The organism is Pedobacter zeae (assembly GCF_014196715.1).
Taxonomy (GTDB): Bacteria; Bacteroidota; Bacteroidia; order Sphingobacteriales; family Sphingobacteriaceae; genus Pedobacter; species Pedobacter zeae.
In genome coordinates this window covers 864,341-922,011 of the sequence record NZ_JACIEF010000002.1, presented here as the reverse complement: position 1 = coordinate 922,011, position 57,671 = coordinate 864,341, and the positions used below count along the sequence as shown (strand labels likewise).

The 57,671-nt window shown below is 42.7% G+C and carries 39 protein-coding genes, 1 tRNA gene and 2 riboswitches (2 of these 42 running past the window's edge); of the genes, 16 read left to right on the top strand and 24 right to left on the bottom strand.

All coding sequences use genetic code 11. The features are described 5' to 3' along the window. The 4 genes from GGQ60_RS10575 to GGQ60_RS10560 all read left to right on the top strand — a co-directional run. Nucleotides 1-174, top strand: partial view of a TldD/PmbA family protein gene (locus GGQ60_RS10575; protein ID WP_183763426.1) — the end only. It extends 1,467 nt beyond the left edge of the window; 174 of the gene's 1,641 nt are visible here — the last part of the coding sequence; the start codon falls outside the window, past its left edge; it ends in the stop codon at nt 172-174. A gap of 571 nt (nt 175-745) precedes the next feature. After that, nucleotides 746-843, bottom strand: a riboswitch (SAM riboswitch). Nucleotides 844-1,594: 751 nt separating this feature from the next. After that, a tRNA-Cys gene (locus GGQ60_RS10570) sits at nt 1,595-1,665 on the top strand. 16 nt (nt 1,666-1,681) lie between these two features. Further along, a riboswitch (SAM riboswitch) is annotated at nt 1,682-1,780 on the top strand. A gap of 82 nt (nt 1,781-1,862) precedes the next feature. Continuing rightward, nucleotides 1,863-2,054 carry a hypothetical protein gene (locus GGQ60_RS10565; protein ID WP_183763423.1) on the top strand — a complete coding sequence of 64 codons (192 nt, stop codon included), beginning with the start codon at nt 1,863-1,865 and terminating at the stop codon, nt 2,052-2,054. Nucleotides 2,055-2,073: 19 nt separating this feature from the next. Further along, nucleotides 2,074-2,646, top strand: coding sequence for a DUF4833 domain-containing protein (locus GGQ60_RS10560; protein ID WP_229685022.1), 573 nt, complete (start codon nt 2,074-2,076; stop codon nt 2,644-2,646). Nucleotides 2,647-3,477: 831 nt separating this feature from the next. On the opposite strand, the gene GGQ60_RS10555 is transcribed toward GGQ60_RS10560, so the two are convergent. Then, the gene (locus GGQ60_RS10555; RefSeq protein ID WP_183763418.1) at nt 3,478-3,753 is read right to left on the bottom strand and encodes a hypothetical protein; all 276 of its coding nucleotides are present in this window, start codon (nt 3,751-3,753) and stop codon (nt 3,478-3,480) included. A 540-nt stretch (nt 3,754-4,293) separates the two neighbouring features. On the opposite strand from GGQ60_RS10555, the gene GGQ60_RS10550 reads away from it, so the two are divergent. Next, nucleotides 4,294-4,941, top strand: coding sequence for a TetR/AcrR family transcriptional regulator (locus GGQ60_RS10550; protein WP_183763415.1), 648 nt, complete (start codon nt 4,294-4,296; stop codon nt 4,939-4,941). A gap of 46 nt (nt 4,942-4,987) precedes the next feature. Here the strand turns inward: GGQ60_RS10550 and GGQ60_RS10545 are convergent, their stop codons facing one another. Next, nucleotides 4,988-5,605 carry a hypothetical protein gene (locus GGQ60_RS10545; RefSeq protein ID WP_229685023.1) on the bottom strand — a complete coding sequence of 206 codons (618 nt, stop codon included), beginning with the start codon at nt 5,603-5,605 and terminating at the stop codon, nt 4,988-4,990. Nucleotides 5,606-5,705: 100 nt separating this feature from the next. On the opposite strand from GGQ60_RS10545, the gene GGQ60_RS10540 reads away from it, so the two are divergent. Further along, the gene (locus GGQ60_RS10540; protein WP_183763413.1) at nt 5,706-6,596 is read left to right on the top strand and encodes a winged helix-turn-helix domain-containing protein; all 891 of its coding nucleotides are present in this window, start codon (nt 5,706-5,708) and stop codon (nt 6,594-6,596) included. Between the two features lie 218 nt (nt 6,597-6,814). Here GGQ60_RS10540 and GGQ60_RS10535 read toward each other — a convergent pair whose 3' ends face one another. Next, entirely contained in the window at nt 6,815-7,996 is a 1,182-nt protein-coding gene (locus GGQ60_RS10535; RefSeq protein ID WP_183763410.1) for an FAD-dependent oxidoreductase, read from the bottom strand. A gap of 4 nt (nt 7,997-8,000) precedes the next feature. Further along, nucleotides 8,001-8,507 carry a transposase gene (locus tag GGQ60_RS10530; RefSeq protein WP_183763407.1) on the bottom strand — a complete coding sequence of 169 codons (507 nt, stop codon included), beginning with the start codon at nt 8,505-8,507 and terminating at the stop codon, nt 8,001-8,003. Between the two features lie 103 nt (nt 8,508-8,610). On the opposite strand from GGQ60_RS10530, the gene GGQ60_RS10525 reads away from it, so the two are divergent. Continuing rightward, entirely contained in the window at nt 8,611-9,087 is a 477-nt protein-coding gene (locus GGQ60_RS10525) for a MarR family winged helix-turn-helix transcriptional regulator (protein WP_221235927.1), read from the top strand. Between the two features lie 234 nt (nt 9,088-9,321). Here the strand turns inward: GGQ60_RS10525 and GGQ60_RS10520 are convergent, their stop codons facing one another. The 5 genes from GGQ60_RS10520 to GGQ60_RS10500 form a co-directional block, all read right to left on the bottom strand. Next, entirely contained in the window at nt 9,322-11,322 is a 2,001-nt protein-coding gene (locus tag GGQ60_RS10520) for an FAD-dependent oxidoreductase (protein WP_229685024.1), read from the bottom strand. Then, on the bottom strand, nt 11,322-13,046 hold the full coding sequence (locus GGQ60_RS10515) for a RagB/SusD family nutrient uptake outer membrane protein (RefSeq protein ID WP_183763404.1): 1,725 nt from the start codon (nt 13,044-13,046) through the stop codon (nt 11,322-11,324). The genes GGQ60_RS10520 and GGQ60_RS10515 overlap by 1 nt, the downstream gene beginning before the upstream one ends. A gap of 12 nt (nt 13,047-13,058) precedes the next feature. After that, complete coding sequence (locus GGQ60_RS10510; protein ID WP_183763401.1) at nt 13,059-16,358, bottom strand: TonB-dependent receptor; 3,300 nt, start codon at nt 16,356-16,358, stop codon at nt 13,059-13,061. A gap of 74 nt (nt 16,359-16,432) precedes the next feature. Further along, nucleotides 16,433-17,575 (bottom strand): FecR family protein, encoded by a 1,143-nt coding sequence (locus GGQ60_RS10505; protein WP_183763398.1) that lies wholly within the window; start codon nt 17,573-17,575, stop codon nt 16,433-16,435. A 22-nt stretch (nt 17,576-17,597) separates the two neighbouring features. Beyond that, a complete protein-coding gene (locus GGQ60_RS10500; protein WP_183763395.1) occupies nt 17,598-18,143 on the bottom strand; it encodes an RNA polymerase sigma factor in 546 nt (181 codons plus the stop codon). A 479-nt stretch (nt 18,144-18,622) separates the two neighbouring features. Here GGQ60_RS10500 and GGQ60_RS10495 point away from each other — a divergent pair, with 479 nt between their 5' ends. The 5 genes from GGQ60_RS10495 to GGQ60_RS10475 all read left to right on the top strand — a co-directional run bounded on the left by GGQ60_RS10495 (nt 18,623) and on the right by GGQ60_RS10475 (nt 25,768). Beyond that, nucleotides 18,623-19,702 (top strand): endo-1,4-beta-xylanase, encoded by a 1,080-nt coding sequence (locus GGQ60_RS10495; RefSeq protein WP_183763392.1) that lies wholly within the window; start codon nt 18,623-18,625, stop codon nt 19,700-19,702. Between the two features lie 102 nt (nt 19,703-19,804). Next, the gene (locus tag GGQ60_RS10490) at nt 19,805-20,650 is read left to right on the top strand and encodes a sialate O-acetylesterase (protein ID WP_260300592.1); all 846 of its coding nucleotides are present in this window, start codon (nt 19,805-19,807) and stop codon (nt 20,648-20,650) included. Between the two features lie 34 nt (nt 20,651-20,684). After that, complete coding sequence (locus GGQ60_RS10485; RefSeq protein WP_183763389.1) at nt 20,685-21,791, top strand: endo-1,4-beta-xylanase; 1,107 nt, start codon at nt 20,685-20,687, stop codon at nt 21,789-21,791. 3 nt (nt 21,792-21,794) lie between these two features. Continuing rightward, the gene (locus tag GGQ60_RS10480; RefSeq protein ID WP_183763386.1) at nt 21,795-24,647 is read left to right on the top strand and encodes a glycosyl hydrolase 115 family protein; all 2,853 of its coding nucleotides are present in this window, start codon (nt 21,795-21,797) and stop codon (nt 24,645-24,647) included. A 23-nt stretch (nt 24,648-24,670) separates the two neighbouring features. Then, nucleotides 24,671-25,768, top strand: coding sequence for a glycoside hydrolase family 43 protein (locus GGQ60_RS10475; RefSeq protein ID WP_183763383.1), 1,098 nt, complete (start codon nt 24,671-24,673; stop codon nt 25,766-25,768). Nucleotides 25,769-26,018: 250 nt separating this feature from the next. Here GGQ60_RS10475 and GGQ60_RS10470 read toward each other — a convergent pair whose 3' ends face one another. Both GGQ60_RS10470 and GGQ60_RS10465 read right to left on the bottom strand, forming a co-directional pair. Continuing rightward, entirely contained in the window at nt 26,019-26,852 is an 834-nt protein-coding gene (locus tag GGQ60_RS10470) for an alpha/beta hydrolase (protein ID WP_183763380.1), read from the bottom strand. Nucleotides 26,853-26,928: 76 nt separating this feature from the next. Continuing rightward, nucleotides 26,929-28,482 carry a glycoside hydrolase family 43 protein gene (locus GGQ60_RS10465; protein WP_183763377.1) on the bottom strand — a complete coding sequence of 518 codons (1,554 nt, stop codon included), beginning with the start codon at nt 28,480-28,482 and terminating at the stop codon, nt 26,929-26,931. A gap of 249 nt (nt 28,483-28,731) precedes the next feature. Between GGQ60_RS10465 and GGQ60_RS10460 the strand changes: the two genes are divergently transcribed. The 4 genes from GGQ60_RS10460 (at nt 28,732) to GGQ60_RS10445 (ending at nt 33,078) form a co-directional block, all read left to right on the top strand. After that, the gene (locus tag GGQ60_RS10460; protein ID WP_183763374.1) at nt 28,732-30,099 is read left to right on the top strand and encodes a glycoside hydrolase family 43 protein; all 1,368 of its coding nucleotides are present in this window, start codon (nt 28,732-28,734) and stop codon (nt 30,097-30,099) included. Nucleotides 30,100-30,365: 266 nt separating this feature from the next. Further along, a complete protein-coding gene (locus GGQ60_RS10455; RefSeq protein ID WP_183763370.1) occupies nt 30,366-31,361 on the top strand; it encodes an SDR family NAD(P)-dependent oxidoreductase in 996 nt (331 codons plus the stop codon). Between the two features lie 11 nt (nt 31,362-31,372). Continuing rightward, the gene (locus tag GGQ60_RS10450) at nt 31,373-32,101 is read left to right on the top strand and encodes an SDR family NAD(P)-dependent oxidoreductase (RefSeq protein ID WP_183763367.1); all 729 of its coding nucleotides are present in this window, start codon (nt 31,373-31,375) and stop codon (nt 32,099-32,101) included. Nucleotides 32,102-32,256: 155 nt separating this feature from the next. Next, complete coding sequence (locus GGQ60_RS10445) at nt 32,257-33,078, top strand: AraC family transcriptional regulator (RefSeq protein ID WP_183763364.1); 822 nt, start codon at nt 32,257-32,259, stop codon at nt 33,076-33,078. A gap of 60 nt (nt 33,079-33,138) precedes the next feature. Here the strand turns inward: GGQ60_RS10445 and GGQ60_RS10440 are convergent, their stop codons facing one another. The 13 genes from GGQ60_RS10440 to GGQ60_RS10380 all read right to left on the bottom strand — a co-directional run. After that, entirely contained in the window at nt 33,139-37,248 is a 4,110-nt protein-coding gene (locus tag GGQ60_RS10440; protein WP_183763362.1) for a hybrid sensor histidine kinase/response regulator transcription factor, read from the bottom strand. A gap of 159 nt (nt 37,249-37,407) precedes the next feature. Next, a complete protein-coding gene (locus GGQ60_RS10435) occupies nt 37,408-39,372 on the bottom strand; it encodes a sialate O-acetylesterase (RefSeq protein WP_229685026.1) in 1,965 nt (654 codons plus the stop codon). A gap of 257 nt (nt 39,373-39,629) precedes the next feature. Beyond that, on the bottom strand, nt 39,630-41,315 hold the full coding sequence (locus GGQ60_RS10430) for an endo-1,4-beta-xylanase (RefSeq protein ID WP_183763359.1): 1,686 nt from the start codon (nt 41,313-41,315) through the stop codon (nt 39,630-39,632). 28 nt (nt 41,316-41,343) lie between these two features. Next, entirely contained in the window at nt 41,344-42,315 is a 972-nt protein-coding gene (locus GGQ60_RS10425) for a DUF5627 domain-containing protein (protein ID WP_183763356.1), read from the bottom strand. Nucleotides 42,316-42,342: 27 nt separating this feature from the next. Then, a complete protein-coding gene (locus GGQ60_RS10420; RefSeq protein WP_183763353.1) occupies nt 42,343-44,103 on the bottom strand; it encodes a RagB/SusD family nutrient uptake outer membrane protein in 1,761 nt (586 codons plus the stop codon). Nucleotides 44,104-44,124: 21 nt separating this feature from the next. Further along, complete coding sequence (locus GGQ60_RS10415; protein WP_221235926.1) at nt 44,125-47,166, bottom strand: SusC/RagA family TonB-linked outer membrane protein; 3,042 nt, start codon at nt 47,164-47,166, stop codon at nt 44,125-44,127. A gap of 33 nt (nt 47,167-47,199) precedes the next feature. Then, entirely contained in the window at nt 47,200-49,089 is a 1,890-nt protein-coding gene (locus GGQ60_RS10410; RefSeq protein ID WP_183763350.1) for a RagB/SusD family nutrient uptake outer membrane protein, read from the bottom strand. Nucleotides 49,090-49,100: 11 nt separating this feature from the next. Further along, nucleotides 49,101-52,277, bottom strand: a complete 3,177-nt coding sequence (locus GGQ60_RS10405) for a SusC/RagA family TonB-linked outer membrane protein (protein ID WP_183763347.1) — start codon at nt 52,275-52,277, stop codon at nt 49,101-49,103. Between the two features lie 567 nt (nt 52,278-52,844). Further along, nucleotides 52,845-52,994: a cysteine peptidase family C39 domain-containing protein gene (locus tag GGQ60_RS23170; RefSeq protein WP_373284793.1), complete on the bottom strand. Its 150-nt coding sequence runs from the start codon at nt 52,992-52,994 to the stop codon at nt 52,845-52,847. Nucleotides 52,995-53,163: 169 nt separating this feature from the next. Beyond that, nucleotides 53,164-54,282, bottom strand: a complete 1,119-nt coding sequence (locus tag GGQ60_RS10395; protein WP_183763344.1) for a TlpA disulfide reductase family protein — start codon at nt 54,280-54,282, stop codon at nt 53,164-53,166. Between the two features lie 258 nt (nt 54,283-54,540). Then, nucleotides 54,541-56,199, bottom strand: coding sequence for a sigma-54 interaction domain-containing protein (locus tag GGQ60_RS10390; RefSeq protein ID WP_183763341.1), 1,659 nt, complete (start codon nt 56,197-56,199; stop codon nt 54,541-54,543). 230 nt (nt 56,200-56,429) lie between these two features. Then, complete coding sequence (locus GGQ60_RS10385; RefSeq protein ID WP_183763338.1) at nt 56,430-57,068, bottom strand: TMEM175 family protein; 639 nt, start codon at nt 57,066-57,068, stop codon at nt 56,430-56,432. Between the two features lie 6 nt (nt 57,069-57,074). After that, nucleotides 57,075-57,671 carry the 3' portion of an alpha/beta hydrolase gene (locus GGQ60_RS10380; protein WP_183763335.1) on the bottom strand. The gene runs 18 nt beyond the window's last position, so only the last 597 of its 615 coding nucleotides appear in the window; its start codon lies off the right edge, out of view — the gene reads right to left on this strand; its stop codon occupies nt 57,075-57,077.

Below are 57,671 nucleotides of genomic sequence, written 5' to 3'. Positions count from 1 at the left end.
CAGGAATTCTGGAACTCCTGTGTGCAACGTTGTGATAAAAACGATTACCGTTTGGGCGGCACATTTTCGGATGGAAAAGGCCAACCGGGGCAGGCCAGTGCCGTTTCGCATGGCAGTGCCACCACCCGTTTTAATGGCGTTAATGTAATTAATACAGGAAGGAAGTTAGGGTAAGTTTCAAAAAACTCCCCGTTGCGAGGGGCACAACGAAGCAATCTTACCACGATCGCTATCGTCTGATTTGTAATCGGCATGCATGAGAAGGGCGATTGTATCGCCACACCTATTTTATCCTACATTGCAAAATGCAAACCTTCTCGTTACAAAAGATGACCAGCCTTTACAATATAAAAGATAAAACAATTAAGCTTATACTCTCTTAATACCATATTTGTAAAAAACGATAAGCATTAAAGAACCTTTGCTATACTCAGGATGACAGCATTTTTAAAATAACAAAGGGACATTCTATCCAGACATGTCCCTTTTTTCTAACCAAATATAAACCTGTTTGAGCCAGGAATTTCTTCTATCGGTAGGTCACCGAAATTCCTAAATGTTATTAATTATGCATAATAATCGTAGCCGTAATGGACGGTTCCGCTTATTGTGCCATTAATATCAACCGTGTAAATTTTCCCTGCCTCGAAAGCAGCAGCATTCAAAGCCGTATTGCCCTGCAGCGCAGTTGCCGTAGCTTTTCTAATGAAATAAAAGGAAACGGTATGTCTACTTGTTACCGGTTAATTTATAATCTATTGCTAGATCAGTTTGAGCACTTTTTCCTATGGAAAGTTGCTAGAAGTTCAACGAGGACTGACTCTCCCTTCTTCTGTATAAATCAACTAATTAATGGTGGTAAATTAATTAGCGTAATAACCTAAACTAGTGGTGGTGATTAGTTTCGGCTGTTCCTGATACCCCGGCAACTTATTGACTGAAATACATGACCACCATAATATTCTATCAAAATGCCCCGGGGTACCAGGATTTTTAAATGAGAATACTTGAATGGAAACCTTTATCAGGTGATCCGTATCTTAGTTTATATTAGCCGCAACAAAAGTTATACTGACCTGAAAAATTGATCAGAGAATATGACTGAAGTTGTACGCAGAGTTTCATATTGAACGTAGATTTGCTGGTGAACAGTTTTAATTTTTTGTAAAAGTATAAACTTTGAACAATTCAAACAAGTATTCCTATAGATTTTATAGACTTTATTTTTAAATCACTGATTTACAGAAATATAATTTATCAAACTAGGAGATTAGCAAAAGGTTTTGGTTAAGGGCACGCAGGCTTTTCATTTCATCTTCCATTATTAACTGCAAAGAACGTTAAGGCAAAGCATAAACAACGCAACGTTTTTCATTCCAGTATCCGTTTTACATCTTCCATAACATATTGTCATTCTGAACGAAGTGAAGAATCTTTTAGTTGAAAAATCCCTCCTTTCACTCCGGATAGCAGATTAAAAAAACAAATTCAAAAAAAATCTACTATTTCTATAGAAATTATAGTTTTTATTATTTACCTTTGTTTTGTCTCTTTCGAAAAGCGAATCAATAAGCGGATTGAAAAAGAAACATATAGTCATGTGGCCGAGTGGCGAGGTAAAGGTCTGCAAAACCTAGTACGGCGGTTCGATTCCGTCCATGACGTCTGAAATTGTATTACATACTTATCAAGAAAGACGGAGGGAATGGCCCTTTGATGTCTTAGCAACCTGTTTTAACAAGGTGCTAATTCCATCTGCAGGTAGCAGAAAAGATGAGTTTGAAAAGGTTGCTGCAACTATTTTCGGCAAATGATCAATAGCTACCCCCTCTTTCCGAAACCGTTAAACTAAATGTTGAGAAATGCCAGTTCATTTTGATTACCCATCAATCAGGGATTTTTTCGAGGTCTATGGAAACACTTCCTGCGAGAAATTAAACGACTATGAACATTGTAGGGCCGAATCAGACCGCCTTTATAATGAACAATTAAAAGAAAGTGAAAAAGAAATTCCTGCAGAGGATCAGGAAAAAACAGATAGCTCTTCAACATAAAAAAACCTAAATGCGTTTCATGCCCCCTACATTTTCAATGCCAACCAAAAGCTTACTCTTTATTGTTTTAACCTTTGCTCTTTTCGCAACGCCAGTCTGGGCACAAACCAAAGACCCCTCTCCCATTAATTTTCCTACACCTAAAAATGTAGACAACATGTTGTTCTACCTGCAGCGTGATCCAAATACAAATACGCTAATTTATGCCTTAAACCTAAAAGAAAATGGCAATATTGATGCCAGTTCGCCGATACAGGTATACTGGATCCGTTATGGTGAGCAAGGGCAAAAGAAAGATCTTGGTTATATCCAGCGAAAATTTGCCTATGGTATCGATACAAAAGCACTGGGCGGAGATAAGTACGAATTCCGATTTGTATCCCATAAAAAATTACCTTTTTACCTGCAGCGCACTCATGATAACAGTTATCATGCTTCGGTAACCATTAATAATCATACCATTAAGGTAAACCGGTTGTTTGTAAGAATACAGGGCGGCAGTTTCTGGCTCCCTAATGTAAAATATGCTGAGATTGAAGGGATTGATGAAGCAACAGGTAAGCCAATTGTAGAAAGGGTAAGTGTGAAGTAGCCCTTATTTTTTAACTGCAAAGGTAATATACCACGTTTTCTTCCTTTTTTACCACAGAGCACACAAAGGAGGGCACAAAGCTCACCACTACTGTCATTCTGAACGCAGTGAAGAACCATTTGTGAAATAGTTATTGCACTTAAAAGATCCTTCGTTACACTCAGGATGACAAATCAGGGAGATAAGGTCGTGTTTTCTTTGTACCTGCGGCTTTTTAACGGCAAAGGATCCAGAGGTAATATACCACGTTTTCTTCCTTTTTTACCACAGAGCACACAAAGGAGGGCACAAAGCTCACCAATACTGTCATTCTGAACGCAGTGAAGAATCTTTTGTGAAATAGTATCGTTGCACTTAAAAGATCCTTTGTTACACTCAGGATGACAAATCAGGGAGATAAGGTCGTGTTTTCTTTGTACCTGCGGCCTTTTAACGGCAAAGGATCCAGAGGTAATATACCACGTTTTCTTTCAATTTTACCACAGAGCACACAAAGGAGGGCACAAAGCTCACCACTACTGTCATTCTGAACGCAGTGAAGAACCTTTTGTGAAATAGTATTATTGCACTTAAAAGATCCTTCTTTGCACTCAGGACAACAAATCAGGGAGATAAGGATGTGTTTTCTTTGTACCTGCGGCTTTTTAACGGCAAAGGGTATGTGGACAATACCCCACGTTTTCTTCCTTTTTTACCACAGAGCACACAAAGAAAGGCACAAAGCTCACCATTACTGTCATTCTGAACGCAGTGAAGAATTTTTTGTGAAATAGTACGTTGCACTTAAAAGATCCTTCTTTGCACTCAGGATGACGAATATAAAAGCCTCTTTTATTTCGGTTCCTTTTTATTGTCAGTGGCGGTGCTGAAGGTCTTATCAAACTCACCTTTTATCCATTGTACTTTCCCTGCCGATTGCATGGCTGGTGCAATGATGTAATTACCGGTTTCACTATCGAGGATAACCAACATATTATTGGCATTTACTTCAGCACGGTACTTTCCTCCTGCCTGGTTCTGATCGTTTTTAAAACTAATGGCTGCGAACATTAAGCCAGCCCCCAAAAATCCCAATAAAAGGGATCTGGTATCCAATGTGATTTTCATATTGTTAAGATTTATTTGTGTGTAGAATCAAGTTAAGCATTTTACTTCCTGAATTTTAATTCTATCAGAAATATTGCATTTTCTTTGCCGCTAAATTTTAAGATATGAAATAGGCCAAAGCAGCTACAGGAATAGCTATAAAGAGTATCTGTTTCGGTTAAAGATCAATTTTTCTAAATCATTCATCAATGTTCTGCCCCCTGGGGCATCAGGTCAGACATATTGCCATATTATATATGGGGCTATGAGACCTGATACCATCAGAATGAGCAGGATGAGCGTAATAAAACTAAACTATGGAACCCCTTTGTCCTGAATAAATTCGCGGACAAAGTGTGCGGGGCCTGGTAAACAAACCCTCCAGGGTAAATAAAATGCCTTTATCTACATGTCAGACACCATGAATAAAAATCATGGTCAAGAAAATCTTTAAAGGAATAACATCCTTTCGTCTGAACAAATATACAATATATCACCAATTGGTGATAAAAATATTTAAAATTGATTATGTAATTTTCCGGTACGATTATTTTTTATCTTATGGAACAAGAAACAGCAGTTAAATCGTTAAGAAACAAAGAAAAAAGCAAGCAAAAATTCTTGGCTGCCGTGGAAAAAATACTCCATACAAAAGGTTTTTCGGGTCTTAAGGTGAACGATATCGCACGTACGGCAGGCCTGGACAAAAAACTGATCTATAACTATTTTGGCGGGAAAGACGGGCTTATTGACGAATATATCCGTTCGCAGGATTTCTGGAGCAATGTAAAAGATGAATCGGGAGGTGCTGCAGTAAACGACGGCGGGAAAACATTCGCTAAAGCGATGCTCCTCTCCCAATTCGATTATGTTTTTAAAAACAAGGATTTACAAAAAATCCTGCTTTGGGGATTGATAGAGAACCGCAAATCGTTAAAAAAACTTGCAAACGACCGTGAAGAAACCGGTGCTGTCTTATTTAAAAGTATTACCGATCCGTATTTCGGGGAAAATGCCAAAAGATACCGGGCCATTATTGCGCTGCTGATTGCGGGGATTTACTACCTGGATATTTATGCCACAACAAACGACTGTACTTTCTGCGGATTAGACCTTAAAAGTGCAGATGGACGATCGGAGATCGAAAATGCGCTGACTTTTCTGATCGACAAGACTTATGAAGAAGAAAAACGGGAAGAAAGCTTTTAGCAACATTCTTCCCGGCATACAACATGTCTTTTATCATTAATTTTGCTTAGCAACCGCCTTTGCGTGGCACACGTTTAAAAATTACCCGACCATCCCGTTCTACATATTCTGCCGATACGATTGGATATGAATACTTGGGCGCGTACGATACGTTATGGCTTCTTATTATGATTTTGTCGTTAACTTTCAGGCGATGCAATTGCTCAAGCTGAGATTTTTCCGGATCAAATTTTACAATGTAATCGACCGCATTAATCCTGACCATCACACCAAAACCTAATCTTGATCCCGGCGGAAGAGAAAGGGAAGTTATAACTGCCTCCATATTGGTAAAAGCACCTATGTACTCCCTTAATTTAGCAGCACCGAAATGTACATTTTTACCTTCTGGCGATGCTTCCCATTTTTTGAACTTTTGCCCATCAGGGCTGGCCTCCCACTTTTTCAGTTCAGCTTTCCTTTCGGCAGCAGTGAGTTTTTTGGGGCCTGGTTTTGGCGAAGTTTCATTTTTAATTCCACGGCCAGCAAATACTAATCCGCTTATTACAACCAGCGATAAGATGAGTACAGCAATAAATTTTTTCCTGTTTTTTGTGGCTTTACTTAACACAGATCTATCTGCTGATAAATCAGATGCGTTTACGGCATTTTTTCTATTTTCCATATCCTTTAAATTGATGAACAAAAATACTTTGATCGTATACTGCCAGAAGAGCTGGAATTGTAAATAAAAATGTAAACTTTGTAAATAAAAACCTGATAATATGCCTGATAGCCAAAATCGCCTCTTAGGGAAAGGTAAATACCTCATTGGATTTATGCTACTTCTGTTTGCCTCTGTTGCCTGCGCAGCTTTCGGTATGTTTAGCAGCGAGGACTTTGATATTGCCAGAAGGGAAGTTTTGCTGCGAAGACTGGGGCATGAGATACTCCTGCAATCGGGCGACAGCACTTCAAGGGTGCTGCCGGTAAAAAAGATAAGCGAAAACGAATACCGGATCGGGTTTGAGCATGAACTCACTTTTTTACCGGGTTCGCTGGTCAATATTACCAGGAAAGTATTAAAAGACCATCCGTTGGCTAATGATTATGTTGTTAAGGTTTTGAACACCGGCAATGCCAGCGTAGTTTATGGATTCGCCATATCCGAAAACAAAAAAGATGATATTATAACCTGCATAGGAAGAAAGCAGCCCTTGGCACGCTATGAGCTAAACATTGAATTTAAACCCACAGTAATCAGTACAGCGAAGAAAGGATACCTTTTAGGCAGCCTGCCATTTTTAACCCTTGTGGGCTTTATTTTTTTGAGAGCGGTTAAAACCCGTAAAGCTTTGCCCGCAGCTCAATCTGCCGGGGTGTTCACACTGGGATCGGTATCGTTCGATGCAAAAAACCGGCAGCTTACTGTAAACGACAAAACAACAGAGCTAACCGGAACCGAAAACCGGTTATTGCTTATTTTCGCATCATCGCCCAATGAAACCATCGCGAGAAGCCGCCTGCAAAAAGAGATATGGGAAGATGAAGGCGTAATTGTAGGGCGCAGTTTGGATATGTTTATATCAAAACTCAGAAAAAAACTGGAAGGCGATCAGCATATCAAAATTATCGTGATACGGGGCAAAGGATACAAGCTTCAAATTAGCTCATGAAAGAATCTTCCCAGCGGGGAGCTATAATATTTCTTGTCGTTTTTATCAATAAAGTACAATCTTATTCCCAACCGGAATGCAGTATAACACCTGTCCGCGCAGGCGGGGAAAATCTATCCTGTATTAAAGCCCCTGAAACAACTTCAAGGGTGACGATATTCCGGCGAAATCTAACCTTATTGATTTATACCATAAATTACTTCCTCAGCATGACACTTTTATACAACCTCTTTGTTTGCATCATAGCTGTATACCCAATGCATTTTTTTCTTCTCCATATTGATAAAATATTTTAACAAGATATCTCTGAAAAAATTGGCTATTGGATTTGGCTTTGATTTGGCCCTGCCTATTTTTCTTGCCTGTGCAATAATCATGGCCACCCGGGCAACCCTTAATTGCTGAAAACGTGAAAAGGCAATTCCGGTATCAGGGTACATGGCCAGGCAATTAGCCAAAACTGCACTATCTTCTAATGCAAGGGAAGCTCCTTGTCCAGTGTGCGGTGATATGGCATGTGCCGCATCGCCAATCAGGCATACTTTTGCTGTATACCATTTTTCCAAAGCGGGCATATCATAAATGGGATAAGCAAACAGGTTGCTGCTGGCCGCAATGATCTGGCTGATCTTAGGCTGATCCTTTTGATGAAGTTCCAACAAGTCTTTTTTTATATGTTGCTGCCGGAGATTGAGCTCCGAACCCCTTGACTCCTGTTCCCAATCGTAGTTGTTAAACCACCATACCTTTCCGGTATTGGTAGTGGAACATCCGAAAAATGCCTCTCGGCCAAAAGTCATGTCTATCGCTTGTGAGGCTTCTTCCCAGCCAGGGATCTTTACAATGGCCCCGGTAGAAAGCATTTTGGTATATACCGGTTTAGGCGCATCAGGAAAAATCAACCTTCTGCATCGTGAATGGATCCCATCGGCCCCGATCAACAGGTCGTAACCGGTCAACCTGCCTTTACTCGTCTCTACCTCTATTTTGGTTTCCCGGTAATCAATAGACATCAATTTGCAGCCATATTCTACCTGTACCCCCAAACTGATCAGTTTTTCCTGCAACAGCTTGCTGATCGCTGACCTCCTCACCTGTATACTGCTGATACCATAGGACTCCTTCTGGTACGATGCATCCAGTTCGGCAATGCGCTGTCCTTTTGAATTATAAAAACGGAGTGTTCCGGGAACATACTCTTCATAGAGTGGCGAAATATCAACAAGGCCGGAAAGGACATTCAGGCCGTTGGGTGATATACCAAAAAACAGGCCTTCGTTCATCTCTGCCTCGCTACGGGCCTCGATAATTTTTACCTGCGCACCCTGTTCAACCAGTTTAATCGCCAGGGCCGGGCCTGCAATCCCGCCGCCTACAATCAGTATTTTTCTTTTATCCATATCGTTATTCTTGAATAGTGTGATCCTTTTTAAACCTTAAGATGAACACATAGCCCAAATTGACCATTACATAAAGTCCCACGCGCAGGTAATTAAGGTTTTTCCACATAATTGCCTTTTCCAGCAATCCGGGATCTACGGCAGGCTTCACATCCATCGCCATAAACTGCATTAGCGTAGGGGCAAAATACTGGAGGGTCCATACCCGGAGTGCAATGTGCACTACCAGTAAGCCTATCATGGCGTTGCGCCTTGGCCTGATGTGCCAGTTAAAGAAAAGGGCAAGCAACAGGAAAATTTCATGTACGGAATGTACAATCATCCAGAAAAGCTTGAAATCAAGCCCATAAGGTGTCTTGAAAAAGAATAAGGAGGCAGGTGGGCCAGCCGTCCATGCCGGAACCATGATGGCCGTTTCCCACAATTGCGCACCATTCATTACAAAATAGAGTGCGGTGGCCACATACAGCCATTGATCTGCCCTCAATGTTTTATTGATTATCGCGTTCATTTTTTTGTTTTAAAATCTATAAGCAAAGCATTCTTGATATCTTTACCACAAAAATAATTAACTTTACAATAAAGTATCTTAATAACAAAAATAAATTGTTTTTATGGACAATAAAGAAAAATCAGAGAAAAAAATACTTTTGGCAGATATAGACCATTTGACGAGGGAATTTTCGACCGGTACAGTACTTATGCACCAGGCAATTGCGCAAAAAGCCGGCTTAACCGGTACCGACCATAAGTACATAGACCTGCTTCTGCAACATGGTTCTATGACAGCCGGGCAGCTGGCCGAGTTGAGCGGTATTACTACGGGAGCCGTTACAGCCATGATCGACAGGCTAGAAAAGAGCAAGCTGGTTACACGCGAACGCAGTGCTGATGACAGAAGGAAAGTGATTGTAGTTCTGGACCGTGAAGAGGCATTCAGGCGGATAGGTCCCTCATTTACGGCCATGCAGAACGATCTGGATAACCTGTATAATGATTTTACCGTTTCAGAACTGGTAACCATTGAAAAATACTTAAAGGCAGTTGTCGGATTTACCAATAAACAGATCAGGAACCTAAACGGACATTAGGCGATGGATAACATTAGAAAATATTTTAATGAATCCGTAACACCTTAATTATGAAACGGGTAATTTTGGTGGCAAAGGCATATCATATCTTTGGTTTCGTGCTCCCTTCCAGGTGTTATTGATTGTCTGAACCTACTTCTTTGTGGTGAGGTAAAGCAGCAGATAATTTAACTGTACGGGCCGGACTGCGCCTGACAAGACGTCGAGAGGCCTACACCCCGGCCAATGAAGGGTTCATTCCCGGGGTACAAGCAAAATCGCATCGGCAACGGTAGCCGTTCCGCTTGCGGCTATTTCAACAAATGCCGGCTTTCCGGAAAAACTGTAGGTACCAAGGCTTACCCACTCACCGCTGGTTTGTCCGAGTACCTTAACTTCACTATCCTTAATGCTGAGCTGTTTTTCCTGTTGCCCATCAAATATGGTGATTTTGCTTTCTGTAGCAGTTTTAGCACTTTTCGGATAATAAGTAAAAACTTCATATTTCCCCTTGGTCTGTTGGGCCAGGTGGTATCTTATCGTTTGAGGCTGATCCGTATTTTCGGATGCGACAAGAAAATCGGGGCCGTAACCTCCATGTTTTTGAGAATTCCATCTACCTTTTAGGGTTACCCCATCCGGGTTACTGTTATCGATCACGATTTCTGGCCTGCTGCCATCTACCAAAGGATCGGCCTTTAACTGTTGCTGGAGTTTGGCCACATTTATCTGCTGTACGGCAACCTTTTGATTGATGGCTTGCGCAGCCGCTGTAGCCGCCGATTGGGCCAGCACCATAAAAACGGGCTCCATACGGATTGAACCGTAGGCGATGTGCGTAGCCGAAAGACAAACGGGCACAATTAAATTGGAAACTTCTTTTTCTTTTGGAACAATAGCCCTGTATGAAATCGGGTAAGGGCCAAATCCGCCTTCCTCTACATTTCCTTCATTTCTTACTTCGCCATTAACCACGATCCGGTCGCAATTATGCGAATCCATCGTATAAGCGGCCATGCCTACCCCATCGGTAACCGTCTCTCTCCCCTGACAATGGTGTTGGGTCATGACCAACTCTCCTTTCATTCTTCTTGCCTCCCTAATATATAATTGATGAGACCAATTGCCATGATCCTGATATTCGTCTTTCGGGTAGCCCCATTGAGCAATTTCTTCCCGGATATGTTCTGGCACTCTTGGATCAGTGCCTACAAAAAACAACAAACCTTTGGTATAATCTGTGTGTGCTTTCCAAATCTCTGCGCGTTTGCTGTAATCCGCTTCCGGATAATCCCAATTCATACCTATCATATCTGTAGAAAAGCCATTCCTATTATTGATATCTGTTTTTTGGTTAGGCATTCCACTCCATATAAATACATCCTGAAGCGATTTCCATGTACGCTTTTCCATTTGACGAATCAACAACTCATAGCGCTCTGGCTTATAATTATCGGGTTTCGTAATGGGAATACGGTTTTTCGGGTTATTGGTTAAACAGATCCTGAAATTATAGGCCTGTACCTTCTTATCGCCACTTCCGGTTTCCTTAAGTGTGCCTTTTCCTATTCCCCATAGCAGGCCACTAGATGGGTCCCCTTTAATTTTATAAGGATCAATACCCTGGGGCAATTGATGGCCATTCATCAACTGTACCCCGTTAAAAGTTTCGCCATACTCGGCATTTGCCTCTCTGCCTACCGTGTACGACACACCTGCGCGGGCCATCAGATCACCTTCATACGAACAATCTATGAATACTTTAGCATTTACGGCAGTTATTTGTTTTTTGTTGGGGTTATCTAACCTGATTGAAACAATCTTATTGCCTTTTTTTACCACACCAGTAATTCTATTTTGAAAAAGTACAGGTACGTGACCTCTTTTTACATAATCATTAAATAGGTTTTCAGCCACATGAGGTTCAAATACCCATTGTTCAAAACGGCCATAATGACTGCCTACCCTCCGATAAAAATCGAGTGCCAGGCCACTAATTGCATACTTATTACCGATATCGGTAAGACCAAGTCCTCCGCTGCTCATACCACCGAGGTTTTTTCCGGGCTCTATAAGCAGTACAGACTTGCCAAGTTTTGCAGCAGTATAAGCTGCAATTACACCTGCAGAGGTTCCGCCATAAATACAGATATCATATGATTTTGAAGTCGACTGGGCAAAGTTTGCTTTTGTAACCAGCAAAAATGCCAGCAAACAAAGCAGGGTTTTTATCAATTTAGCATTTCTATACATCATTAATAATTAGGATTGGGTTTAAGGTTTGGATTAGTAACGGTTTCAATAAATGGAATAGGCCAAAGGTAATCTCTATCCTTGTTAAAAGTGCGCACCTCTACTACACGCATATCTGCACGGTTAGGCACATTAGTATAATCGGCAAGGCCATTTTCATCAATTTGTGGTGCAGCGGCCACCAAACCACGTTGTACGCGGCCATAAAAATTCCCCGTCATGGCTTTCTCAGCAATCCGCCACCTTCGCAAATCACTTAACCTAAAGCCTTCCATTGCCAATTCGTAAAGACGTTCTTTGCGTACCAGGCTCCTAAACTCAGCCTGCGATTTACCTGAAGTTATAGCCGGCATATTTACGCTGGGCCGTGTTCTTACCCGGTTTATCGCATCGTAAGCAGATTGATCCAGCTGTTGCAGCTCATTTTTTGCTTCAGCGTAAATCAACAAAATCTCGGCAAACCTTATCTGAATTATATTCAGTTCTGAATTGGTACGATCTAAACGGTCATCAAGATCGACATATTTTTTCCAGCAATAACCGGTAAATGTGGCAAAGGCGTTGAGTGCATCCTGATTGTCTACACGGGTAGCAGGATTGGTATTGTAATTCCAACATTTTACACTGTCACGATGGGTTTCAAACTGATAATTGAAGTATATCGAACCGGGTACCGCTATGGTAAAGGTTAACCTGGGGTCTCTATTTTTGTAAGGCGTAGCCGGATCAAACAAAGGAGATTTATCAATATTTAATCCATCAGTACATAAGTAAGCATCTACCAGCGATTGCGATGGCACTTTATTGGTAAAACCAAGGCCATTTCGCGACACCAGGTTGTTAGGCGTAGAATGAGTTTTGGTACGGGACGCTTTTAAATATTGAAATGCCCAGATGATCTCAGTTGAGTTCTGTCCGGCATAACTGAATAATGTGCCAAAATTACTATGAAGGTTATAAACATTAAGGTCCATTACGGCTTTTGCAGCTTCTGCAGCTACTGCCCATCGCTGGTTGTACAAGGCTGTTCGGGCTTTGATGGCCAGGGCAGCACCCCTGCTCGCCCTGCCTACATCTGCTCCGGTATAGGTAACAGGTAAATCTATAGCAGCTTCAGTAAGTTCTTTAAGTATAAAATCTACCACTTCGTTTTTTGGATTCTTCGGAATGTTCATCTCTTCCAAAGAGAGTGTTTTGGTTACCAAAGGTACATCCCCGAAGTTATCGATGAGGTAATGATAGGTATAGGCACGCATAAACCTGGCTTCGGCACGGGAACGGTTAAATATAGTAGCCGTGGTTTTATCTTTCACTTTGTCTATATTATCCAGTATGAAATTACACTTGGCGATTACTTTATACCCTTCGGTCCACACGCTAAGTGCAAAACCGTTATTGCTATCATGATTACCTTTGCCGATACTCTGCAGGGCACTATTATTCCGGTCCCAACCAATATCGCTGCCATTATCAGTCAAGAGGTTTAGTGGCATGTTATCCAATGGCGCATAATTTGCATAGCGGTACAGGCCATTTACGGCGAGCAAAAGTTCATCCTGGTTGGTAAAAAATGAATCGTCGGAAGGCCCGCTTAAAGGATATTTTTCCAGATAATCTGATTTGCAAGCTGCAAGTGTGGCCATCAGGAAAACGACCATCAGCCAGTGTTTTTTGGTTCTCATCAGTATATTATTTTTACGGATGTTTAATATTAAATACGTTTTCATTTCTGCAGTTCTTTAAAATGATGCCTCTAAGCCAAAACTATAAACCTTTACCTGTGGATATATATTTCCACCGCCTACTGGCGCTTCTACATCATAACCTTTCCAAAAGCGGTCGAACGAAGCCAAGTTAGAACCATTGGCGAAAATGCGTAAACGCTTAATCGCTGCTTTTTGGCTGAATTTGCCAGGCAGTGTGTAACCGATCTGTATATTTTTCAACCTCAAGTAAGAAGCATCTTTCAGGTAAAATGTAGATACCTGCTCGTTATTGGTTTCTCCAAATGCCAATCGCGGAAATTTAGCATCCGGATTATCCGGGGTCCAGCGGTCTTTATTGTCTTCGCGGATTGTGCCTCCAATTGCTCCGCCAACATTGAAAGGTAAAATACCGGGGCCGCTCAAATAACCATTGGCCTTGCCCACGCCCTGCAGCAATATTCCTAAATCAAAGCCTTTGTAAGATGCAGCCAAATTTGCTGCATAAGTAAACCGTGGAATTGTTCCCCCGATCACCACTTTATCGGATTCGTTTATGATACCATCTCCATTTTGATCACGGTATCTGATGTCTCCTGCCTTAACTGTACCAAACTGTTTGGCATGCGCTGCCACTTCTGCATCAGACTGGAATAAACCTTCGGCAACATAACCGAATAGCGATCCTATTGCATACCCTTCACGATTTACAGTGGTTCCCGTTTGGTTAATACCATGTGTATCTACCACCTTATTGATTACATCAGAAACATTTACATTCACCTGGTAATTAAATTCTTTGATTTTTCCTTTATAACCCATGCCTAATTCCCAACCATTATTATCTACCACACCAGCGTTTTGGAAAGGCTTGCCCAATCCCCCAATTAAGGGAATATCCAGTGGCAATAAAATATCGCTTGTACGGCGACGGTAATAATCTGCAGTAATGGTCAGGCTATTAAACAGGGTCAAATCCAAACCGATGTTTTTTTCTTCCGTACTTTCCCAAGAGATATTTTTATTGGCCAATGTGTTCAGTGCTGCAGTATTAACGATTTGCTTACCTAAGGTATACGATTCCAATACAATAGCGGTAACGGAAGGATAAGTGCCGATATTCTGGTTACCCAAAGCTCCCCACGATACCCTCAATTTTGCTTCGTTGATTATTTTCTTTAACCCAGACATAAAACCCTCTTCCGAAATGCGCCATCCGGCAGATGCCGAGGGGAAAAATCCATATTTGTTACCGGCAGAAAAACGTGAGGAACCATCGTAGCGGGCATTAAGCTCTACCAGGTATTTGCCTTTGAAAGCATAGTTAATCCGGCCAAAAAATGATTGCAAAGCCCATTCTTCGGCACTCCCTGTAGCTTGTTGGTTCAGTGCTGAACCGGCATTCAGCAAATCATAATTCGGTAGAATAAAGTTATCGCGGTAAGCATTTACCCACTCATTATAAAAATCTTCGCGCGAAGCACCTACCAGAAATTTGAAGTGGTGATTACCAAAATTTTTATTGGCGGTAACCGTTGCCCTTGTATTGTTGAAAAAAGAGTGGCTGTTGCTTTCTGTAAGCATAGACATGGCAGGTGTTAAAAAGCTTGGCGTGCCATTAGGCAAATAAGATTGAATAGCAATACGGTAATTTTTTCCTGTAGAAAGCGCATATTTAGGGGAATATGCCACTTCAGCTTCCAGCCAATCGAACGGTTTGTAGTTTAATACCGCGTTGATGCTTCCAAAAGGTGCCCGGGTGCGGTTGGTTCCACCAGCTATACTTGCCGAAATAGGGTTAGAGCCGTTCCATCCTACCCCCCATTGTCCGGCCTGGGTAATTCCTATCTGGTTGGCCGGAATACCGTTCATCCATTGAAAAATTTCTCCTGAACCCACTGCAGGATCTGTTGTAATGGCATTCACATATTGTAAATCGATACGGGCGTTCAGTTTATCAGAAAATTTGATATCGGCATTTGTTCTGATGGTATAACGCTTGAAACCTGAATTCTGAATAACGCCTTTCTGATCCAGCAAACCAAAAGAGCCTAATAAACGCACTTTATTTGTACCACCCTGAACCGTCAGGAAATGACTTTGCTGTAAGCCCGAACCTGTTAAGGTTTCTTTCTGCCAATCGGTATTTGGATAAGCATCAGAACCTGCACCGTTCTGTGCCCTATACTGTTCAATCAGTGATGCCGGGTAAAGTGGGGTGCGTCCCGTATTCACGTAGGCCTCATTAGTGAGCAGCATATGATCTAAAGCATCCACAATATCTGGCATATTGGTTGGATTTTGCCATCCGATGTAATTATTATAGGAAAGTCCTACCTGGTCTACATTGGCTCGCTTCGTGGTAATCAAGATTACACCATTAGCCGCCCTGGAACCATAAATGGAAGAAGACGCGGCGTCTTTAAGTACAGAGATAGACTCAATGAGGTTGGGATCTATGTTGTTCATAGAGCCTTCTATTCCATCAATCATTACTAAAGGATTGGGATCGCTTAAAGTACCCACACCGCGTATACGGATGCTTGCTGCATCTCCGCCAGGCCTTCCGGAACTTTGCCTCACCGTTACGCCAGGGGCCATGCCCTGTAATGCGGCAGAAGTTTGCCCTACTGGCCTCACCGCTATATCTTTACCTGATATTTGCGAAACCGCCCCGGTAAGGCTGGTTTTTTGCTGCTTACCATAACCTACAATAACGATTTCATCGAGATTTTCATTGGCGACCTTTAATTTAACGTTAATGATCACCTGCGTACCCACCTGAATTTCCTGGGCTGCATAGCCCATGTAAGAGAAGACTAAAACATCATTATTGGTTGCATTAATCTTATAACGTCCATCATTATCGGTCTGCGTACCGTAGGCAGCTCCTTTTATTTTAATACTGACACCTGGCAATGGCCCGTCTGTTTCGTCGGTAACCCGACCACTTATTTCGGCTTTCAATGCCCGGATATCGGCCTGGTCTTTCTTTGGTACGGGGCTTGGAGCAGCTTTTTGAAGCACAATGTATTTATTCTTCACTAGCCAATCCAGTTGCTTACCTTTAAGTGCCACTGCCATTACATCAGCAAGTTCAGCAGCTTCAAAAGCCACCGAAATGGTCTGTGAATCATCTAATAATGCATTACTGTAAAAAACCGTAAGTCCTGTTTGTTTTTTAATCGTTTTAAAAAGATAGGCCAGTGTAATGTTGTTGGCCTTTAAACTAATCTTTGCCGGAAATTGAGCAGCTACCGAACTAACTGCAAAGAAAAGCATTAACGAAATTACCGGTAAGGACAACCGGCCCATTCGGGTAAGATTTTTGATCATGCGTTTAGGTTTATATTTAAGTTAAACCCATGATGCAATAATTCTTAAAAGGGGTGAATGTTTTTTAAAAAAATTTAATAAAAGGTTAATATGCCTTTTTCCAGCTTGCTATGAATGCCTGAGGTTAGCTGTAAATTAGAAAGCACCACTTCTAATGATTGGCTTTTGTCTATCTCTCCTGTAAATATCTGCTTGCTGATCGCGGTTGATTTCCAGTCAATTTTCACATCGTACCAACGAACCAAAACCTGCGCAATCTCTCCCAGTGGCTTGTGATGAAAATAGTAGGAGCCTTTGCGCCAGGAGAGCAAATCGGCATCGAAATTTCTAACACCAAGTGTACCGGATCGAGCAAAAACCTCTTCGCCAGGCTTCAACAGGATATTTTCTTGGTCTTTAACTGCTGATATAGCACCTTCTACCAAAGAAGCTGTAAATACTTCGTTTTCATAGGCACTTATATTGAAGGAGGTACCATGTACCTGTATTGCAGCATAATCTGTATGCACGATAAAAGGTACTTTCGCATTTTTAGCTACTTCAAAATATGCCTCGCCCTTTAAATATACTTCACGTTTGGAAAGATCAAAACGAAAGGGGAAACGCAAACTTGATGTTGCATTTAACCACACAGTTGTGCCATCGTTTAATTTTATTTTATAGTCTTTTGTAGGTGGCACCACCAATGTTGCCCACTGCAGAGACTTGCTTGCATCGCTGGTGTAGCTCAATTCTTTAGATTGATTATTGATTTCTGTACCTGCTATTTCAAATTTCCGGTCGGCAGAAAGATCAAGTGTTTGCCCATCATCTGTTTTTAAATATACCTGGTGATGAGGGGCCTGCAGTGTAACGGTATTATGGCCACGAAACATCCAAAAACCAATAAATGCAATCGCCAATACAGCTGCCGAAGATACCACATACCGCCACATCGGTACCTTTTTAGCTTCAATTGCATGTTGATCATCTTTTAACTCTTTACTTATACGATTCCATGCCTGCTGTTCATCTAAACGATCCAGAAAATCAGAAGCACGGGACGACGCCTGAAACTGACCGAGAATATGCTGCCAATATGCCCTGGCTGCTGGCGAATCTGAAAGCGCTTTATTCACCATTAGCTCATCTTCTTCACTGATCGTTCCGGCCAGCTTTTCCACCAAGAGTGCCTTAATATATTCGTCGTTATACTCCATCTCCTTATTCAGATGCATGTTCGTCTCTATTAGGTGAATGTTATTTTAAATTTATTAGTTTTTTCTGCAGCACTTTTACTGCCAATTTAAGGTGTGTCTTCACCGAGTTGATGGAAACCCCCATTTCATCTGCCGCTTCCTGATACTTTTTATGGTCTATATGTACCAGTTTAAAGGCTTTTTGGCGTTGTATGGAAAGTTCATTGAAAATCGTTTTCACCTGTTGTTCCCGCAAATCGTTGGGGACCTCTCTTTGCCCTTGTTCCTCTGTTTCCTGCACTAACGACTGTGTATATACCTCTAACTGGCGTTGCGTACTCTTTTTCTTGCGCAATACCATCAGACATTGGTTGTGTACGGCACGAAACAGGTACGACTTTAATGAAGATTTGACGGACCGGTAATGGTTTTTCTGCCACATCTCCACGAAAAGGTTCTGCACCACATCTTCTGCTTCCATTTCATCATCCAGAATAAGGAAAGCTTTGAGCGCAAGGGCTCGATAGTATTTTTTGAATACACGCTCATGAGCAGTTTTATGCCCTGATTGAAGCTCATCAAGTAATATTTGGTCCTCTTCCTGCATTTAACAACAGCCTAAAGTGAGCTAAATATATCACTTTTTACTAAAAGAAAGTATACCTGTTTTTTTGAAATGCCGAAGCTGTTTTATTATCATTCAGCCATTTACCAACGTCATAGAATCTGCTTTCTGCCGAAGCTTTTTCAGTGCAATTAGAAAATAAACGGAATCATCATGGCGAGGAGGAACGACGAAGCCTAGCTGCTACAGGCTTCGCCGGCTAAAAAGCCTTCCAGCAACGACGATTTCTCGAGGAGATCTAAACGTTAAATTCTCCTGCTACTCTTATTGATTCTTATACAATCCCCCTCAGTGTGTCACAGTAAAATGTAATATGCTTTAGTTGAATAAAATTTAAACGCATTCCAATAAATTCTGCTAAAAAACACCCGATTATTCAAATGTGCTAGTAAAAATGACGAAACAAGCTATCCTTATACCGCCGATCCAAATAATTTAGCTTCCTTATCATCAACCAATATATGAGCTGGAAGCCGAATAAATTACGAACGATTTCTTTTTACCTCCTCTTTTTAATCCTGCCCCTGGTTGCCTACAAAAGGGCTGAAGGACTGAAAGACTATTATAAAGATTACTTTCCCATAGGAGTTGCGGTTAAGCCTTCCGATCTCCGGAGCGATGAAAAATCGTTAATCCTCACACATTTCAGCTCCATCACTGCAGAAAATGCAATGAAAATGGGTCCCATACACCCGTTTGAAAAAAAATATTTCTGGCAAATTGCCGACTCCATTGTTCAATTCGGGTTAGACCATCAATTAAAAATAAGGGGGCACTGCCTGGTTTGGCACGGACAAACGCCAAGATGGCTGTTTAAAGATTCTACAGGAAACCAGGTTAATAAAGAAGTTTTACTTTCGAGGATCAAAGACCATATTAATACGGTGGTATCGCGCTACCGCGGAAAAATTTATGCCTGGGATGTTGTGAATGAGGCAATAGCCGATGACACCAGCACTTACCGCAAATCTCAGCTGTATCAGATTGCCGGAGAAGAGTTTATTGAGCAGGCATTCAGGTATGCACACGCCGCAGATCCAAAGGCAGTGTTATTTTACAACGATTACAATACGGAAAATCCAATAAAAAGAGAGAAGATTTATACCATGCTGAAAAAGCTGCTGGCCAAAGGAGTTCCCATCCATGGTGTAGGTTTACAGGCACATTGGTCTGTCAATAACCCGAGCCGGTCAGAGCTTGAAAAATCAATCGAATTATTTTCATCCCTGGGTCTTCAGATCCAGTTTACCGAACTGGACATTTCCGTATTTCCGGGGAGGCAGGGTGGTCAGCTGATCACGGGAGAAAAAAGCCTTGATAAAACGGCTTTTACACCGGAAATGGAACAACAGCAACTGGAGAAATATAAGATGGTTTTTGAGGTATTCAGAAAATATAAAAAGCATATTACCGGTGTTACGTTCTGGAACCTTTCAGACCGCTACAGCTGGCTGGATGGCCGGGGCAGAAAAAACTTCCCGTTATTGTTCGACACGGATTTACAACCTAAAAAAGCATACTACGAGGTAACCAGGTTTTAAGCGGACAGTGAGCAGATGGCCGCAAAATTGCTGCGGCCGTTCCTGCTGCGGTAAGGCCTGTCCATAACTGCATCTAATCAAATACTATTAATATAACCAAATATGAATATGACCAAATTACGGGCCGCTTTTATCTGTGCAGCCCTATTGCTAATCAGCATTCCCTCCTTTTCACAGGATCCTAATTTTTATATCTTTCTCTGCTTCGGGCAGTCGAACATGGAAGGTGCTGCTAAATTTGAAGCACAGGATACCACAGCGGTTGATGAAAGGTTTAAACTGCTGGAGGCTGTTGATTGCCCTGGCTTAAACCGGATAAAAGGCAACTGGTACACAGCTGTGCCACCACTTACACGGTGCAATACCGGTTTGGGTCCTGTAGATTATTTCGGCCGGGCACTTGTTGCCAAGCTGCCTGAAAACGTTAAAATAGGTGTTATCAACGTTGCTATAGGCGGATGTAAGATCGAACTGTTCGACAAGGAAAATTACCAGTCTTATACAGCCACAGCGCCTGATTGGATGAAGGGCATGTTAGCCGGATATGAAGGAAACCCATACGCCCGGTTGGTTGAATTGGGCAAAATTGCCCAGCGGAGTGGCATCATCAAAGGAATATTGTTGCACCAGGGAGAATCGAATACGGGCGATAAGGCATGGCCGGAAAAAGTAAAGCAGGTATATGAAAACCTGTTGAAAGACCTGGAGCTGAAAGCTGAAAAGACCCCGCTGCTTGCCGGCGAAGTGGTAAATGCCGATCAGGGCGGGGTTTGTGCCAGTATGAATACCATTATCGCCACCCTACCGCAAACCATTACCAATGCACATGTTATTTCTTCTGCGGGCTGCCCGGATGGACCAGACAACCTGCACTTTTCGGCCGAAGGTTACCGCATGCTGGGTAAAAGGTATGCAGAAAAGATGCTCAGTTTACTCGGCAAGCCGTAACCCAATAAGCTGTAACCTTTCAAAATTGAAGATAATGAATACCAAAAATATACTTTTAAGCGCTGGTTTAATGCTATGCTTTGCGTTGAGCTTTGGGGCATATAAAACCATACCCTTTTCTTACGGTCATCAAACCGATACCATTGGTTTAAAAGATGTTTATAAAAACTATTTTTCTATTGGTGTTGCCGTTGGCAAACGTAATCTGGCCGGAGAAGAAAGTGCCTTGATCAAAAAACACTTTAACAGCATCACGGCGGAGAACGACATGAAAATGGAGCGGATGCAACCCCAGGAAGGCCAATTCAACTGGAAGGAAGCCGATTCGCTCATCAGTTTTGCAGAGAAAAATAACATCAAAGTACGCGGACATAATTTATGCTGGCACGAACAGGCACCTTCCTGGTTCTTTACGGATAAAGATGGAAAAGAAGTAAGTAAAGCCGTATTGCTACAGCGGTTAAAGGCACATATCGATGCGGTTGTTGGGCGGTATAAAGGAAAAATATATGCCTGGGACGTTGTAAATGAGGCCATTGACGATGATTCTACCCGGTATCTCCGCAATTCCAAATGGTTTCAGATCTGCGGCGAAGACTTTATCGCCAAAGCTTTCGAATATGCCCACGCCGCCGATCCCGATGCCAAGCTTTATTACAATGATTACAATACCGAAAGACCCGAAAAGCGGGAACGTGTGTACAGGTTACTCAAGAGCCTAAAAGACAAAGGCGTTCCTATAGACGGCGTTGGTTTGCAGGCACACTGGTCTATTTACGAACCTACTGAAAAAGAACTGGTTTTGGCAATCAGGCGTTATTCCTCTTTAGGCCTTAAAATACAGTTTACCGAATTGGATATTTCTATTTATCCCTGGGAGAAAAATAAACGAAGCAAACGCCCCGATGAAAGCGACGCTTACACTGCCGAACTCGAAGCCAGGCAGATAGCGCAATACAAAATGGTGTTCGATGTATTCAGAAGATATAAAAATGTAATCACCAATGTTACCTTCTGGAATATTTCAGACCGCCGCACCTGGCTGGACGGTTATCCCGTACCCGGCCGTAAAAATTATCCTTTACTTTTCGATACGCAGTTAAAACCCAAAAAAGCTTACTGGGAGGTCGTTAAATTTTAACTCATGAAGAAATTATTTGCACTGATCTTATTTTTTTCCGGCTTTATCACCGTCCGGGCTCATACGCTCGATCCAATTACGGTAAATACTTACCTTCCCGGAAGCTTTCCACTGGTGAGCCAGGGTAAGGTTCCGGCAATTATTGTCGATAATCACGAATGGCCCGGCGTTGTACGGGCAGCTAAAAATCTTCAGAACGATATTAAACTGGTGAGTGGTATTGAGCCTGTATTTTTAACCGGTAAAACCAGCAGGCTGCCCATCATCATTGGTACAATCGGTAAAAGCAAAATCATCGGCGACATGATCCGTAACCGCAGCCTGGATGGTTCAGAAATTGCGGGCAAGTGGGAGGCGACCTTAATACAGGTGGTAAAAAACCCGGTAAAGGGGATTGATTCGGCCCTGGTAATTGCAGGCAGCGACAAACGTGGAACCATATACGGAGTATACGAACTTTCTGCTCAGATGGGTGTTTCGCCATGGTATTACTGGGCGGATGTACCGGTAAAAAAAAGCCAATCGCTCTACGTTATCGGAGGAAGCCATGTAATTTCATCGCCGGCGGTAAAATACCGGGGAATATTTTTAAATGACGAAGCCCCTGCACTTTCGGGCTGGAGCAGAAAAGAATTTGGAGGCTTTAACCATAAGTTTTATGAAAAGGTGTTCGAACTGATTCTCCGTTTAAAGGGAAATTATTTATGGCCGGCCATGTGGGGTAATGCATTTAACGACGACGATGTGCTCAATCCTATTTTGGCTGATGAATACGGGGTAGTAATCGGAACTTCACACCACGAACCCCTAACACGTGCACACGATGAATGGAAACGATATAAGGGCGGTAAATGGAATTATGAACAAAATCCGGCACAGTTACGTGCATTTTGGGAAAGCGGCCTGCAACGTGTAGCCGGTAAAGAACAAATTATTACCATTGGTATGCGTGGTGATGGCGACGAGCCGATGTCAGATGGTACAGCCACCGCCCTGCTCGAAAAAATTGTAAACGACCAGCGCCAGATTATTGAAAAAGTAACCCAAAAACCTGCGGCGCAAACCCCGCAGCTTTGGGCCTTATACAAAGAAGTTCAGGATTATTACGATAAAGGAATGCGCGTTCCGGACGACGTTACTTTACTGCTTTGCGATGATAATTGGGGCAACATCAGAAAATTGCCGGCCCTGGGAGAGAAACCCAGAAAAGGTGGTTATGGAATTTATTATCACTTCGATTATGTAGGCGGTCCGAGAAACTATAAATGGATAAATACTAATCCCATCCAAAAAATATGGGAACAAATGCACATGGCTTACGAGTACAATGCCAACCAGATTTGGATTGTAAACGTTGGTGATTTAAAACCCATGGAATTTCCCATTCAATTCTTTTTAGATTATGCCTGGAACCCTGATGCCATACCGGCTGATAAATTAATAGACTATACTACCCAATGGGCTGCCAAACAATTTGGTAATGAACAGGCCGTAGCCATATCGAGTCATATAGACACCTACCTGAAATATGCCGGAAGGGTTAAACCAGAACTGCTTGATGAAAACACTTATAGTTTAACCAACTATAATGAGTTTGAACAGGTTACCAATGATTTTATTAAACTCAAACAACAAGCTATAACCACCAGCAAACAATTAGCTGATCACCAAAAAGATGCTTATTACCAGCTGGTACTTCATCCTATTGAGGCCCTGGCCAATTTGTACGAGCTTTATCTAGCCGTGGCCAAAAATACACTATATGCCAAACAGGGCAGGTTTTCGGCCAATGGTTTCGCCAGAAAGGTCGATTCATTGTTTAAAAAAGATGCTGAAATCAGTACTTATTACAACAAAACAATGGCCGGTGGAAAATGGGATCATATGATGGACCAAACACACATTGGATACACTTCCTGGCAGCAACCGGATCGCAATATCGCCCCTAAAACTACACTCATCAACAACCCCGTTACTGCCCTGGGTATTTCACCGGAAAACTCAGCACTTCACTTTACAGGAAAAACAAAGTTACCCAATGGTTTCACTTTTTCGGCAGTCACCAATGCATTCCATAGCTTCGAAATTTTTAAAACAGGTGCAGGAGAAGTGAAATACGAGATTAAAGCCCCTCCTTTTGTATCGCTAAGCCGCCAGAAAGGGATGCTTGGTGATGATCAGAAAATTTACATCAGCATTGACTGGAGTAAAGCGCCAAAAGGGACTAAAACAACCGAAATGCTTATTACTGGCAGTAACCATTCAATTATTACCGTGCCTATCAAAACTGAAAATACATTACCGGCAGATTTAACTCCCGATTTATTCCTTGCCGATGATGGCTACCTCTCAATAGAAGCGGCAAGCTACAACAGGGCGGTAAACAGCCGGCCAATTTTTTGGAAAACCATCCCAGGTTACGGAAAAACAAAAGACGGTGTAATCGTAACGCCGGTAAGCTCGCCTGTGCAGCAACCCGGTGAAGGTGCTCCGCATTTGGCCTACGATATTTTTGTAAACGAAACGGGTAGTTTCAACTTAAATACCTTCGTATCTCCTACCATTGATTTTACAGGAAAAGATGGTTTAAAATTCGCGGTTTCATTGGATGAACAAAGCCCGATTGTGGTTAATATCAGCAAAGATTATACTTCTGATTATACCTGGGGGCAATCGGTGGCCAACAATATTAAAATCTTCAAAACACCCCTGGTTTTTAATAAACCAGGTAAACACACCCTCCGGTATTGGATGATTAACCCCGGGGTGGTACTCCAGAAATTGGTGCTGGATCTTGGCGGATTAAAACCAAGTTATTTAGGACCTGCTGAGAGCATTAGAAGTACACAAAATTAACTTTAACGAAACCGATAAAATATATGAACGAATTAAGAAAACTAATCCTTTTTACCGCTGTAACCGGAATGGCTTTTGCCGGCGCTTGTCAGCAGGCAAACCAGAAAACAGAAAGTAAAACTACAAATGCGGATAAAAAAACCGGCTACCTTTCGCAGCCCATTATTTCCAACATTTACACTGCCGATCCTTCTGCACACCTGTTCAATGGAAAAATTTACATTTACCCATCGCACGATATCGAAACCGAAACCAAAGAAAATGACAATGGCGACCATTTTGACATGAGAGACTATCACATTTTAAGTATGGACAGCATTAATGGCAAGGTTACCGATCATGGTGTGGCATTAAGTATCGGAGACATTCCATGGGCAGGCAGACAGCTCTGGGCACCGGATGCGGCTTTTAAAAACGGCACCTATTACCTTTATTTCCCGGTTAAAGATAAATCAGGTGTATTTAGGATAGGGGTTGCAACGTCAAAAAATCCGGCAGGACCTTTTAAGGCCGAACCAACGCCTATTAAAGGAAGTTTCAGTATTGATCCGGCAGTATTTACCGATACCGATGGAGCCAGCTACATGTATTTTGGCGGTATTTGGGGCGGGCAGTTGCAGCGCTGGAATAATGGAGCATATGATAAAAACGGGTCTAAAACCGATTCACAAAAAGAAAATGAGCCCGCTTTGAGCGCTAAAGTAGCCAAATTGAGTAGCGACATGTTATCATTTGATGGCGAAGTAAAAGATGTTCAGCTTGTAGATAAACAAGGAAAGCCTTTGCTCACCAAAGACCACGACAGGCGTTTCTTCGAAGGAGGCTGGATGCACAAATTTAATGGCAAATATTATTTCACCTATTCAACCGGCGATACCCATTACCTGGCTTACGCGATTGGTGATAAACCCTATGGGCCATTTGTTTACGAAGGTACTTTTATGAAGCCTGTTCAGGGTTGGACCACCCACCATTCTATCTTAGAAATTAATGGCAAATGGTATATCTTTTATCATGACACCCAACTTTCGGGCAAAACACACCTTAGAAACGTGAAAGTAACCGAATTGAAGCACAAGGCTGATGGTACAATCGAAATGATTGATCCCTTTGTTAAATAACGTGATTTTTGAATATTGATGTTTGATTACCAGTTTGTTACAACATACTTCGTCATTACGAGGCGATGAGCGAACCGAAGCAATCTATCATGTAATTTATCATCAAAAAGGGTGCTTCACTCCTGCGCCCCGCCTTCTTCATTTCGCAATGATGAAATTAAGGTCCAAAACTCACCTTAAATAGCAATCTGAAACATGCTTACCGGTGGAAATTTAAATGAGGTTTTAAATTTCCACCGGTAAATAGCCATTACTTGTTGGCAAATACCAGTTGGGAAAATTGGTAGAGGTCGTTTTTCCAAACCTTGAAATCATGTTTTCCCGGTTCTTTGTAGAAAATATGGGGTACTTTATTTTCTACCATATAATCGCGGGTACGTTCGCTGATCTTTAAAAGTCCGTCTTCATCGCCACACGAAATCCAAAGCAGTTTAATCTTATCTTTCGCTGTATCTGGTTTAGGCAACAACTGATCAGGCATTTTGGTATTGGGTGCCGATGAAAACCCACCTATCCAGGCAAACTTATCTAAATTTCCCAATCCAAAATTTAACGATTGTCCACCTCCCATTGATAGTCCGGCAATAGCCCTGTTTTCACGGGTGTTTTTTGCAGGATATTTCTGTTCGATATAGGGGATCAGATCGTCTAACAGGTCGCGTTCAAATGTAGCGAAAGCGGCTACTTTATCCGGCGCCATGATGTTTCCAGAAGAACGGTCATCAGCCATTGCCCTTCCGTTTGGCAAAACCACAATCATCTCTTTTACCTTTTTTTGCGCATAAAGATTATCGAGAATGCGTTCGGGATGTCCTTGGTTTAACCACTCAAACTCATCGCCGCCTATACCATGCAATAGATATAATACCGGGTATTTTTTAAGTTTTGAATAGTTTGGAGGCAGGTAAACTACAGCCCGTCTTTTTACTCCAACCGTTTTCGATTGATAGGTGATGGTGTCTAATTTACCATGGGCAATTGCCGGATTTGACTCATCAAACCCGGCAGGAGCCTGGCCGGTTTGCGCACTTGCTATCCCAAAAGCCAGGCACAATGTACATAGCGACAAAAACGTTTTTTTCATATTATATAGTTTTTAGTTGTTAATATTCATGATTTTCCAGCCTGTGTTTTAAAATTCCTGCAGGCAGAAAATCAGGTTATTTTGCTTCGATCCTGAAATAATCAAAATCAACATATCCTCCAGTATTTTCGGTTGCATAATTAAATAGAGCAAAACGATAACCCATAAAATGCGGTAACGTGTAGGCCATTTGCAGTGGCTCCCCTATTGGTTTCCAGGTTTTGCCATCAAAACTGTAGAAAAAATAACCTTTATCTGTTCGGTGCTCAAAATCGCAACTTGCTTTAAGGTAGATGGTGTGCTGTCCGGAAGGAACATCATCGCCGGTCACAGTGCCCTTTTGCGCGCTCACCATTACAACTGTTTTCTTAGCTCCGCTATGTTTAACACCAACCCAACCGAATTGACGCTGAAGCAACATCAATCCGGCCTGATCTCCGCTTTTCATGTTGGAAACATCAATGGAAGTAATAGCCGTTGATTTGGGTCCGATGGTGCGTTGGGTTAAAATATTACGCGCCAGCAAAATATTTGTATCTAACCTTGAAGTAGTGATACGCAAAAACCCTTTACGTTCGGTTACCGACCAGTGCGCATGATCGGGATTATGGTTCCATTGCCACACCAATGGCAATGGCAGACTGCCCTTTTTACGATCGAACTCATCAGACGCCACAAGGCCAGGAATTAAGCCCTTGCTAGCCGGAAGTTCGAGTGTTTGAGGAACTTTACCATTAATGCCTAATACCGGCCACCCATCTTGCCAGCTCACCGGAACCAGGTAAGGGATACGGCCAACAGCTCCAAAATCCCTGAAAAGATAAGAAAACCATTTGCCTTCCGGTGTACTGATTAAACCGCCTTGTGCAACACCATTGTCTTTGAGGGCCACCTGGCCTTCATAAGGACCGGTAAGTTTATCGGAGCGATGTACCACCACGGTACGCATCCCATTTCGTGGCCAGGTGATATTGAAAAGGTAATATTTGCCCTTAATTTTAAATAGTTGCGATCCTTCGGCAGGTAATCCGGGGCCTATACCGGCCGGAAGACTGGCGTTTTCAATAATGCTTACAGGTTTGAATCCCGGCTTTATCCCCGATAAATCGCTGTTTAATTCCACCAGCATAATTTTTCCGGCACCGTATACCATATAGGCCTTTCCATCATCGTCAAAAAACAAAGAATGATCATGTAACGAAGGCCTAAAGGAGACTGCTTTCCAAGGCCCCTTTTCGATGTCTTTGGTGCTGTAAATATAGGTTTTACCGGTGGTACCAGAAAAGGTACTCACATAATACATCCCGTTATGGAAACGGAGGCTACTGGCCCACGAGCCTCTGCCGTAATCCCACTTTCCGTTCGACAAAGTTAATTCATCGGCATTTCCGAGGGTATTATAAGCGTAATTAACAATTTTCCAGTTCACCAGATCGGTCGATTTCATGATGGGCACACCCGGATTCATGTGCATGGTGGTGCTGCTCATGTAATATACTTTACCCACCCTGATCATCGAAAGATCAGGTACATCAGCAAAAATGACCGGATTGGTTGCCAGCTGCGCTTTAGCACAAACTGCAATGAGCAAAAGAAGGGGTAAAAATGTAAATCGTTTAAAATTCTTCATAACAGGCGGGCAACAGTCAATTTAAATTGGTTAGGTTATATCGTTTACTCAAAACTATTCAGAAATTATGTAGATCAACAATCTATTTTGTTCAAATCTATATGACGAATGTTCTTAAATCAATCAATTCTGTTACAGAAAAGTGCCAAAATAACCAAATGTACTAGTAAAATTGATGAAATAAACTAGTTGGGCGGCGTTGATCTTGATACTTTAGCAACATAATTAAAACTAACCTAATTTACTTTTATGAGAATTAAATCCATTTTTGCCTCCTGCATTTTTCTCCTTATTTTAATAACTGCCCAAAGCAGTTTTGCTGATGAGGTTATCGTCGGATACCGTCATTTGGCCGACCCCGGTACACTTGTTTACAATGGCAGGATATATCTTTATGCTTCCAACGATGACGAAAACAGCTATGATAAAAACAGTGGCTATAAAATGAAATCGATTGTTTGTGTTTCCAGCAGCGATATGAAAAACTGGACAGACCATGGGGTGGTATTCGAAGCACCACGGGATGTGGCCTGGGCTGGCCGAACCTGGGCTCCGTCGGTAATTGCCCGGGATGGCAAGATTTTTCTATATTTCGGAAATGGCGGCAATGGTATCGGTGTGGCAACTTCTAACAGTCCGATAGGTCCTTTTAAAGATCCGATCGGAAAAAAATTAGTGGAAACACAAACCCCGGGTGTGCTTCCTGCACCCAATATGTGGCTCTTCGACCCGATGACCTTTATTGATGATGACGGGCAGGCTTATATGTATTTTGGCGGCAATGGCGATAGCAATGTCCGTGTAATCAAACTTAACCGTGATATGGTCAGTGTAGATGGTCCGGCGGTATCGATTACTGCACCGGCGTTTTTTGAAGCTTCATGGATGCATAAGCGCAACGGAATTTATTATTTCTCCTATTCTACCAATCCAAAGGCCCAGATGCGCATCGATTATTTAATGAGTAAAAGTCCAACTACCGGCTTTACATACGGAGGAATTGTTGCCGCACAGCCACCACACAATAACAACAACAACCACCAGGGCATTTTCGAGTTTAAGGGCCAGTGGTACCACGCCTATCACAACAGGGCGGTAGCCTATAAATTAGGAATTCCAACCGAGTTTAAGCGAAATCTTGCCGTTGAGCTACTCAATTACAAGCCAGACGGCAGCATTGAACAGGTAACCTATACCGCTGACGGCGTGCCACAGGTACAGGGATTAAATCCATACACCCGGGTAGAAGCCGAAACCATGAACGATCAACAAGGGGTTAAAACTGAAGCCTGCAGCAAAGGCGGCTTAAATGTAACCAATGTTAAAAACGGCGATTGGATTAAAGTTAAAGGTGTTGATTTTGGTAAAGGAGCAAAAAAGTTTTCGGCCGCTGTTGCCAGTATCGGTAAGGACAATAAAATTGAACTCCGCTTAGGCAGCCCCACCGGAAAATTAATAGGAACCCTGGTGGTACCTAACACCGGTCAGGCACAAGATTGGAAAGAAGTGAGCTGCAAAGTTGAGGGTGCAACGGGGAAGCAAGATCTTTTCCTGACAATTAAAGGAGCAGATAAGCCTGAGGTGAACATCGATTTTTGGTCATTTACGGCTAAGTAAAGATTTATTTAATTTTTACCGGAAGAAACTGACAAATAATGTCATTACTTAACATAGCCCCACAGGTGCTCTGCCCGTGGGGTTATGTTGTATAAACTTATCGGGCCGGCCGTTTTTTTGAAGATAATCCTAAAACATTAAAACCATCAGATCGGCTCCCTGCTTTTATGGCCTTTTAAACAAAGTAACTTCGGACGTTTAAACAAAGTCAGGCGTTGATAGGCTATCTATCTTTGTTTCATCAATAACAAATAAAATTTAAAAAGATGAAACAGAATAATTATCAGGGAGCACTACAACAACCAATCGGTTCGGGCTTCAATGCAAAATCAACAGCAGCAGATGTCATTAAAGGCATTAAGCTAAAAGGGAAAATTGCCATTGTAACCGGTGGCAATACCGGTATCGGCCTGGAAACAACTAAAACATTGGCAAATGCCGGAGCAACGGTTATCGTACCGGCAAGAGACGTCGAAAAAGCAAAACGTAACCTGGAGGGGATTCCGCTTGTTGAGATAGAACCGATGGACCTGATGGATCCGGCTTCCATTGATGCCTTTGCCCAAAAATTTTTGGAATCAGGCAGGCCGCTTCACCTGTTGATTAATAATGCCGGCATTATGTGGGTGCCGCTTCGCTACGACAGCCGTGGGATCGAATCGCAACTGGCCACTAACTATCTGGCACAATTTCAATTAACAGCAGGGCTGTGGCCGGCACTCAAACAAGCGAATGGTGCCAGGGTAATCAATGTATCTTCACAAGGCCATCAGTTTGGAACCTTTAATTTTAATGATCCCAATTTTCAGAACCGAGAATACGAAACCTTGCAGGCCTATGGTCAATCCAAAACGGCCAGTAATTTATTCGCACTCGAGTTAGACGATCGGGGTAAAGCATTCAATGTACGGGCATACAGCCTGCACCCCGGCTCCATAGGCGGAACGGAACTTGGGCGTGAAGCACCCCTGGAGTTATTTGTAAAAATGGGTTTTGCAGATGAACAGGGCAATATGTTTCCGGAGGTATTGGCTTCGCTTAAAACCGTACCGCAGGGTGCTGCCACTACCGTTTGGTGTGCCACTACGCCATTACTGAACTCCATTGGTGGTGTATATTGTGAGGATGCAGATGTGGCCCCGCTGGCATCCGACAACGAATTATCTGCTGGGGTAAAACCTTATTCGCTGGATGAAGCTGATGCCAAACGCTTGTGGGAATGGAGTGAAGAAATCAGCGGTATATCTTTTTCAACTATTTAATTGAAAGAGAGATGAACACGTTAAAAGGTAAAATCGCCATTGTTACAGGTGGTAACAGCGGTATCGGCTATGCTACGGCAAAAGTTCTACAACAAAACGGAGCCAATGTGATCATAACCGGCAGAAGGAAGGAAGCGGTTGAAAAGGCCGCATCAGCATTAAATGTTACCGGAATGATTGCCGATCAGTCCAGTTTAGCTGATATAAACAAACTGGTAGCAGAAATTTCAGCACAATTTGGGAAAGTTGACATTTTACTCATTAATGCGGGGATAACAAAAACAGCAGCAATAGAATCGACCTCCGAGCAGGTATTTGATGAAATTATGGATGTAAATTTTAAGGGGGCTTATTTTACCCTAAGCAGGTTCATCCCTAACCTGAACGATGGGGCTTCGGTGGTATTCCTGTCGTCTACCTCTGCTACGATTTCACCGCCAACGGCTTCTGTATATGCAGCGAGTAAAGCAGCGATGAATGCGGTGATGAAAATAGCGGCCCTTGAGCTCGCCCCCCGAAAAATCCGCGTAAATGCGGTAAGTCCAGGTCCGGTTGCTACTGCGATCATAGACAAAATGGGATTAAATGATACTCTTGAACAGCAAATGCTAAGCAGTATTCCACTTGCAAGGTTTGGAAAGGCCGATGAGGTAGCAGCTTTAATTGCCTACCTGTGCAATGATGCAGCCGCCTTTATCACAGGAACTAATTTCCTAATCGATGGCGGACAATCAATATGATGGGCTGACTGCGAACAGCCTTAAAAGAACGGTAGTAGGCAGTAAGTGTACTATCGTTCTGTAAAAGTTAAACCGGACGTTTAAACAAAGCAGATTAATTAATATTTTTTACTTTTACCATAATCTTTTCCTTACGAAAAAAACAAGAAGAAACCATGCAGTACGAAGCGAAATACATCACAGACGACATCAAGCTTTCCTGTTACGAGGATAAGTTTTTCAAATCGGATATCCTGTTTGAACACCACATGCTGATTTGGTTCATTTCGGGCGAAACAAAAATCGTCCAGGCAAATGCCACTTATATTTTTAAGGAGGGTGATATTTTCCTGATCCCTAGAAACCAGCTGGCCACCATTATCAATTATCCCAAAGATGGGAAACCGCACAAGACTGTTGTAATGCACCTTTCGACAGCGCGCTTAATGGAGTTTTATGCAAATCTGGATGGTGTTTCCAAAACCTCAGCATTGCCGAAAATCTATCATTTCAGCAATCACCCTTTATTGGAAAGCTGCCTGTCTTCGCTGATTCCTTATTTTGATATCAAAGAACTGCCGGAGCACATTGCCTCGTTAAAAATTACGGAAGCCATTAGTATACTGAGGGCAATCGATAAAAGTATAGATAACATACTGGCTAATTTTGAAGAACCGGGTAAAATCGATCTGGCGGGTTATATGGAAAAGAACTTTATGTTTAACCTTCCCCTCGAAAAATTCGGCTACCTGACCGGCAGAAGCCTCACTACTTTTAAAAGAGATTTCAGTAAAGTATTCAATACCACACCACAACGCTGGCTCACGCAAAAACGGCTCGAACTGGCACATTACCAGTTTACGCAAAAGCACAAACGCCCCATTGATGTCTGTTACGAAACAGGCTTTGAGAACCTTTCGCACTTTTCATATGCATTTAAAAAACACTTTGGCTATGCTCCGACTGAATTGCTGAGCCAATTTGGCACTCATTCTTAAAATATAAATTAATGATGCGCTGCAACCCTGAAAAATATAACCAATTTTTAAAGAAAATTATCACACCGCTTTTAAAGTTTCGCGTTTATCCTTTCGTTTTAGATGGATATATTCAGACGGCAGCATATTAAACTGGGCTTTAAAAAGCTTCGAAAAATAACTTGGCGTGCCAAAACCGGTCATATAGGCAATCTGGGCTACGTTATAATCGCTTTTTTCGAGCAACTCTACTGCCCTTTCCAGTTTTACTGACCTAATGTACTCTATAGGCGTTAAGCCGGTAATTTCAAGCAGTTTATGATAGAGGGAGCCCCGGCTCATGCCAACATGCCTGCTCAGTTCTTCAACAGAAAGCTCCGGATTATTCAGCTTTTCATCAATATACTGTACAATTTTATTTAACAGCTTAACCTCGCTCGATTCAATTTCGAGTTCTTTGGCCTGTACCTTCACCTGTTTAGAGTAGGCATTTTTAACAGAGCGGTTAAACAGCAATAAATTTTCAATTTTTGCCTGCAGAATACCAAAATTAAAAGGTTTGGTCAGGTAATCATTGGCACCCGATTTCAGGCCTTTAATCTGGTCATCTTCGCCGCTGATAGCAGTTAAAAGAATAACCGGGATATGACTTGTTCTTTTATCGGCCTTGATTTTCTGGCTTAACTCAATACCGTTCATTTCGGGCATGCTGATATCGGTAACCACCAGCTGAGGATGTGCCGAAAGTGTTTTTTGCCATCCTTCTTTGCCATCTGCCGCTTCTATAATCTGGTAAAACGGTTGTAAGCTATCTTTCAGGTAAAACCTGAATTCCTCATTATCTTCAACCAAAAGAATGGTGGCCATTTTAAGATCGGCAGGTGAAGTTTCGGCAGCAGATTCATCAGTTTGTTCGTCAATCAAATTGTAAGCCTCACCATCAATTTCAACATCATCTGCCACCTCTACGGGCAGCGAAACCAGAAACGTCGTTCCCTTTCCAGCTTCGCTTTCTACGTTAATTTGCCCACCGTGCAATTCTACAAATTCTTTAACAATCGATAACCCAATGCCACTGCCCTGATTTAAGATAGCACTTACATTGTTATCCATAAAAAAGCGATCGAACACTTTATCTTTATTGTGATCGGCTATACCTATCCCCGTATCTGAAACTTCGATAAAAAATACAGGTTTAACCTGATCGGCAGCAGCTCCGAGGTACATGTTCAGGCATACTTCCCCACCTTCTTTTGTAAATTTAAATGCGTTGGAAAGCAGATTGAAAATGATCCTTTCCATTTTATCCTGATCGAAGGGGGCTTTCAGTTTTTTAATGTCGCTGTTGATGTGAAGTGAGATTTTCTTGCGTTCGGAAAGATCCTGGAATGCTTCGGCAGCTTCGCTGATAAAACCAACAAGATCAGCCTCTTTCAGGTTTAACTTCAGCTCCTGTTCTTCCATTTTTCTAAAATCGAGCAGCTGATTGACCAGGTTCAACAGTCTTCTGGCATTTCTTCTGATCATTTTTACCTGGCCAGCCACTGCAGGCTCCTGTTTAACCGCCAACAGCTTATCAACCGGTGCCAGGATTAACGAAATCGGTGTTCTAAACTCATGGCTTAAATTGGTAAGAAACTTAATCTTTTGTATATCCAGTGCGTGAGCCCGTTCCGCATCTCTTCGCTGTTGCAGCACTTTTTCTTCTGCATTTATTTGTGCCTGCTCCAGGGCAAGTTGCTTTTTAATGCGCTGAATTCCCCTTCTCCTGATCGCAAACAGGATTGAACCGGCCAGCACTACATAAAAAACATAAGCGTAAGTGGTTCTCCACAGGGGTGGTTGTATATGGATAGCAATGGATGTGATTTTATTACTCCACACGCCGTCGTTATTACTAGCCCTTACCTGAAAAATGTAATCTCCGGGATCTAAATTTGTGTAATATGCTGTCTTCTCTTTCCCTACTTCATTCCAATCCCGGTCTAAACCAACCAGGCGGTAAGAATAGTGGTTTTGTTGCGGTGCAGTGTAATTCAGCGCTACATAACTAATGGAGAAATTTTGTCCGTAGCTCAGTTTAATTTCTTTGGCAAAGCTAATCTGCTCTTTAATAGGTGATTTTTCGCCAGGCATTACAACGGAATTGGCTACCTTTAACTCGGTAAGCAGCACGTTTGGAACCACATTATTGGAAGGCAATTCGAGCGGATTAAAATAGTTGAAACCATCTTGCCCCCCAAAATAAAGCTCACCTCCCGAAGTACCGATGCCCGAACCCAATATAAAAGGACTATCCTGCATCCCGTTCGGACGACCAAAGTTTTTTATCTTTTTCGTTTCCGGATTAAGGCAACTGATGCCGTTATCGGTGCTGAACCAGATTAGTCCGTCCCTGCCTTCGAGTATTTTATACACAATGGCATTCGACAAGCCATTTGTTTCGTTAAAATTGGTAAATTTTCCTGTACTTCGGTTAAAAAAATCAAGTCCGGCACCATCTGTACCGGCCCATATATTACCTTTACTATCACATAACAAACTCAAAACCACATCATTAGAAAGACCGCCATTTGCCTTACGGTAGGTGATAAATTTCCCTTTGTCCCGTTGAAATACTGCTATGCCGGTTCCACTGGATGCCAGCCACATATTACCATCGGGATCTTCTACGATAGCACGGATAAAACCATTACTGGGTAGCATCATAGGCGCTTTGGAATAAGTGCCATACCGTGTAAACGAATTGGTTTTATAATCAAATACATCAACACCGGTTCCATTTGTACCGATCCATATCAAACCCCTGCTATCTTCTTTAATGGCAAAAATTTCGTTTTGGCTAAGGTCAGTAGCCATAGGGCCAGCCAGAAATTGCCTGTAAGTTTTGGTTACCGGATTATAAGCAAACAAACCATGTTGATAAGTGCCCACCCATAGTGTACCGTGCGAATCAAATGTCAGCGCAAGTATGGCTAACGGATTCCGGGAAAAATCAATTTTACTTTTGATATCAATTTGCTCGAATATTCCATTTTCGCGATCGAAAACATGTAAGCCTCCTCCATCCGTGCCCACGAAGATTTTCCTTTTTGAGAATTCAGCAAAAGAAGTGACAATGGGTGATGAAAGTCCTTTCGGATCAAACGGGCTGCTTCGTTTGAGATTAAAGAGCGCTAAATTCGGATCGAACTTATTTACCCCTCCCTGGTAGGTACCCAGCCAGATAATCCCGTTATTAGCCATGCAAATACTTCTTACCGACTTATGGCTGAGGCCAAAGGATTCCCGCTTATTAGGCCGGATTGTTGTAAAAACCTCGGTATAGGTATCAAAAATGGACACGCCATCTTCTGTACCCAGCCATAACTTACCTCCTTTTTGTAACCTTGCCGAATAAATAATATCGTCAGAGAACAGCCTATCGTTCGGTTGTAAAAATGATTTGAAATGTTTGCCATCAGGCAGTAACAGGTTTAGCCCGTTATACGTTCCAAAAAAGATACGACCCTTTTCATCCTGTACAATAGTTTTGATGAAATTATTGCTGAGACTTGACTTATCTGCAGGATTATGGGTAAACTTTTCGGTGGCACCATTGGTCAGGTTAAGTGCCAGCAGCCCCATGTTGGTACCGATATACAATTTGTTGCCGCTCCCCTGGAGAAAAGAAAGCACGCTGGATCCGTTGCCCATTAATTGGTTGATGCCGACATTCCTTACCTTAAAAGTTTTGGTATTGATCACACGGTACCCGCCAAATGTACCTACCCAAATATTCCCGCTTTTATCTTCGTAAAGGGTTAATACATTAAACGGAAGGTTACGGTTCGGGATCCCTTCGCCAACAAACGATTTAAATGTATTGTGTTTAGCGTCATAAAAAGCCAGCCCTCCTCCATTTGTACCAATCCAAAGCCTCCCGTTGCGATCTTCTAAAAGTGCAGAGATGTTGTTAGAAGGAATACTCGTACTGTCGCCACTTTTACTGGTATATACCGTAAAATTGGTGCCGTCAAATTTATTCAGTCCGTCATTAGTCCCAAACCACACCAACCCGTTATGATCCTGCAGGATCGTATTCACTGTATTGGAAGAAAGGCCATTTTTGGTATTCAGGGTAATAAAGTTGGGTTTATTCTGGGCAGCTACGGTGGTGCAGGCGAATAACCCTATTGCTGTAAGCAACATTGCTACTCTACTTATACTTAATCCTCGTTTTAACATCATAAAATACATTAGCGCATCCGGTTGTGATTGTAACGTTTCTGGCTACACAGGTACTGCGCTGGGATACCATGGTTTTTAAATTTGTTTGTTTGCTAAAATAGCAAATGGCCCTGTTTCAGGCTATTTTATTTCAGCCTCAAAGGGAGAGGCCGGCAGTCCGTCTTTGTTATACAAATTTGCACTCTCGGGGTTGTCGGCCCAGGCGTATCGAACCGCTGCAGGGCCGGAAATGCCATCGTTCCAGACAATAACCGTGTTCCCTTCTATTTTAGCTTTGGCCCAAACGTATTTTTTATCCGCGGCCGCTATGGCAAAATGATAAAGTTCAGTTTCTCCCTGCGCAACCAATCCCTGGCCAACATGATCAAAATTCAAAATCACGCGGTTACCCTGAACCGTTGCCGACCGGTAAACCGGCCCGGAGTAAGTGATATTATCTTCGCCATAAACCAGTTTTTCGGCCCATAAAGCTAAACGCTCGCCAATCTGTTTTTTATTCAGGGGGTGAATATCATTCCATTCTCCAGCGCCCAGCCCTACAGACATCCCGGTGTTCTCTATTTTTAACGTTTGGAGCTGGCTTTGCCGAAGTTGTGCCCAATCGCTCTCTACTGGCAAATAGTCTACCTCCATATAATTGGGTAGCTGAGCGAATAAAAAAGGAAGATTGCCCAACCCCCATTTATTTCTCCAATCCATAATCAGGGCAGGCAGCAGTTTAGCATATTCTTTTGGCTTACCTGCATTTGTTTCTCCCTGGTACCATAAAAAGCCACGTATACCATAATCGAGTGCAGGTGCAACCATTGTATTGTAAAGTCCGGTAGGGGAATTTTGTTCAACAATTGGCTGTGAGATCTGCTGCCCAGGTGAAGGATAGCTTGTTTTAGGAAATACTTCGTGTACCTGGTAATACCACTCGCCCCTTAAATCGATCACTTGCCCTTCGGCCTGTAGCGAATAATTTTTGTCAGGAACAAAACCACCTTTACCATTTGTACTGGTAAGTTTTATTAAAATGGTATTTTTTCCGGGTTTTAGGAGGTTTGCAGGTACAGTATACCTCCGCGGAGGATACTGGTAAGTAATATTTCCTACAAAGATCCCATTTACGAATGTGGAATCGGCATCAATTATACGTCCTAAAAAAAGTTTTGCAGGCTTGCCCGCCATTTCTGCCGGCACCTCAACTTCTTTTCTGAAGTACAGGACACCGTTCAAATTTCGCACCCCCTGATCTGCCCAGTAACCTGGCATCCAGAATTTATGCCATGTTTTTGGCACATCGGAAAACGGCATGGCTTTAGCAGGTCGAGGCTGACCGGATGATTTCAACCTGTTCTGGTAAGTGGTATCCCGAAAGTTTTTAATCTGCGCTTCTATTGCAGGAAAATCCTTAAAAGCATCCTTACTCATCCAGGCCTCTATCGGCGTCCCGCCTACACTGGAATTAATAATTCCAATCGGAACTTTGTATTTTTGATAGAGTTTTTTTGCAAAGAAATAAGTAACCCCGCCAAATTCAAGCAAGCTTTTACCCATGGCAGGCTTCCACTCTCCTTTTGGCAGATCAAGCGATTCTTTAGTTACATCAGCCTTTGTTGGCACGAAAAAATTCCTGATCTGAGAAAAATTGTCATGCTCAACCTCGTTCGGATAATTTTCTTTCAGCCTTTCCATGGCTAACACCATGTTCGACTGACCCGCGCAGAAATACACATCTCCAATTAAAACATCAGTTAATGTAATCAGGTTCTGCCCGGCAATGGTCATCGTGTAAGGACCACCGGCTTTCATTTTGGGGAGCCTTATTAACCATTTCCCATTGCTAGCGGTAATTGTTTCAAAATTTCGGCCTTTAAAAGAAAGTTTAACTTTTTCGTTTGGATTGGCCCAGCCCCAAATTTTCAAATTCATATTTCTTTGCAGCACCATCCGGTTCCCGATCAGCTGGGGAAGTTTTACCTCAGCGCTTCCCTTTTCATGAATAAACAACATGGCAAAAAGGAGCACACAGGATTTTACCATCATACTCGAAAAGCCTGGAAAATATAATCGTGGTACATCCCGGAAAATTAAGGGCATGCCAGTTTTCTTGTAGAAAGACATCGTTTACGTTACTATTTGGTTATTTCTTGAAGAAGTTAGGTAAAGTCAGCACCTCGCCTAAGTAATTCTCAACCGAATATACCATTTTATACGGAAAAAACAATCGATTGCATTATAATAATAAAAAAAGCCAGGAACAACGCTAAACCGTAGTTCCTGGCTTTAAATGCTATATTCTATTGATCGTGTGCAAGGGAAAACCTTAAACCTTAAACCCTACACCTTGTAGTTTATCATTTATTCTTTAAGCCTTCGGCTACACCAACATAGGCTGGTTTTCTCACAAACCCTTCTGTCCATAAACCGATAGGTTCTCCGGCTCTCCAGCTTGAGCCTGCCGGACTATCCTGGGGAGCCCAAATTGTAATGCCGTATCGCTGGGCAGCAGGAATGAGCTCAAAGTATTTTTTGATTACATACTTATACATTTCAGATTGGGCGGCATACTGTTCTGCTGTTGCCTGTGCAGTTTTTACATTTCCGGCAAAGCCCATATCCAGTTCTGATATTTTGATCAGTTTACCGGTTGCCGCCAGCAATTTGAACATTTCCTCAATTTTGGCCTTATCGGATGTTGCTATGATGTGCATCTGGGTGCCTATACCATCTATTTTAGCCCCTTTTCCTTCCAGGTACTTTACATAATCGATTAAGCCTTTGCATTTATCGATATTAGATTCCAGGTTGTAATCGTTAATGAAATGAATATCGGTAGCATTACCATATTGCCTGGCCAATTGAAAAGCTTTAAGGGCATAGTCTTTCCCCAGGTAGTCCTGCCAAAAAAACTCATCCGCCGCAATTGAGGTACGGCCTGCAGCAGTTTTTAGTTCAGCAGGTTTTGCGTCATCCATGGGCTCGTTAACCACATCCCAGGCTTTGACATAATCTTTTGAAGCGGTAACGATACCTTTAATCCAGGTTTCTAATGCAGTAGTTAAAATGGTTTTTTTCTGTTCGGCAGTTTTTTCTACAATTGTACTTCCACCAAGGGCATTGTATTTTTTGAGCGTAATATTATCGAAATAAAAATTCGTTGCTGTTTTTCCAAGATTAAAGGCAAGTGCACCGCTCGTTGCCATATCGGCAGTAACCGTAATTTCTTTGGTATAGGTTGTCCACGTAGGCGTGGAAGAAATTGTGCCGAAAAAATCATAAAATTTGTAGGCGCCCGGGGTAACATGAGCCTGGGTAGGGTAAGAGGCCGCAACATCAGAACGTACATTCATTTTCAGCTCGTACCGCTCACCTACGGCTACTGCCGGAAATTTAAGAAAGAGCTGTGCATCATAATCGTTGGTCCTTACAGCTGAATTGCTGATTTTTAAAGCCCTTCCTGTACCATTAAAGCCTTCGCCAACGGCAGTAAAGGAGGCTACGGCATTGGTATTGGATTGATAAACCGAAGCATTATCTGTTTCAAAATCGGCGCCAATTACCAGGTCCCAGGTGGGGCCACCGCTTGAAGGAATAACTACCGGTGCGATCAATCCTTTCAAATAAGTTGCATTTTGGTTGGCGTGCCAGGCCAATGTATGGCCAAATACGGTAATACCGGCTTTTGAAGCGGTTTCCAACAGGCTTTTAACATTAGTTAGCGCCAGGCTCCCGTCAGCCTGTACAACAGCGCCATGTTTCATTTCGTAACCCAGCGTAATTTCGTCGAAATTGCTGTTAACCAGCCTGTACATTACCCCTTTTGACAGGTAGGATTGCAAACTGGCTCCTGCACCGAATTTAAATTTAGGATTTGCGGTTCTGTCTATATAGGTTTTTAACGGTTGATAGGCATCAATCTGCTCTTGGGCAGTGAAGCTTGAGGGCTTTGCCACCTGGAAATCAAGCGACTCATATTTGTGGCAGGATGCAAGCAATACTACCCCCGCCAGGCCAAATGCTATTTTGTATAATCGTTTCATTTTCACCATTATTTGATTAAAGATTTAATTACCTGATGGGCGTAAACGTTTCAGCTTTTACCCCACGATCGCGCATAACCAGTGTATCCAGGCTATTTATAGTCCTATCGTTCAGATCCAGCTGATAGTTGAGGTAAAGGGCATCCCGGTCCTGGCTTCCCCAGCTGTTTTTCTCACCCCGTTTAACAAATTTTCCCGTTCCCGTTGCTGTAAAGCCAGCCTCCCCGGCAGAAATGGTACAGTTACCACTGTTGTCAAAAGTTAACAGTAAGGTCCGTGTAATACTGCTTCCCCCCGCTACTTTAAAGGTAACCGGGAATTCGGCCTGGGTTAATGATCTTGTATTTAGCTTATTGATTTCATCGCTCTCCACATATTTCATGTGGCGGACAATGTTTTGATTGAGTGAAGTATTACCATTTTTGCCAACGATTACATCTTTTCCCCTGCGAAGATAGAAACCCTGCCAGGTATTGATGTATTTTACAGCATACAGGGTATATTTTTTCTCCGGCAGGATTTTTTTATTCTGATCCACGCTGGTCATGATCAGTGGAATTACATAGGTGGTATTTACGCTCAGTGGATCTGCAAAAAAAGCATCGGTTAGCTGTACATCCACCCCACCGATCAGGCTTCCTTTCGGGATCACGATTTTAGTGGCCGCAAGGTTATAATAGTTAGCTGGCATAGGCTTCACGCTGCCGCTATACGGCGATGGGAAAGATAAACCCTGGGTTAAGGAATTATCTACGCTGATACCAACGGTAATGTCTTCCTTATTGGTATAAACTCCACCTACAGTACCCATAATCTGAAACCGGTGTTGATTATCCAGCGAAGTATCAAAAATATCTTCGCCCATGGTAAGGGTCCGGATTGGCCCCTGGTAGGCAAAATAAACGGTTTGGACATCGTTATCCGGAAATGCCCACTCTTCGTTTTTGCAGGCGCCAAGTACTAAAATAAGCGCAAGTAAAAGATATATTTTATTTTTCATGATGTTGATCGGTTATAATGAATGAATTTACCATCCTGTATTTTGTTGCAAAGCATTGTATTTGAGTATCTCACTGTAAGGAACCGGCCCGAATCTCATATACTCCTGGTAGTTTCTGGCCTCTACATCGATCTGCTGGTAAACGCCCTGGGAAATGCTCAGCCCTTTAACCGGTTCGGTTAGCGCAGCGTTCCACCTGCGAAGGTCCCAGAATCGAAAGCCTTCAAAAGCCAATTCCAGCCTGCGTTCGTTTCTAATCAATGTCCGCATGGCATCTTTATCTCCTTTCACAGATTCGAGGTAAGCATCACCATTGGTAGTTCCGATGCCGGCCCTGGCCCTGATGGCTTTAATAATATCATAAGCAGAATAAGGATTGCCACCATTTGCAGTAGGTCCCCATGCTTCATTTGCCGCCTCTGCATAAATGAGGAACATTTCTGTATAGCGGATATGTGGCCTGTAGTGCTTCTGGTTATTTACCGTAGGTGTGCGGCTAACATCTTGCCTTAACAATTTTTTCATGTAGTAACCGGTACGTGTAGAAACTTCTTTTCGGTTCAGGCCATCGTCATTACTTGCTAAATCTGTGGTGGTGTTAATTACCTTGTTTGTAGGGCCAATCGTATTGCCATTGTAAACGATAAATTTTGCCAAACGCGGATCCCTGCCTGTAAACGGGGCAGACGGATTATATCCGCTCTGCGGCGTGCTGGTTATCGGATAACCGTTCAGCATCGGAAAAGCATCAACCAGATTTTGAGTGGGATTAATGCGCCCCTGGCCGGATAAGGTTGGTGGATAGTTGGCTGCTTCCAAATCACTGCTCGATCCAACATTGGTACGCCACAGGATTTCCCTGGGGCTGGCACCCGAGGCCAAAGCATCGATTTCGCTTCTGTTATCATACCAGGTAACACCGTTAGGATCTAAATTTGCCAGCCAATTGTTTAGTTTAAGCACCTCTGCGGCATAGCCGGCTGCATCGGCCCATGTGGTAGAATTGCCTGTAGCAAAAGCCGGACTTGCCCCCATTAATGCTACACGGGCACGGATGGCTTTCGAGATACGGCCTGTCATCCGCTGATTGAAAAACTTACCGAAAACCCGGTTATAGGTTTCTACATTAACACCTGCATATTTTGCAGGAATCTGGCTGGTACTGCTAATATCGACATAATCTAAAGGGAGCAATTGTTCTGCCCTGTCCAGATCGCCATAAATCTGTTTAATGCAGGCATCAAAAGTAGCACGTGGCTGGTTAAAGTCAGAAGCCGGTGTCTCGGGTTGAAGCACCAACGGAAAGCCATATAAAGTACCGCCCACTTTACCGGCATGTGCCTGTAACAGGTACGACATGAGGTAGGCCCTTAAAGCATAGGCTTCCCCTTTCATCCGGTCGTTAAACATCCTGCTCAGCACCGGGTCTTTTGAATCCCAAAGTACCTTGTCTGATTCGGCCAAAAACAAGTTAATATACTGGATACCTGCCCTTGCATTGGTCCACTGATCTACAGGGTTGAACGCTGCAGACCATTGCCCGGTGGCCATTTTCCTGAAATTATTGTTGATATCGTTGCTTACGGCATCGTCTGTAGCCACATCGTTAAACGTCCAGCCGTTTGACGGTAACCGTGTATAACCGTTAAGCAGCAAGCCATGGGCCAAGGCTGGTTCTGTATAGATGTTGTCAAAATCTCCGTTATTTTGCGGAGCAGGATCTGTAAACTTTTTACAACCCCAGAGCATCGCTACGACAACTATAAATCCTATTAATTTTCTGTTCATTTTTTCTAATCTAATATTGAATTAAAACATTGCCTTTACGCCCAGGTTATATAACCTTGTTTGCGGAGCCCCACCTAAATTCAGCTCAAGAATTTCCTTTTCTTTTGCAATGGTTAAAAGATTAAACCCGGCCACATATAGCCCCAATTCTTTCAGAACTTTGCTCTTGAACAATTTATCAGAAACGGTATAGGAAATCTGAACCTTCGATAAATCAAACCTATCAGTACTGTATAACCAGAAATCAGACGCCCTGAAATTATTATCGCCGTTTGAGGTGGTTAGTCGCGGAAAGGTTGCCGTGTTTTTTGTTTGCGGTGTCCACCGGTCGCGCACCACATCCGAATATTTATCGCTTCCATTTACCCAGAAATAGTTATCACTTTTCATGGCACTTGCACCAAAACGGCCTGTACCCAGAACAAACAGGGTAAGGTTTTTCCATTTAGCTGTTAAATTTATACCTGCTGTAAATGGTGCTCCGAACCAGCCGCCGCGGCCAAGATAAACCTGGTCTTTATCATCGATGATTTTGTCGCCGTTCTGATCGATATATTTGATATCTCCTGGCGCCAGGGCCGAGCCAAATGCCGGTTTTGGGCCATTGATTCCATCGGCTGCCGCCACTTCGCCCGCATCCATATAAAAACCATTGCTTTTTAATCCCCAAATGGCATCGAGTGGTTTACCTGCGCGGTATTGGTAGCTATTTTCATAAGTTAAAAAATCGGCGCGTTTGGTTGCTTTGGTTGTATAATATGTTCCAGACATCCCCAAAGTCCAATCGATAGCTCCGATGCGTTTATTGAAATTTAAGTAAAAATCTACACCGGTACGCTGGTCGCTATTGTAATTACTGTACGGCACAAAAGAAGAGCTTGGGAATCCGGTAGTGAAATAGCTCGGATAAAGGACGTTAATCTGACCGATAATTCCGGTAATGTTATTTCTAAATACATTGGCACCGAAATTAAACTGGTTGTTGAACATGGTACCTTTTATCCCTACACTGATTTCTTTTCTTTTAGCAAAAGTTAAATCCATATTGGATCCACGACGGGAATCGGTCGACTGTGTACCGGTACCATCATTCCAGCCGTACCAGTTGCCGCCTGTGGCAGTGTAAATACTTTCGTAAGCAAAATACTCATCAAAATCAAGATCGGTATTTAAAACCCCTCCTGATGCGGTTAGGGTCAGGTCGTTAATAAATGAAGCATTTTTTAAAAACGGCTCCTCGCTAAGGCGCCATCCAATAGAACCCGCCGGAGAAAGGGCTACCCTGTTTCCCGGAGGCATTTTTGGCGAGCGTACCACAGCACCCGTAAGTTCAGCAAAATACTTACGGTTAAAATCATAGTTTAACTGCAATCCCAAATTGGAATTTGTTGTGGGTTGATAAATTTCAGATTGCGACTGACGGTATGCTGCGGCAAGTAATATAGCAGAAATATGATGCTTATCGCGGATAGTGGTATTGTAGTTGAACTGGCCTGAAAATGAAATGGTTTGCCTGTAATAACTATCTGCAATGTTCTGAACGCCGGTTTTAGTATCTTCACCCCAGCGGGTTAAACTTCCGATTAGCGTAGTACCCGAATAGGTAGTCCAGTTGGGTTGGTAAGTGGCATATCCATTACGATATCCCTGGTTATAGCTGTTCAGGTAATCAATCCCCATGCTGCTGCTGAAGGTCAGTCCGTTCAGGATCCCTTTCAGATCAGCATCAATGCCTGTGGTAAACTGGAACTGGCGTTGCACAAATTTATTGTTGCCTCCTGCATAAATGGCTGCAATCGGGTTAGTTTGATCCAATTGCGTACCACCTAGAATGTATTGCCCATCAATGATTTTGGCGTTTTTGATCATCGCCCTGCTTACCTCATCGCTCTGTTCCAATAAGTTTATAGGAATTAAGGGGGTAAACAGATGAGGGCGCAGGGTTGCAGCGTTAGCCCAATAATTGGTGTTTACTCCGCCACCACTTGAAAATACTGCACTTGCATCTACCCTGGCCTTGAGTGCTTTGGTAAGCTGCATATCAACATTTCCACGTATATTGAAGCGCTCTGTTGTATTATTTTCTTTTGCTTCCCCGAAGTTAATCAGCGAACCGGTAGATACAAATCCAACATTTGTATAGTAACGGGCGCGTTCGTTTCCGCCCGAAATTTCGGCCACGCCGTCGTAACGTGCAAAGCTGCTTTTGAGGTATTCAGACGAATAATAATCAACACTTGGATAACGGTAAGGGTTAATACCTGAATGGTTATAGATCGTTTCAGGACTATAGATCGCTGCCAGGCCATCATTGGCCAAAGCTTCGTTATACAAGGTCATGTATTCAGATGAGCCCAGGTACTGCGGGTATCTTTTTGGTGTATTTAATCCGATATTGGTACGAACGTTTATTTTTTGCTTAATTGGCAACCCTCTTTTTGTGCTGATTAAAATTACCCCCTTCGCACCTCGGCTGCCATACAAGGCAACGGCCGATGCACTTTTGAGAAAAGTAATATCCTCAATCTCATTGGGTGTAACGCTGTTTACATCCCTCGGCACCCCATCAACCAATATCAGCGAGGTATTCATCCCCCAAAGGTTGTTGCCATTAAAGCCCGGCGCAAATGCCTCTATCCCGTCCAATCCGTAGGTGATAAAGTTTTTCTCAAAAAGCTGCGCAAGGTTAACATTTGAAACCCCTGCCGGAAGATTATCTTCTTCTGCATTTTTAAAACCAACATTTACCAGGCGGTCGTCTTTGGTTAGCGTGATCTGCTTTAGGTTAGCTGAGGCAATTACCAACGAAGTTTTATATCCTTTGGCACTAACCGTAAAAGTACTGTTGGCGTCTGCTGACAACGAGAACTCGCCAGCCTGGTTGGCGATGGTGAATACCTCGCTTCCTTCGATATGGATGGAGGCCCCTTTTACCGGATTTCCACTGATATCGCGAACAACAGCTTTTATAGGTATCTTAATGGCATCCTGACCTTTAATTACACCGGCAAGCAGTGTAAAGAAAACACTCAGTACCAATGTATTTCTTAAAAATTTCATCATTCTTGTCTTTAATTAGTTGTGATCATGAAAACCTTACCATCCAGGGTTCTGTGCGAACTCTTTATACATGTTTACATCTGCCCGTTTTAGTGGCAACCAATAATGTTTTTCGCTAAACGGGCGTTGTAATATTAACCGCTCGCGATAATTTACAACCTTATTTAATTTGGTGTCGACAGAAGAATTTAATGGCGCAGCGCGATCAAATTCTGCGGCTGTTTTTAAGGTGTATGGGAGCTCGGCCAACAAATGCCAGCGGCGAAGATCGTTAAACCGGTGTCCTTCGAAAGCCAGTTCAACGGCACGTTCACGCCTAACTTCTTTCATAAATTCTGTTGTATTCGCCAGGAATGGTGTGGCAACATGTCCAACACCAGCCCTGTCACGGATCACATTAATCGCGTCAACAGCACTTTTACCAAACCCCTCGGCTGTGGCAGTCGGTGAGTCGTAACCTGCTGCAACCGACTCAGCATACATCAGGTAAATATCTGCCAAGCGCATGTATGAAACCTTGATGTTCAGGTTTTGGCCATAATTCCAGCCCTGATCAAAGTTGTTTGCGGTTCTTGGCACAAATTTGAACATCATGTATCCTGTACGGCTACCGGAACGCTCGTCCCTATAACTTCCATTGGTATAGAGGTTTGCATATCGGTGTGGTTCCATATTTGCGGCCAATGTTCCCTGTACCACTTTAACTCCATCGTATATAATATCGTTGTAAAACCGGGGATCGCGATCACGCCATGGAAATTGCGGATCATATCCTGAGCCGGTGGGATCAGCCTGTGCCGAATTTGAAATTGGCAATCCGTTTTTCATCCCATAATAGTTCACATAATTTGCAGTCGGCGCAAATACCAGTGCATCAGCCCCTACAATTGCCGGGGTATACTGCTTTGCCGTGCCATAGGTTGAACCATGTGCCCCCCAGTACGGGCCTGTAAAGATCACCTCCGTTCCTCCGGGGATCAGGAAGTTTTGACCAGTGGTATAAAAATTGGTGCTGTATTGCGAAAAAGGCAGTAACTTATGTGGAGCGGCGCCACTTTCTGTTAGTTTAAGCAATTCGGCAAATGCTGCAGCTGCTTTTTTACTTAGTTCTGCGTTATAGGTTTTACTGCCCGTAGATTCTAAGTTCATCAATGGACTTGCGGCCCACAGATAGTTTTTACCCAAATAACCCAATGCCATGATTTTGTTGATACGCAATTGGTTTTTACCCAGCGTTTGGATTCCGGCCGTTGTATTATCCCAGTTGATAGGTAAAAGATCTGCGGCTGCTCTTAAATCTAAAGCCACCTTTGCAGCGCATTCCTGGTACTTTAAGCGGGGTAACCTCAAGGCTTCATCAGCCGGCAATACCTTATCGATATATGGCAGCCCCCCGAAATATTGAATAAGCTGAAAATGGAACCAGCCCCTGAAAAACAACAGCTGGCCTTTAATCAGGTTACGTTCTTCATCTGTTGCATTTACCATCAGGTTCAGGTTTTCAAGACCTAAATTGGCTTTACGGATACCGTACCAGGCCAAAGGATACAGCCCTTTGGTAAAACGGTCGTTATTTGTATTGGCGTTGGCATTGTCTAAAAAGCCGGCGCCCCAGCCATCAAATTCTCTTTGCCAACCCCAAAAATCGCCGTTATCAACTTTATTAACAAAGTGGAAATTTTGTACTGTAGACTGGATTTCATCCTCGCCCCAGTTGAAACTGTTGGTCCAGTAGCGGTTGGTAAAATCCGGAATGCAGTTGTACAACTCTTCGGTAAAACCCTGAAAACTACGAAAGTCTTTAAAGGCAGACTCAGCAGAAACAGTTGCTTCGGGATCCCTGTCTAAATATTTTTTGCAAGACACCATCCCGGTTCCCATCCAAATCATTCCTATTAACAATAAAGATTTAATATATTTTTTCATCGTGATCATGTTTAGAAAGTGAAATTTGCCCCCAGGTTATATCGCTTCACAGTTGGGTAAGCCCCCTGTGAGGCCCATGCTTGTCCGCCGGCACTTTGGTAGTTAGCTTCACGGTCATCCGGCATCTTGGTCCATACATGTAAATTGTTTCCGTTCAGGAATAAACGAATGCTCGATATACCTGCTCTTTTAACCCAGTCTTGTCTAAAGGTGTAAGCAATCTCTGCATTTTTTAACCGCAGGTATGAGCCATCATAAAAGTAGCGGTCTGCAGCATAATACGAGGCGGGCGTTGTCTCCCAGCGCGGCATGGGCCCGTCCGGACTGGTATTATATTTAGACCAGTAACTTCCCTCAGCATAAGCCACCGTGTTTTTTCCGGAAAATGTTCCCAACACCACCTGGCGGGTAACGTTATTTACGCCATAAAACTGGGCAAAGGCGCTGAAACCTTTCCACTCAAAACCTATTGTTGCGTTGTAGGTATTTTCAGGAGAGCCTGAGTAAGCGTATGGAATATTATCATTTGCATCGATAATACCGTCGCCGTTGTAATCAACAATGTGAAAATTTCCTGGGAGTTTTTGCTGGTCGTTGGCATTATGCATGGTACTTCCATAAAGTTGGTCCCAGGTATTGTAATAACCCTGGCTCACATAACTATAAGCTTGTCCGATCTGTTTATTGGTAGGCTTTGCATATTCCGGTAATAACTCGGCCACATCAGCCTCAATTACCTTGTTTCGGGTATGGGTATAATTAACATTGCCCCATACTGTAAAATTGTTGGTGAGTTTTTTATTGAAACGGATGTCGATTTCATAACCTCTCGACCGTACTTTGCCTACATTGAAGGTAGGAGGCTGAGCGCCATAATAACTTGGAACAGCACGGGCTGTACCGGTCAGAATGTCGCTTCGGTTATCCTGAAAGAAATCTACGCTTCCGGTAATCATATTCCCCAGGATACCAAAATCAAGCGCAATATTTTTCTTCACCACTTTTTCCCAGCGGACATTAGGATTACCCACACCGGTTTCCCTGTACCAGTTATAAGGGCTATTTTCTGCAGTTTCTCCGGTAATTCCCATAGGGGTTGTTCCGCCAAAGGCCCAGTTGGTTAAAAATGCAAACCTCGGAGAGCCACCATCATCGCCAATTTCGCCGTACGATCCGCGTAATTTTAAAGTGTTAATGAATTTGACCGATTTCATAAACTTTTCTTCTGAAATCATCCATCCAAGTCCGCCTGAAGAAAAGAAATCAAAACGGTAAGCAGGCCCGAATTTTTCCGAACCATTATATGCGCCGTTATATTCAAGACTATACTTCCCTGCATAATTATAGGTAGTACGGAACACCCAGTCTTCGCGGTAAGAAGGAATGATACTCCCGGTAGCGGTATTATCCCTGCTCCAAAGCCCCATGGCGGTTAAATTATGTTTTTGAGCAATGGTCCTGGCGTAATTGAGCTGCACTTGAGAAAACATTCGGCGGTAAGTTGCACCGTCGTTAACATCACCTGCCCGGCTTGCCCACCTTACACTTTCTCTCCATTCCAGTTCTGTTGCCGCATCTTTCGTTTGCGAATAACTTACTATTCCGGTTTCAGGGTCGATGTATTTACTCAATGTTCCATTGTTACGGTCGTCAATGCCCCGGCCAGCTTCGATAAAGGTATTATCGATGGATAAGGTTCCTTTTAAGCTCAGCCCTTTAACGAGCGAGTTTAAACTTTGATCTAATGTAAAATCAGTGGTAATACGCGATGTGGTAGTGGTTTGAAGACCACTCGTTGATAGGATACGCACTGAGTTTAAACTTTGCTGTTCGTTGGGCTTATAATATCCCCATGTGCCATCCGAGTAAACAGGAAGGTAAAGATTCGGCGCTGCAGAATAAGCGGCCGTCCAGGTGTTATAAGGATTAACATCAATCCATGGTCGCTCTGATGTACCCCTTGAACCATAAATATTGGTTCTGAAAACTGTTGATGGTGTTAATTGAAAATCGAGGTTGCTCCTTACGTTAAGCCTTCTGAAACTGTAGCCACCTTCATAACCGCGGTCATTGCCAAACCTCCTGAACAAGTCGCCTTCATCCAGGTAATCAACGGCAGCAAAATATTTCACAAATGATGTACCGCCGCTGATGTTAAGATTAGCATTATACGACATGGCATTATCCCTGAATAAGGTATTAACCCAATCTACATTGGGATAACGCTCAGCTTCTTCGAGATTGGCGGGCGAACGGTATTTTTGCATCACCGCTTCCGGCAGGTAAGAACTCCAGGCGCCAGGAGCGAGTGGCAATTCATATTCTATGGTACGGTTACGCACCTGGAACATGTCGTAAGAGTCGAGTTTGCCCGGCAATTTAGAGGCAGATTTAACCACGGCATTTGCGGCCGCCCTGATTTCGGCCTTCCCTTCACGTCCCCTTTTGGTGGTTACCAAAATTACGCCATTTGCTCCTTTTACCCCAAATACTGCGGTAGCAGATGCATCCTTAAGTACCGAAACTGAAGCAACAGAGCTTATATCTATGTTATTGATGGAACGTTCAACACCGTCTACCAAAATAAGCGGACTGGCATTGTTCCAGGTACTGCGCCCGCGGATCAGGATCTGCGGATCTTCATCGCCTGGCATTCCGGTACTGGCTGTAGTGATTACACCCGGTAAATTTCCGGTTAATGCTGCACCTAAGCTGGATACACCGCCTGTTCTTTCCAATACCTCGCTGGTGGTTTGGGTTATCGCTCCAACAACACTTTGTTTCTTTTGAACGCCATATCCTACGATCACGACATCGGTTAACTGGTCGGTACTGGATTTCAGGGTTACGCTTACCGTCGTTTTCCCGGCAACATTTACCTCTTGCGATTTCATGCCCACATAGGCTACAACTAGGATCTGGTGGTCGGCGGGCACCTCTATGGCAAATTCGCCATTTGTGCCACTTTGTGCTTTAACACTGGTACCTTTTACAAGAATAGTAGCCCCTACTATGATCTGTTTTTGTTCATCAACTACTGTCCCGGTTATCTTTCGCCGCTGTTGGGCCGTAGCTGTATCAATCAACAGAACGGAAACCATCAGTGTTAAATACATCACGAGTAATACCTGCCTGATGCCCCAAATTCCGGAGCGCGCAACATTACCCATCTTGGTTATTTTTTCCATTATTTAAAATCATTTAAGAGAAATAGAATTGGATAATTATATACCGTGCTGATTAGGCAGGATTGTTAAAAACATTTTTTTTGGTTGTTTTGGTTAATAAAGAGCGGATTAGCCCCTCTTCAAAGTGGTAGTAATTTTTCGTCATAAGATTCGGTTTATTTTTGGTTAAGAATAGTTTCCGGTGCTGGCTGAACCTGTCAACCTGCAACGGCATTAAATAAATTCGCGGCAACTAGGGTGCTTTCATCAGCGTTGGTTCAATTTGGTTCACATTTGGTTAGCTCTATTACAACTAAGACCATCTTTTTTAACTCCCTGCATTTAGTATCCGCCCGGCACGCCGCCCTACCTGGTGTAGCGATGGTACTGGCTTTGTAAGGTAAGTGTTAACATTACCTACGTTAACTCTTGGGCAGGAAAAAGATAATGGTACTGGTTGTTTTTAGTTATTCGAAGCTAAGGCAACTCTGATTTTAACAATAGCACGATTGTTTAAATTTATGCCCAGTTTGTTTAAGCACCCTAAAAAGTGCTTTTATCTGCCAGAAAAAGCATTAATGTTTGAATTTAAAAAGATTTGTTTGCCGGGGAACTGAAATTCTTTTCATAATATTTTGAAATCATTTTCAGGCAGGTAGGCCCACAATCCATTTGGTTAAGCTGGTTGAAAAAAGGGAATTTTTGGTCATAAGCGTAGTTTAGGCTAAACCATTGCAGCCATTTAAATAATAAATTAAAGGCGAATTAGCCTTTAGAAAATCAAAGACATCAAGATCGCACCTAACCTAAAGTTTAGAATAATGGAATACCTCAATCAACAGCAAAACGGTTACTGAAACGAAAGGGCGTAAAGTATTTAGTTGATCATACTTAATAAATATGAACTTTAAATATCATTAAATATTTTGGCTAACTCTTTCTCCAGCTTTTCACCGCGGGGATTGATGGCTATGATTTTTCCTTTAGGATCAACCAGGTACGAAGTCGGTATCTGAATAATATGATAAGCCGAAATTCTGGGATCTTTCTGCCTGGCAATCACCTGCTTCCAAGGCAATTGACCTTCTTTTATAGCCCGCTTCCATGCCAGGGTATCAGTATCTATGCTAACGGATACGATCTCAAAACCTTTTTTCTGGTATTTGCTATACTGTTTCTTCAAATTGGGGTTTTCATTTCTGCAGGGCACGCACCAACTTGCCCAGAAATCAATTAACTTATATTTGCCATCTAAAGATTTGGTATTGAACAGCCGGTTATCAATATGCTCAGGCAGTTCGAAATCCTGAAAAAGATGGCCAACAGCAAATGTTAATGTTGACTGGTGTTTAGATAGAATTGATCTGTATAGTCCAAGCTCTTTATATTTTTCCGGCATTGCATTTATTTTCGAAATTATAACAGAATCACTGTAAAGCTTTTTTCCATATCTATCGTATAGGTCTAGTGCAGCATACGAGTTTGGATGCACAGTAAGAAATTCCTTAACCTCTTGGTAAAGCCTGGCTTGGGTCGCCTTAAATTCCGGGAGAACCAAATTTAATGAATCGGTACGCTGTCTCTTTTGATACCCAAGCATCGTTTCCAGTAATTTTTGCTCTATTGATTTTATTGGCTTGATTTTTTTATCGAATTGTTCCAATAAATCCATTTCTAACGAACCGGTAACTTTCGCCATGTAGGTGGAATCTTTATTCATCATTATGCTGATTTTACTGCCATCCACAAATACACGTTTCCACTGCTTGTTCGAAGAAACAAATATGGCATACATGCCTATATTGGTTTGTCCTTTTAGATTGAATGCACCATTGACTATTGCCGCAGAATCTATGATTTTTTTTTGGCTGTTAGCCACACCAGAATCTAACGCCAGGTAGATTTTTGTATTGACAGGCTTGCTTATTATTCCTGTAATGTTATAAGGGTACTTTTTCTGCGCAATAGAATCATTGGCTATAAAAAAATGCAGAAATAAAAAAAATGTTATAAAAATAGCTTTCATAGGAAGGACTAAGTTCTTAAGTTATCATAGGGCAGATAGTTGTCCTATGATAAAAAAATTAAGAATAAAGATTCTCGTCTACCTCTGTTTCTTCTGTAAGTGTTCAAGAGGAGAAAATAACTATTTTTTATCCTATGTGATAATGATCTGAGAATTAGCTGGGACTTTGCGATCAGGCCTTTTGGAATTTCCCATCAGCATGATCACAGCGATGAAATTCGTTTTCTACTGTATGTTGTACGATGGTGGTTTCGCTGTTTAAATCGTATGTTTCTTTGCCAGTCCCAACCTTTTGATCTTTGAATTGAGTGTTGTTGCCGGAACTCCCAAAAGTTTTGCAGCACCGTTCTTACCCGAAATTCTACCATTACATAACTCCAGTACGGCAAAGATATGGTCCCGTTCATTCTCAAAAATAGTTTTTACCGGGCCATTATGATCTTGGTTACTGAAATTCGATTGATCAGGAATTTCGATCCTATTAATCAGCCTCCCCTGGCTCATCACCACATGCCGCTCAATTAAATGCTCCAATTCCCTTACATTTCCGGGCCAGCTATAGTTGACCAGCATGGTTATGGCCCTCTTAGAAAAGCCTTCTAAAACCCGGTTGGATTTCGCGGCAAATTTCTTCAGAAAATGTGTTGCCAAAAGCGGAATATCAGTTCTGCGCTCCCTCAATGATGGTACCGTTAGCGGAAATACATTTAACCGGTAAAACAAATCTTGCCGGAAACGACCGGCCTCCACTTCGGATAAGAGATTCCGGTTGGTTGCCGAAATAACCCTCACATCTGTTCGGATAGTTTTTTTTCCGCCAATGGGCTCAACTTCTTTCTCCTGGAGCACTCGCAATAATTTGACCTGCAACTCAAGGGGCAGTTCCCCTATTTCATCCAGAAATATAGTGCCCTTGTCAGCCAGTTCAAATTTACCCACGCGTTTCTCTGTAGCTCCGGTAAAAGCGCCCTTTTCGTGTCCGAACAGCTCAGACTCGATCAGATTTGGAGGGATCGCCGCGCAATTTACCTTGATCAGTTTTTCTGATGCCCTGCCCGAGGCATGATGTATTGCCCTGGCAATGAGCTCCTTTCCCGTACCGGTTTCACCAAGAATAAGCACCGTCGAATCTGTGGGCGAAATCTTGCTGAGTAAGCTGAATACCGAGCGCATTTGCTCGGAATGGCCGATAATCTCCTCATGGGTATTTAGCCCAGGTATTTTTTCTACCTCGAATAAATGAAACTCCTCCAGGCTGCTTTTAAGCCTTTCGATTTCGGCTTCCAGCTGCTGCACTTTTTCTTGATGGCAATCTCCTCCGGAATGGGGATGAAGTACCGGTTGCCAACTGGTTTCCTTTCCCTTTTTCTCCGTAACTGAAAATAAACCGGCAATAAATTCTGCTACATTACAGCAAAAGGTTAGCCCTTCGGTACTGAGCTGCCGTTCCAGATTGTGCAGCTCAAAAGTTCCGTAAATTCTTCCGTTTGTTTCAATGGGAATATAACCATGAAATTGGTATTCTGCATCGTGATTGCCTATCCTGTGGTTCTGACCAAAAACCTCCTCCCACTCTTCCCTGGAACGCAGAATAGGAAAATCGAGCCTGGAAATTTCTTTTGTAATCTCCGAGAAATCGACCGGCCCAACTACAGAAGATGAACATGGAATGCTTCCTGAGATCATCCCACAGACATGCGAATCGACAATATGACTCAAGCGCGCATCATAAAGAACAATTGCAATACAATCTACAGCAAACAATGGATTCAATTTAGCATATATCCCTTCGAGAAGTTCGCTCAAATTGAAACCGGCAACCGCTACCCTGAATTTATTTTCGCTAAAAAAATCTTCAGCAATAGGCTTTTTTTTACTGTAAATTTCCTTGCTTAATGCGTGTTCTTTGTTTTTCATGCCTGGTTAAGTTCAGTCCGGCGAATTCAAACAATATGCCAAATGGTAAAATGCCTGAATTAAAAGACTATTTGAAAAAACTCTGGCAAAACAACTCACGATATTTCGCTAAAAGACCAGGCTAAAGACGAGATAACGTATCTGAACAAGAATTACCTGCTCATCAAAGAACCAGGTGAGCCTAATCCTCAGGGATGGATTTAAGTCAAAAATAAAATAATAACCTGGCGTTACTTGGGATTTGGATGGTGCGTTTTATCTGTGAAATTTATTTTCTTTGACGATATCGCCCAGAACACCCATAATAGTATACAGATTAGGATTGCAGCATCCGGAAAGAAAAACGAAATTATAAACGCTGCCAGGTAAGTGGGAAAACCGTATAGAAAATTATCTCTTAACTGCTTAATTGCCTGCTCATTGATTCCGGGCCGAAGTAAATCCTTACCCTTAACGGCCTGGTACCATAATAAGTTAAAGGCAATATTGATCAACAGGAAAAGTCCGGTATAGATCGTTACCGAAACTTGCTTACTCTCACTCAGGTAGAACCTGGCTAATAATGCGCTGGGATACGAAACAAGCGACACCAGGAACAGGACAAGCCCATTGGCAAACATCAGCCCGGTATCCCTTCTGTAAATCTGTTTGAAAACTTTATGATGATTTACCCAGATAATAAAAATACTAAAAAAAGAGATAACAAAAGCGATATAACCTGGCCATTCTGCCTTTAGTTCGGTCAGTAGCATCGCAGGTTTTTTACCCACATCAAATGCCGGTACATGGAGCTCCAGTACCAGCAAGGTTACGGCGATGGCGAATACACCATCGCTGAATGCCTCAATTCTTGCCGTCTCTTTTTCCATTTTTCTTTACGCGGTAAAGATCAACCTGTTCACCTGCATAATCTCCTGGTGGGTGATGGTATGTCCCATATGCTGATAAATAACCTCAGTAACCCTGGCACCCAACCCTTCGAGTAAAATAGTCGTTTCTTTCACCCTGCTTACCGGAACATGAAAATCGGGATCACTGCTACCGATAAAAACCGGGGTTTCATCGAAATCACCACGGTAGTTCCGGTGATCAACCACATCACCAATTAAACCACCTGTAAATGCGGCAATGCCACCATAACGGGTACCATGAGCAGCTACGTAATCCAAAGCTAAGCAGGCACCCTGAGAAAAACCCAGAAAGTAAATCTGTTTTTTTGAAAAACCGCTCTTTTCCAGATGGCCGACCAAATCGTCTATCTGTTTTAAAGCATCAGATAAATAAGGTTCATTTTCTACCCTCGGCACCAAAAAACTTTTCGGGTACCAGGTATTGTGAGGTGCCTGAGGAGCTACCAACGCATAAGAATCCACATTTAGACTGGGTGCCAGGTTTAATATATCTTCTGCCGTACCGCCACGGCCGTGGATCATGATTAAAACATTTTCGGCTTCACTAAGGCTTTTCCCTGC

Coding starts and splice junctions, on each gene's coding strand:
- GGQ60_RS10495 (WP_183763392.1), top strand. CDS start 18,623: ATGAGCTGGAAGCCGAATAAATTACGAACGATTTCTTTTTACCTCCTC.
- GGQ60_RS10530 (WP_183763407.1), bottom strand. CDS start 8,507: ATGAACGCGATAATCAATAAAACATTGAGGGCAGATCAATGGCTGTAT.
- GGQ60_RS10445 (WP_183763364.1), top strand. CDS start 32,257: ATGCAGTACGAAGCGAAATACATCACAGACGACATCAAGCTTTCCTGT.
- GGQ60_RS10425 (WP_183763356.1), bottom strand. CDS start 42,315: ATGAAAAATAAAATATATCTTTTACTTGCGCTTATTTTAGTACTTGGC.
- GGQ60_RS10395 (WP_183763344.1), bottom strand. CDS start 54,282: ATGAAAGCTATTTTTATAACATTTTTTTTATTTCTGCATTTTTTTATA.
- GGQ60_RS10450 (WP_183763367.1), top strand. CDS start 31,373: ATGAACACGTTAAAAGGTAAAATCGCCATTGTTACAGGTGGTAACAGC.
- GGQ60_RS10420 (WP_183763353.1), bottom strand. CDS start 44,103: ATGAACAGAAAATTAATAGGATTTATAGTTGTCGTAGCGATGCTCTGG.
- GGQ60_RS10440 (WP_183763362.1), bottom strand. CDS start 37,248: ATGTTGCTTACAGCAATAGGGTTATTCGCCTGCACCACCGTAGCTGCC.
- GGQ60_RS10410 (WP_183763350.1), bottom strand. CDS start 49,089: ATGAAAAAATATATTAAATCTTTATTGTTAATAGGAATGATTTGGATG.
- GGQ60_RS10555 (WP_183763418.1), bottom strand. CDS start 3,753: ATGAAAATCACATTGGATACCAGATCCCTTTTATTGGGATTTTTGGGG.
- GGQ60_RS10560 (WP_229685022.1), top strand. CDS start 2,074: ATGCCCCCTACATTTTCAATGCCAACCAAAAGCTTACTCTTTATTGTT.
- GGQ60_RS10515 (WP_183763404.1), bottom strand. CDS start 13,046: ATGAAAACGTATTTAATATTAAACATCCGTAAAAATAATATACTGATG.
- GGQ60_RS10520 (WP_229685024.1), bottom strand. CDS start 11,322: ATGATGTATAGAAATGCTAAATTGATAAAAACCCTGCTTTGTTTGCTG.
- GGQ60_RS10405 (WP_183763347.1), bottom strand. CDS start 52,277: ATGGAAAAAATAACCAAGATGGGTAATGTTGCGCGCTCCGGAATTTGG.
- GGQ60_RS10500 (WP_183763395.1), bottom strand. CDS start 18,143: ATGCAGGAAGAGGACCAAATATTACTTGATGAGCTTCAATCAGGGCAT.
- GGQ60_RS10485 (WP_183763389.1), top strand. CDS start 20,685: ATGAATACCAAAAATATACTTTTAAGCGCTGGTTTAATGCTATGCTTT.
- GGQ60_RS10415 (WP_221235926.1), bottom strand. CDS start 47,166: ATGATGAAATTTTTAAGAAATACATTGGTACTGAGTGTTTTCTTTACA.
- GGQ60_RS10525 (WP_221235927.1), top strand. CDS start 8,611: ATGGACAATAAAGAAAAATCAGAGAAAAAAATACTTTTGGCAGATATA.
- GGQ60_RS10550 (WP_183763415.1), top strand. CDS start 4,294: ATGGAACAAGAAACAGCAGTTAAATCGTTAAGAAACAAAGAAAAAAGC.
- GGQ60_RS10565 (WP_183763423.1), top strand. CDS start 1,863: ATGCCAGTTCATTTTGATTACCCATCAATCAGGGATTTTTTCGAGGTC.
- GGQ60_RS10545 (WP_229685023.1), bottom strand. CDS start 5,605: ATGGAAAATAGAAAAAATGCCGTAAACGCATCTGATTTATCAGCAGAT.
- GGQ60_RS10510 (WP_183763401.1), bottom strand. CDS start 16,358: ATGATCAAAAATCTTACCCGAATGGGCCGGTTGTCCTTACCGGTAATT.
- GGQ60_RS10535 (WP_183763410.1), bottom strand. CDS start 7,996: ATGGATAAAAGAAAAATACTGATTGTAGGCGGCGGGATTGCAGGCCCG.
- GGQ60_RS10540 (WP_183763413.1), top strand. CDS start 5,706: ATGCCTGATAGCCAAAATCGCCTCTTAGGGAAAGGTAAATACCTCATT.
- GGQ60_RS10390 (WP_183763341.1), bottom strand. CDS start 56,199: ATGAAAAACAAAGAACACGCATTAAGCAAGGAAATTTACAGTAAAAAA.
- GGQ60_RS10435 (WP_229685026.1), bottom strand. CDS start 39,372: ATGCCCTTAATTTTCCGGGATGTACCACGATTATATTTTCCAGGCTTT.
- GGQ60_RS10480 (WP_183763386.1), top strand. CDS start 21,795: ATGAAGAAATTATTTGCACTGATCTTATTTTTTTCCGGCTTTATCACC.
- GGQ60_RS10385 (WP_183763338.1), bottom strand. CDS start 57,068: ATGGAAAAAGAGACGGCAAGAATTGAGGCATTCAGCGATGGTGTATTC.
- GGQ60_RS10455 (WP_183763370.1), top strand. CDS start 30,366: ATGAAACAGAATAATTATCAGGGAGCACTACAACAACCAATCGGTTCG.
- GGQ60_RS10490 (WP_260300592.1), top strand. CDS start 19,805: ATGAATATGACCAAATTACGGGCCGCTTTTATCTGTGCAGCCCTATTG.
- GGQ60_RS10430 (WP_183763359.1), bottom strand. CDS start 41,315: ATGAAACGATTATACAAAATAGCATTTGGCCTGGCGGGGGTAGTATTG.
- GGQ60_RS10475 (WP_183763383.1), top strand. CDS start 24,671: ATGAACGAATTAAGAAAACTAATCCTTTTTACCGCTGTAACCGGAATG.
- GGQ60_RS10460 (WP_183763374.1), top strand. CDS start 28,732: ATGAGAATTAAATCCATTTTTGCCTCCTGCATTTTTCTCCTTATTTTA.
- GGQ60_RS10470 (WP_183763380.1), bottom strand. CDS start 26,852: ATGAAAAAAACGTTTTTGTCGCTATGTACATTGTGCCTGGCTTTTGGG.
- GGQ60_RS10505 (WP_183763398.1), bottom strand. CDS start 17,575: ATGCATCTGAATAAGGAGATGGAGTATAACGACGAATATATTAAGGCA.
- GGQ60_RS10465 (WP_183763377.1), bottom strand. CDS start 28,482: ATGAAGAATTTTAAACGATTTACATTTTTACCCCTTCTTTTGCTCATT.